This is a genomic window from Paenibacillus sp. FSL R5-0923 (assembly GCF_038009145.1).
Taxonomy (GTDB): Bacteria; Bacillota; Bacilli; order Paenibacillales; family Paenibacillaceae; genus Paenibacillus_AQ.
Window position 1 is genome coordinate 4,612,860 of record NZ_JBBPAT010000001.1, and the last position, 57,671, is coordinate 4,670,530.

Annotated in this window: 61 protein-coding genes and 1 pseudogene (2 of these 62 cut by a window edge); 9 read left to right on the forward strand and 53 right to left on the reverse strand. The window is 40.6% G+C overall.

The features are described from left to right. From MKX35_RS20490 to MKX35_RS20585, 20 genes and pseudogenes are all read right to left on the reverse strand, one after another. A protein-coding gene (locus MKX35_RS20490) for a DUF817 domain-containing protein (protein WP_256716259.1) crosses the window boundary here: on the reverse strand, positions 1-142 show its start. The gene continues 632 nt to the left of window position 1, outside the view; only the first 142 of its 774 coding nucleotides appear in the window; the start codon lies at positions 140-142; its stop codon lies off the left edge, out of view. A gap of 66 nt (positions 143-208) precedes the next feature. Continuing rightward, positions 209-424 (reverse strand): helix-turn-helix domain-containing protein, encoded by a 216-nt coding sequence (locus MKX35_RS20495; RefSeq protein ID WP_042187934.1) that lies wholly within the window; start codon positions 422-424, stop codon positions 209-211. A 10-nt stretch (positions 425-434) separates the two neighbouring features. Beyond that, positions 435-908, reverse strand: a pseudogene (locus tag MKX35_RS20500) (DUF2975 domain-containing protein). Between the two features lie 204 nt (positions 909-1,112). Beyond that, complete coding sequence (locus MKX35_RS20505; protein ID WP_042127458.1) at positions 1,113-1,328, reverse strand: helix-turn-helix domain-containing protein; 216 nt, start codon at positions 1,326-1,328, stop codon at positions 1,113-1,115. Between the two features lie 10 nt (positions 1,329-1,338). Continuing rightward, complete coding sequence (locus MKX35_RS20510) at positions 1,339-1,821, reverse strand: DUF2975 domain-containing protein (RefSeq protein ID WP_076298949.1); 483 nt, start codon at positions 1,819-1,821, stop codon at positions 1,339-1,341. 220 nt (positions 1,822-2,041) lie between these two features. Continuing rightward, on the reverse strand, positions 2,042-3,241 hold the full coding sequence (locus tag MKX35_RS20515; protein ID WP_076285823.1) for a hypothetical protein: 1,200 nt from the start codon (positions 3,239-3,241) through the stop codon (positions 2,042-2,044). A 24-nt stretch (positions 3,242-3,265) separates the two neighbouring features. Beyond that, positions 3,266-4,111, reverse strand: coding sequence for a hypothetical protein (locus tag MKX35_RS20520; protein WP_076285824.1), 846 nt, complete (start codon positions 4,109-4,111; stop codon positions 3,266-3,268). Continuing rightward, on the reverse strand, positions 4,108-4,794 hold the full coding sequence (locus MKX35_RS20525; RefSeq protein ID WP_076285825.1) for an ATP-binding cassette domain-containing protein: 687 nt from the start codon (positions 4,792-4,794) through the stop codon (positions 4,108-4,110). The genes MKX35_RS20520 and MKX35_RS20525 overlap by 4 nt, the downstream gene beginning before the upstream one ends. After that, entirely contained in the window at positions 4,791-5,201 is a 411-nt protein-coding gene (locus tag MKX35_RS20530) for a GntR family transcriptional regulator (protein ID WP_042187923.1), read from the reverse strand. Before MKX35_RS20530 ends, MKX35_RS20525 begins: the two co-directional genes overlap by 4 nt. Positions 5,202-5,482: 281 nt before the next feature. Then, positions 5,483-6,034, reverse strand: a complete 552-nt coding sequence (gene pgsA / locus MKX35_RS20535) for a CDP-diacylglycerol--glycerol-3-phosphate 3-phosphatidyltransferase (protein ID WP_076298948.1) — start codon at positions 6,032-6,034, stop codon at positions 5,483-5,485. Continuing rightward, complete coding sequence (locus MKX35_RS20540; RefSeq protein ID WP_076298947.1) at positions 6,034-6,684, reverse strand: uridine kinase family protein; 651 nt, start codon at positions 6,682-6,684, stop codon at positions 6,034-6,036. The genes pgsA and MKX35_RS20540 overlap by 1 nt, the downstream gene beginning before the upstream one ends. 44 nt (positions 6,685-6,728) lie before the next feature. Then, a complete protein-coding gene (locus MKX35_RS20545) occupies positions 6,729-6,965 on the reverse strand; it encodes a DUF3977 family protein (protein WP_076285828.1) in 237 nt (78 codons plus the stop codon). A 155-nt stretch (positions 6,966-7,120) separates the two neighbouring features. Beyond that, on the reverse strand, positions 7,121-7,777 hold the full coding sequence (locus tag MKX35_RS20550) for a CatB-related O-acetyltransferase (protein WP_076298946.1): 657 nt from the start codon (positions 7,775-7,777) through the stop codon (positions 7,121-7,123). 174 nt (positions 7,778-7,951) lie between these two features. Continuing rightward, positions 7,952-8,419, reverse strand: a complete 468-nt coding sequence (locus MKX35_RS20555) for a DUF2691 family protein (RefSeq protein ID WP_076298945.1) — start codon at positions 8,417-8,419, stop codon at positions 7,952-7,954. A 119-nt stretch (positions 8,420-8,538) separates the two neighbouring features. Next, positions 8,539-10,035: a malate:quinone oxidoreductase gene (locus tag MKX35_RS20560; protein ID WP_042187913.1), complete on the reverse strand. Its 1,497-nt coding sequence runs from the start codon at positions 10,033-10,035 to the stop codon at positions 8,539-8,541. A 246-nt stretch (positions 10,036-10,281) separates the two neighbouring features. Then, positions 10,282-10,542 (reverse strand): hypothetical protein, encoded by a 261-nt coding sequence (locus tag MKX35_RS20565; RefSeq protein WP_076285831.1) that lies wholly within the window; start codon positions 10,540-10,542, stop codon positions 10,282-10,284. 207 nt (positions 10,543-10,749) lie between these two features. Next, positions 10,750-11,751 (reverse strand): Gfo/Idh/MocA family protein, encoded by a 1,002-nt coding sequence (locus MKX35_RS20570; RefSeq protein ID WP_076285832.1) that lies wholly within the window; start codon positions 11,749-11,751, stop codon positions 10,750-10,752. A gap of 30 nt (positions 11,752-11,781) precedes the next feature. Next, entirely contained in the window at positions 11,782-12,870 is a 1,089-nt protein-coding gene (locus tag MKX35_RS20575; RefSeq protein WP_076285833.1) for a Gfo/Idh/MocA family protein, read from the reverse strand. Between the two features lie 30 nt (positions 12,871-12,900). Further along, positions 12,901-13,662, reverse strand: a complete 762-nt coding sequence (locus MKX35_RS20580; protein ID WP_076285834.1) for a sugar phosphate isomerase/epimerase family protein — start codon at positions 13,660-13,662, stop codon at positions 12,901-12,903. 24 nt (positions 13,663-13,686) lie between these two features. Then, on the reverse strand, positions 13,687-14,850 hold the full coding sequence (locus tag MKX35_RS20585) for a Gfo/Idh/MocA family protein (RefSeq protein WP_076285835.1): 1,164 nt from the start codon (positions 14,848-14,850) through the stop codon (positions 13,687-13,689). A gap of 155 nt (positions 14,851-15,005) precedes the next feature. Here MKX35_RS20585 and MKX35_RS20590 point away from each other — a divergent pair, with 155 nt between their 5' ends. The 4 genes from MKX35_RS20590 (at position 15,006) to MKX35_RS20605 (ending at position 18,753) form a co-directional block, all read left to right on the forward strand. Further along, on the forward strand, positions 15,006-15,842 hold the full coding sequence (locus MKX35_RS20590) for a helix-turn-helix domain-containing protein (RefSeq protein ID WP_305953478.1): 837 nt from the start codon (positions 15,006-15,008) through the stop codon (positions 15,840-15,842). Positions 15,843-15,920: 78 nt separating this feature from the next. After that, the gene (locus MKX35_RS20595) at positions 15,921-16,352 is read left to right on the forward strand and encodes a GNAT family N-acetyltransferase (protein WP_076298943.1); all 432 of its coding nucleotides are present in this window, start codon (positions 15,921-15,923) and stop codon (positions 16,350-16,352) included. Between the two features lie 31 nt (positions 16,353-16,383). Further along, entirely contained in the window at positions 16,384-17,274 is an 891-nt protein-coding gene (locus tag MKX35_RS20600; protein WP_076298942.1) for a LysR family transcriptional regulator, read from the forward strand. A 318-nt stretch (positions 17,275-17,592) separates the two neighbouring features. Then, positions 17,593-18,753, forward strand: a complete 1,161-nt coding sequence (locus MKX35_RS20605) for an asparaginase (protein ID WP_076286350.1) — start codon at positions 17,593-17,595, stop codon at positions 18,751-18,753. Between the two features lie 66 nt (positions 18,754-18,819). Here the strand turns inward: MKX35_RS20605 and MKX35_RS20610 are convergent, their stop codons facing one another. The 4 genes from MKX35_RS20610 to MKX35_RS20625 all read right to left on the reverse strand — a co-directional run bounded on the left by MKX35_RS20610 (position 18,820) and on the right by MKX35_RS20625 (position 22,747). Beyond that, positions 18,820-19,512, reverse strand: a complete 693-nt coding sequence (locus MKX35_RS20610; RefSeq protein WP_042187892.1) for an ABC transporter ATP-binding protein — start codon at positions 19,510-19,512, stop codon at positions 18,820-18,822. After that, positions 19,509-20,606, reverse strand: coding sequence for an ABC transporter permease (locus tag MKX35_RS20615; protein ID WP_341044418.1), 1,098 nt, complete (start codon positions 20,604-20,606; stop codon positions 19,509-19,511). Before MKX35_RS20615 ends, MKX35_RS20610 begins: the two co-directional genes overlap by 4 nt. A 90-nt stretch (positions 20,607-20,696) precedes the next feature. Continuing rightward, positions 20,697-22,073 carry a sensor histidine kinase gene (locus tag MKX35_RS20620; RefSeq protein WP_076286352.1) on the reverse strand — a complete coding sequence of 459 codons (1,377 nt, stop codon included), beginning with the start codon at positions 22,071-22,073 and terminating at the stop codon, positions 20,697-20,699. Continuing rightward, positions 22,070-22,747, reverse strand: coding sequence for a response regulator transcription factor (locus MKX35_RS20625; protein WP_042187886.1), 678 nt, complete (start codon positions 22,745-22,747; stop codon positions 22,070-22,072). Before MKX35_RS20625 ends, MKX35_RS20620 begins: the two co-directional genes overlap by 4 nt. 144 nt (positions 22,748-22,891) lie before the next feature. Here MKX35_RS20625 and MKX35_RS20630 point away from each other — a divergent pair, with 144 nt between their 5' ends. Further along, on the forward strand, positions 22,892-23,365 hold the full coding sequence (locus MKX35_RS20630; RefSeq protein ID WP_076286353.1) for a ferritin family protein: 474 nt from the start codon (positions 22,892-22,894) through the stop codon (positions 23,363-23,365). Positions 23,366-23,387: 22 nt separating this feature from the next. On the opposite strand, the gene MKX35_RS20635 is transcribed toward MKX35_RS20630, so the two are convergent. The 5 genes from MKX35_RS20635 to MKX35_RS20655 all read right to left on the reverse strand — a co-directional run bounded on the left by MKX35_RS20635 (position 23,388) and on the right by MKX35_RS20655 (position 27,662). Further along, complete coding sequence (locus tag MKX35_RS20635; RefSeq protein ID WP_341044419.1) at positions 23,388-24,224, reverse strand: SDR family oxidoreductase; 837 nt, start codon at positions 24,222-24,224, stop codon at positions 23,388-23,390. A 28-nt stretch (positions 24,225-24,252) separates the two neighbouring features. Next, positions 24,253-24,699, reverse strand: a complete 447-nt coding sequence (locus MKX35_RS20640) for a MarR family winged helix-turn-helix transcriptional regulator (protein WP_076298940.1) — start codon at positions 24,697-24,699, stop codon at positions 24,253-24,255. Between the two features lie 147 nt (positions 24,700-24,846). Then, positions 24,847-26,040: a metallophosphoesterase gene (locus MKX35_RS20645; protein WP_076298939.1), complete on the reverse strand. Its 1,194-nt coding sequence runs from the start codon at positions 26,038-26,040 to the stop codon at positions 24,847-24,849. 192 nt (positions 26,041-26,232) lie between these two features. Then, on the reverse strand, positions 26,233-26,643 hold the full coding sequence (locus MKX35_RS20650; protein ID WP_081382799.1) for a bacteriohemerythrin: 411 nt from the start codon (positions 26,641-26,643) through the stop codon (positions 26,233-26,235). 149 nt (positions 26,644-26,792) lie between these two features. After that, on the reverse strand, positions 26,793-27,662 hold the full coding sequence (locus MKX35_RS20655; protein WP_076298938.1) for a cation diffusion facilitator family transporter: 870 nt from the start codon (positions 27,660-27,662) through the stop codon (positions 26,793-26,795). 307 nt (positions 27,663-27,969) lie between these two features. Here MKX35_RS20655 and MKX35_RS20660 point away from each other — a divergent pair, with 307 nt between their 5' ends. After that, positions 27,970-29,328, forward strand: coding sequence for an outer membrane protein assembly factor BamB family protein (locus MKX35_RS20660; RefSeq protein WP_076298937.1), 1,359 nt, complete (start codon positions 27,970-27,972; stop codon positions 29,326-29,328). Between the two features lie 43 nt (positions 29,329-29,371). Here the strand turns inward: MKX35_RS20660 and MKX35_RS20665 are convergent, their stop codons facing one another. Together MKX35_RS20665 and MKX35_RS20670 are read right to left on the reverse strand one after the other, a co-directional pair. Next, the gene (locus MKX35_RS20665; RefSeq protein ID WP_042127399.1) at positions 29,372-29,875 is read right to left on the reverse strand and encodes a ferritin; all 504 of its coding nucleotides are present in this window, start codon (positions 29,873-29,875) and stop codon (positions 29,372-29,374) included. Positions 29,876-29,971: 96 nt separating this feature from the next. Then, entirely contained in the window at positions 29,972-30,181 is a 210-nt protein-coding gene (locus tag MKX35_RS20670; RefSeq protein WP_256716258.1) for a hypothetical protein, read from the reverse strand. A 49-nt stretch (positions 30,182-30,230) separates the two neighbouring features. Between MKX35_RS20670 and nagZ the strand changes: the two genes are divergently transcribed. Then, the gene (gene nagZ / locus MKX35_RS20675) at positions 30,231-31,301 is read left to right on the forward strand and encodes a beta-N-acetylhexosaminidase (protein ID WP_256716257.1); all 1,071 of its coding nucleotides are present in this window, start codon (positions 30,231-30,233) and stop codon (positions 31,299-31,301) included. 18 nt (positions 31,302-31,319) lie between these two features. Here nagZ and MKX35_RS20680 read toward each other — a convergent pair whose 3' ends face one another. The 11 genes from MKX35_RS20680 to MKX35_RS20730 form a co-directional block, all read right to left on the reverse strand. After that, positions 31,320-32,408 carry an efflux RND transporter periplasmic adaptor subunit gene (locus tag MKX35_RS20680; RefSeq protein WP_076298935.1) on the reverse strand — a complete coding sequence of 363 codons (1,089 nt, stop codon included), beginning with the start codon at positions 32,406-32,408 and terminating at the stop codon, positions 31,320-31,322. A gap of 30 nt (positions 32,409-32,438) precedes the next feature. Continuing rightward, positions 32,439-33,818, reverse strand: a complete 1,380-nt coding sequence (locus tag MKX35_RS20685) for an ABC transporter permease (protein ID WP_076286359.1) — start codon at positions 33,816-33,818, stop codon at positions 32,439-32,441. Further along, a complete protein-coding gene (locus MKX35_RS20690) occupies positions 33,808-34,527 on the reverse strand; it encodes an ABC transporter ATP-binding protein (protein ID WP_042187870.1) in 720 nt (239 codons plus the stop codon). The genes MKX35_RS20685 and MKX35_RS20690 overlap by 11 nt, the downstream gene beginning before the upstream one ends. 39 nt (positions 34,528-34,566) lie before the next feature. Beyond that, positions 34,567-37,152 carry a hypothetical protein gene (locus MKX35_RS20695; RefSeq protein ID WP_076298934.1) on the reverse strand — a complete coding sequence of 862 codons (2,586 nt, stop codon included), beginning with the start codon at positions 37,150-37,152 and terminating at the stop codon, positions 34,567-34,569. 136 nt (positions 37,153-37,288) lie between these two features. After that, on the reverse strand, positions 37,289-38,623 hold the full coding sequence (locus tag MKX35_RS20700; RefSeq protein WP_076298933.1) for a hypothetical protein: 1,335 nt from the start codon (positions 38,621-38,623) through the stop codon (positions 37,289-37,291). Next, positions 38,620-39,708: a DUF58 domain-containing protein gene (locus MKX35_RS20705; protein ID WP_076298932.1), complete on the reverse strand. Its 1,089-nt coding sequence runs from the start codon at positions 39,706-39,708 to the stop codon at positions 38,620-38,622. The genes MKX35_RS20700 and MKX35_RS20705 overlap by 4 nt, the downstream gene beginning before the upstream one ends. 3 nt (positions 39,709-39,711) lie before the next feature. After that, the gene (locus tag MKX35_RS20710; protein ID WP_076298931.1) at positions 39,712-40,689 is read right to left on the reverse strand and encodes an AAA family ATPase; all 978 of its coding nucleotides are present in this window, start codon (positions 40,687-40,689) and stop codon (positions 39,712-39,714) included. Positions 40,690-40,828: 139 nt separating this feature from the next. Continuing rightward, positions 40,829-41,917 carry a GerAB/ArcD/ProY family transporter gene (locus MKX35_RS20715; RefSeq protein ID WP_076298930.1) on the reverse strand — a complete coding sequence of 363 codons (1,089 nt, stop codon included), beginning with the start codon at positions 41,915-41,917 and terminating at the stop codon, positions 40,829-40,831. A 21-nt stretch (positions 41,918-41,938) separates the two neighbouring features. Beyond that, entirely contained in the window at positions 41,939-43,093 is a 1,155-nt protein-coding gene (locus MKX35_RS20720) for a Ger(x)C family spore germination protein (RefSeq protein WP_076286364.1), read from the reverse strand. Beyond that, positions 43,090-44,532, reverse strand: coding sequence for a spore germination protein (locus MKX35_RS20725; RefSeq protein WP_076286365.1), 1,443 nt, complete (start codon positions 44,530-44,532; stop codon positions 43,090-43,092). Before MKX35_RS20725 ends, MKX35_RS20720 begins: the two co-directional genes overlap by 4 nt. 159 nt (positions 44,533-44,691) lie before the next feature. Next, positions 44,692-45,552, reverse strand: coding sequence for a DUF421 domain-containing protein (locus MKX35_RS20730; RefSeq protein WP_076298929.1), 861 nt, complete (start codon positions 45,550-45,552; stop codon positions 44,692-44,694). Positions 45,553-45,760: 208 nt separating this feature from the next. On the opposite strand from MKX35_RS20730, the gene MKX35_RS20735 reads away from it, so the two are divergent. After that, positions 45,761-45,967 (forward strand): DUF1657 domain-containing protein, encoded by a 207-nt coding sequence (locus MKX35_RS20735; RefSeq protein ID WP_036678243.1) that lies wholly within the window; start codon positions 45,761-45,763, stop codon positions 45,965-45,967. A gap of 85 nt (positions 45,968-46,052) precedes the next feature. Here the strand turns inward: MKX35_RS20735 and MKX35_RS20740 are convergent, their stop codons facing one another. From MKX35_RS20740 to MKX35_RS20780, 9 genes are all read right to left on the reverse strand, one after another. Continuing rightward, positions 46,053-47,801, reverse strand: a complete 1,749-nt coding sequence (locus MKX35_RS20740; RefSeq protein WP_076286367.1) for a sensor histidine kinase — start codon at positions 47,799-47,801, stop codon at positions 46,053-46,055. A gap of 16 nt (positions 47,802-47,817) precedes the next feature. Next, entirely contained in the window at positions 47,818-49,404 is a 1,587-nt protein-coding gene (locus MKX35_RS20745) for a response regulator transcription factor (RefSeq protein ID WP_076298928.1), read from the reverse strand. A gap of 168 nt (positions 49,405-49,572) precedes the next feature. Further along, a complete protein-coding gene (locus MKX35_RS20750) occupies positions 49,573-51,258 on the reverse strand; it encodes an extracellular solute-binding protein (RefSeq protein WP_143759369.1) in 1,686 nt (561 codons plus the stop codon). Between the two features lie 72 nt (positions 51,259-51,330). Continuing rightward, positions 51,331-52,227: a carbohydrate ABC transporter permease gene (locus tag MKX35_RS20755; RefSeq protein ID WP_042127373.1), complete on the reverse strand. Its 897-nt coding sequence runs from the start codon at positions 52,225-52,227 to the stop codon at positions 51,331-51,333. Positions 52,228-52,256: 29 nt separating this feature from the next. Then, positions 52,257-53,225, reverse strand: coding sequence for an ABC transporter permease (locus MKX35_RS20760; RefSeq protein WP_042127372.1), 969 nt, complete (start codon positions 53,223-53,225; stop codon positions 52,257-52,259). 263 nt (positions 53,226-53,488) lie between these two features. After that, complete coding sequence (locus tag MKX35_RS20765) at positions 53,489-54,709, reverse strand: FAD-dependent oxidoreductase (RefSeq protein ID WP_076298927.1); 1,221 nt, start codon at positions 54,707-54,709, stop codon at positions 53,489-53,491. 82 nt (positions 54,710-54,791) lie between these two features. After that, positions 54,792-55,352 carry a YeeE/YedE thiosulfate transporter family protein gene (locus MKX35_RS20770; RefSeq protein ID WP_256716256.1) on the reverse strand — a complete coding sequence of 187 codons (561 nt, stop codon included), beginning with the start codon at positions 55,350-55,352 and terminating at the stop codon, positions 54,792-54,794. 22 nt (positions 55,353-55,374) lie between these two features. After that, on the reverse strand, positions 55,375-55,602 hold the full coding sequence (locus MKX35_RS20775) for a sulfurtransferase TusA family protein (protein ID WP_036678256.1): 228 nt from the start codon (positions 55,600-55,602) through the stop codon (positions 55,375-55,377). A 65-nt stretch (positions 55,603-55,667) separates the two neighbouring features. Continuing rightward, on the reverse strand, positions 55,668-56,357 hold the full coding sequence (locus MKX35_RS20780; protein WP_076286369.1) for a YeeE/YedE thiosulfate transporter family protein: 690 nt from the start codon (positions 56,355-56,357) through the stop codon (positions 55,668-55,670). Positions 56,358-56,531: 174 nt separating this feature from the next. Here MKX35_RS20780 and MKX35_RS20785 point away from each other — a divergent pair, with 174 nt between their 5' ends. Beyond that, complete coding sequence (locus MKX35_RS20785; protein ID WP_076298926.1) at positions 56,532-57,410, forward strand: LysR family transcriptional regulator; 879 nt, start codon at positions 56,532-56,534, stop codon at positions 57,408-57,410. Positions 57,411-57,412: 2 nt separating this feature from the next. On the opposite strand, the gene MKX35_RS20790 is transcribed toward MKX35_RS20785, so the two are convergent. Next, positions 57,413-57,628 (reverse strand): sulfurtransferase TusA family protein, encoded by a 216-nt coding sequence (locus MKX35_RS20790; RefSeq protein ID WP_076298925.1) that lies wholly within the window; start codon positions 57,626-57,628, stop codon positions 57,413-57,415. A gap of 33 nt (positions 57,629-57,661) precedes the next feature. Continuing rightward, positions 57,662-57,671: the end of an NUDIX hydrolase gene (locus MKX35_RS20795; RefSeq protein WP_256716255.1), read on the reverse strand. 425 nt of this gene lie beyond the right edge of the window; the window shows 10 of its 435 coding nt (coding positions 426-435); its start codon lies beyond the right edge, outside the window — the gene reads right to left on this strand; its stop codon occupies positions 57,662-57,664.

Consider the following 57,671-nt stretch of genomic DNA (forward strand, 5'->3'; position numbering starts at 1 on the left):
TAATAAGAATGGCATCATATCGGTAAATGTAAGGCAGATCTATTACGTTAGAGAGAGCTAAAGTCCCAAAGATCGCAATAGGAAATATGCAACTCATCGCCTGATGATAGCCAAAATGCAGAAACTGCGTTGTTGATTTCAATGATGATCTCTCCTTTCCAGGCAATGCTGTTCTTTTCAATCTGCGGAGTCGATTACTCATTACGATTTAAGCATCCTCGTCCATTAGGTATTCTAAAATATCTCCAGGCTGACATTCTAAAGCTTTACAAATCGCATCAAATGTTGATAGTCGAATCGCTTTTGCTTTTCCATTTTTCAATATAGAAAGATTGGCCATTGTTATTCCAACCCTTTCTGTAAGCTCTGTAACGCTCATTTTTCTTTTAGCTAACATCACGTCAATATTCACTATAATCGCCATTATTTTCACCTCAGACTGTTAAGTCATTTTCTGATTTTATTTCTATGGCATTTTTCAAGAGCTTTTGAAGAACAGCAGCAAAGACCGCAATCACAATTGGAGCACAAGTCATGACAAGTCCAAGTACGATTAGACCTGGTGCATCGGCTTCCTGTGCCATTTCGTAAATAAGTGGCATACCTGCCGCATATAAGATACTGATGATGATTGCACAGTAAATTATATTTTTTAAAGCCTTAATGGATAGTTCTGAGAACGCTTTGTTCTTGTCAATTTAGCTTAGAAGTCTTAACGCCTGATATAAAGCTACGAAATAGGCTATCACTGTTACATACACCCCTATAAGAACGGGATAAACCAAATACACCGGATAATCTCCAGCTGCCTTGTTAGGTATCGTAGGTAACCAAAAAATACACAAAGCAAGAACCGGAAGTCCAATAAGAATTACAACTATCTTTAAAAAGAGTGTTTCTCGTTTCATAAACTGCACCTCACAAAGTTAATAATCTGGATTCAATTTATCACATAATTTATCGTTATTCAATATATTTTGATTGTATTACAATTATTTTTTATCATTAATATATCCCCTTATTATTTTTCACCTCCAATTATTGCACATCAAAAAGGCCCCCTTCTCATAAAGATTGAGAAAAGAGCCCTGCCTCTACTATTCATTTATTTCTTAAGTCTCCTCGTCACTTTTGTATTCTAAAATATCGCCAGGCTGACAATCTAAAGCTTTGCAGATCGCCTCTAATGTTGATAATCGAACCGCTTTCGCCTTTCCATTTTTCAATATAGACAGGTTAGCCATTGTTATTCCAACCCGCTCCGAAAGCTCGGTCACGCTCATTTTTCTTTTAGCCAGCATCACGTCAATATTAATAATAATCGCCATTGTTTTCTCCTCAGACCGTTAAGTCATTTTCTGATTTTATATCAATAGCTTCCTTCAAAAGCTTTTGGAGCACCGCAGCAAACACTGCAATCACCATGGAAGCAAAAATCACAACCACCCCAATGACAATGAACCCTGGGGCATCATCTCTCTCCGCGACGAGATAGAAAAGTGGCAATCCCACTACATAAATTCCACTGATTGCAATTGCACAGTTCCTGATATTTTTTAATACCTTTACAGATAATTCTGAGAAAGCGTTGTTGTTGTCAATATACCCTAACAATTTGATCGCTTGATACAATGCAAAGTAAAAAGGTATCGCCGATGCATACAAATCAATGTACAAGAGATATTTAATATAGGTTTGATCAGGGTATAATTCTGCTGCATAATTCGAAATCGCAGGCACAAAAATTATACACAAGGCAAGAACTGGAAGTCCAATAAGAACAACAGCTATCCTTAAAAAAAGCGTTGATCCAAGTTTCATAAAACACACCTCACAAAGTTATTTTCAAAATTGAATCTAACATATAGTTTATCGTTTTACAATATATTTTAATCGAAAAATAGTGTTTAATGACTGTTTTATATTTCACGACTAAAAAGGCCGAGCTAATCGACTATTAAAAGTCATTAGCCCGGCCTTTGTCACCTTTTTATATCTCTTTATGTCTCTTTATATCTAATTTTCTATTCTAAAAATAATTCTAGAACTGACCGAGATCGATAAAATTCAAATCCATGTTAGCTTCATCTTCAGCCCGCTTGGCGGTTTCTGTTGATATTACTTTTCCTTCGTACTCAAGGTTACCGCTTGTCAAATTGAATACATATAGACGATTACCTTTGAAATTCTTATACCCCATAATATAGAGATGGTCTTGTTTAAAAGCATAGGTAATGTTTTCACTTAAATCTATATTTGTATTCTTCAGAGTAGTCTCATATTCTTTACTCACGAGATCGTAAGAAATAACAGTGAATCCTATATTTTCCTTACTCGATACAGCTTTTTGCAGGAAATAAATTTTCTGTCCATAGGCATTCATAATATTATTCAATAACATTTCATGCCCTTGGAACGTGAGCGGCGAGATTTGCGCTGTCTTGACATCCACTTGATATGCCTTTCTATGATTATCTCTACTAATCCTTAAAATCCATTGCTCAGTGTGCTCCAGATTTTGATTGGCTAGCCATGCATGTTGAGTATCCCCGTCTGCCGCTACAGATTTACCGCCTGGTAACGCGAGCGGCTCATTCTTAATCTCTTTTGTGGTTAGATTGACACGGAGGATCTGCGGTTCAGATACATAACCTTTGGCACTGTGATTCATAAACACCATAGCAACAAGCTGCTGATCAATAAGCTGTACATTTTGTACATACATATCTGAAATATCATGATCTACATTGATATCGGATGTGATTTCAAGCGTATTGTTCTTCTGCTTGTTGAGTACAGAAATACTAAGCTTTGCATTTCTCTTCGCTGATGAATCATTTGATCGCTTCGTATCTACTGTCGCCTTAACATAAGCAAGCATTTCCTCATTCTCATAGAAACCAGATGTGTTTGTCTTACCGCGCATGAACTGACGATGCTCTTCAATCCACTGATCCAATTGCGTTTTCATTGGTCTTCGATTTAAACTTTGGCTAATCGCAGACTTTTCATCTGGATAATCTGTACCATTTGTCGTGATATAAGCTCGTTTGATGCCAAAAGTACTATCCTTAATCATGTAGTTTCCGTATACAGCTATACCTTCAACGAGGGAAGCATCCCCTTGAACCGTCGTCAGCTTATAATTAGGTGGTGTCTCTTGTGAAGCTTGTACATAATACGTCCCGATTGTAACAACCGCGAACACTACAAGGACGGCGGTAACCATATATTTTCTCATCCCTTAACCTCCATACCCCTTCAATTATACCGATATTTTCTTACGCAATAGATACAAGCTGTACCAAAGCGAACCTCCAACAATGATCACTATTAATCCGAGACAAGCGCCTATGATTTCACCTGGATAGAAGTAGCTATCGTAACTGCTATAACCCATAAGAAATGGTATTGAGGCTAGTCCAGCCAGAACCGCTAAATATAGTACGATAAAGCCAATCCCTTTCAGTCTGTAGCTCCGCTCGATTAGAATCACTGTGAACAAGACGATCAAGCCAATAATGCCCAGTCCATAGTATAGTACAAACTCAGAAAAGTAGGGCGGAACCAGAACTTTAAGCACAGTAGGATACTTCAAAAAATCAAATACCGAGATGTTCCGATATAATTCAGCAGGAAGAATCGACTGTGCTATCAAACGCTCCAGTGGAACAAGGATAATTTGCAGGGCGACAAGTCCAAATGCGAATAGCAAGATCGTAACCAGCTTGGCAAAATACAAATTCGCCCGATTGGATGGCAACGTGAGCAGGCGATATACTACCGTATTTTTACCTCTCCAGTCACGGTACCAGATGAAGCAGCTATATATTAGCAACACTGTGATGCTCAAAAATATGGGTCCGAAATATAGAAGTCCATTATAGCGAGCATACATCATACTGTTTAGCTGAATATATCCAGTCACATTGTGATATTGCTCAAGGGTCCATTGATTCACTCTCATTGCCTCATTCGCAGAATCCAGCCAATGATTAGCACCGAGGGTGACTGCTACAAGTTGCAAGGCGACTGTCAGCACCAGGAGTCCAAAATATATTTTGGCAAATCGGTTCATTTCAAAATTCAATAGCTTCACAAAAGCTCTCATTTCATGTACACCTCTCTCATTACGTCCGTAATGGACTTACCTTCCTGCTCGCGAACTTCTTCACAGTAGAATTCACGTTCTACCTTCCCATGCTGTAGCAAGACCACTTTATCAATTAAATGCTCAATATCGTTAATTTCATGAGTTGTAATAATCACACCACGATCCTCGATCAATTCACTCGTGAACACATCAGTAATTTGCTCGCGGCTGAACATATCAATCCCCGAGAACGGTTCGTCCATTAGGATGTAATCACAATCCAAGGCAAGTCCGAGCAACAAATTTAACTTCGCAGCCATCCCCTTCGACAATGAAGACACGCGATCTTTAGAGCTCAGTTGAAAGAACTTAAGCAATTCCTCTGCACGTTCAGCGTTCCAATTCCGATAAAAGTCAGCCATAAAGCTGAAGCAATCAGCAATTCGCATATTGGAGGGCATCGTTAACGAATCTGGAATAAAAGTCATTTTCTCATACATCGAAGGTATTAGTGATGCATTATCGATTAAGACTTCACCTTTGTACGGTGTCAGTCCCATGATGGACTTCAGCACCGTTGACTTTCCGGCACCATTGATTCCGATCAGGCAGGTGATCTCTCCCTTGGCAGCAGTGAAGCTAACGCCATTTAGTACCTTCTTGAATCCGTAATTCTTCACCATCTGATTCACTTGGATCATCTTGTGTCACCACCCTCTGGAGATCGCTCTGATGTATATTTTGTCTTTATGATGTCTACCAGTTCTTCAACTGGAATTTGAATATTCCGAATGGAACCGATGAATATATCCACTGCACTTTCGATTAATTCAGCACGAATCGAGCTTAGTATTTGCTGATCCTGTGTAATTCGACTTGGGGAATTTCCTTCTGTTACGATCAAACCCTGTTCCTCCATTTCCTTATATGCCTTCTGTGCCGTGTTCGCATTAATCTTCATTACTGATGCCAGTTCACGACGTGAAGGAATCTTGTCTCCTGCTCCGATTTGCCCTGTAGCAATCTGTTCTTTAAAGTAACGGACAACTTGAATATATACCGGTTCTCGAATATTAAAGCTGACACCTGATTTTTGTTCTTCTGTCATACAACCAACTCCATATACTAAGTGTGTGTACTAAGTGGTTCATACATCTTATTTATGTACTATACGTGTAATACACTTTTGTGTCAATAGTTCGGATTTGAGCTTAGACTTGGCATACACATGCAAGGGTTATGGGTTTATTTGCAGTAAATCTCATAAATATATTGACGTTATTAAGTAAAAAGCACGAGGATATACATAAAATAAAGGCGAATTCTTACTCGAAATGGAGTGAGAATTCGCCTTTATTTATTTGTTATTCAGCAACCTTTTTATCGAGCTCATGCTTCTAATTTTAAAAAACGATAGTTATTTCTTATGTAGTTAAATCCTGAATAGATAGTTATGACTAGTGAAATATAGATTAGGATTTGATCGATAGGTATATTCGTAAAAAGGGTGAATGGATGGTTTGTGAACATAACTGCAGTAATTGCTACAACTTGCGATACCATTTTAACTTTTCCGTATCGATCAGCTTGCAACACTATTTTTTGAGAGACTGCGACAAGTCTAATCCCTGTAATGATCACTTCCCTCGCTACAATAACTAAAGCAACCCATGCGTATAACATCTGCTGACTTACCAGTAGAATCAACGCAGCAGAAATGAGCAACTTATCCGCTAATGGATCAAGTAGCTTTCCAAGGTTCGTAACCTGATTATACTTCCTAGCAATATAACCATCTAGTTTATCTGTTGCTGAAGCGAGTAAAAAAACAATAGCTGCATAATAAATCCCCTCTGGCCAATCAGGATATTTTGTGAAAAGCACTATAAAGATGGGGATTAATAATATTCTGGCGATTGTTACTTTATTTGCAAGATTCATCATAATTCCCTCCTAAATTCATTTTCAAGATTATAACCTTCATTGGAATTTTTTATAATGATATCAAAGTTTCGATGAAAAGGATGCATAAATAACTCATATTGAATTCTACGGTCTTCATGAGATTTTCTTAAATATTTGATGTCTGTTCCTCTTTCAGAGACATCACGTATACTCCTTCTCATCAATTCAGTATCTCCATCCGTATATAAGTACACCTTCAGATCAAACAAATTCGGGTCTGCAAAAGCAACGCTCATGCCCTCTACAATATTCACTCTGTTTTGTGAAGCTATCATTGCACTCTTTAAATAATTGGTGTCTATTGTATAAAAATCTAAACCATCTCGCATCATTCGGATGTCTCTCTCTAGAGCAGATATATTATGAGCAGAAGGATGACAAGCTGTCATTTTATTACGATGACGTTCATTGTTATAATCATAATCGATTACAGTGTACTTTCTAAGATGAGAGCCGATAATATAGGGATCAGTATTCATATAATTCACTTTCTCATGACCCAGAAGCTTTAAAAGATTATGGGCAAATGTTGTCTTTCCAGATGCACCATGACCCGAAATCCCAATAGTAACTCTTTTTTCCTCACTGCTTATCAAATTGGCTATTTCATTTAATATTTTATCCATAGTTAGTTTCCTCCATCTTGTCGTTATATGTATGCTCCTCCATTCTAGAGACTTGTTATACCAAAAATAATCTTAAACGCGTTATAACTTTTCTTACTTTTTTTAAAACCTTGCTTTAAGTCTAGGATTACTACAGTTTTACCAATCCAAATCCTGATATATAGAGAATGGAACCTTACCGGTTTCACAATTCCTTTTTCTTCAAATTCACTTCCATCCTCTAACTCCGTTTCGGTTCTAATAAACCATGTATTGCCTAGACCAAATTCAATATATTTCATATATCTAGCACACTTTCCTCCCAAGAGATTAGATGAGCCCAATCATATTATCATACTAATTAGGATTAATCTGGTAAATAACAATTATTGTTAAACTACCTTAACTGATAAAAGAACAGGCTGCCGAATATTTGCGGCAGCCTGTTGTGATTGTGTTATGATTTTATTTCTCTTAGATAAAACTCATATAATTGATCAATCGATGAACTTGAAAAGATAGACGTAGCTTGTTCAATTTTCTCACGTTTCCAATCAAACCAACGCATTTCCTTTAACTTTTCGATTTCACGATCTGTAAATCGTTTTCTAATCTCTTTAGCAGGATTGCCACCTACTATTGTATATGGTGGAACGTCTTTTACAACAACCGAGCTTGCCGCAACAATAGCACCTTCACCTATTTTCACACCTGGCATAATCATTGCATTCATCCCAATCCAAGCATCACTTTCTATGATCGTATCACCTTTAGGTTCGTAAGAGGTTTCAATCTGGTCCACAAAAGGATACACGGTAATCCATTCAGGATGATGATTGTGATTTCCACCCATTAAAATAATTACACCACTTGCAATACAAACATAATTTCCTATAATCAATTTATCTAAATGCCACCCAAAATCTTCGATCGGGTTAAATAACTTTCTTGACGTTTCGTCTCCCCAAAGATATCTGACGCACCCGTCTTCAAAATGATGACTATCGTAATAACCAGAGTAGTACGAGTAATCCCCTACCTCAATCATTGGGTTGGTGACAATATCCTTTAAATACTTCGTTTCTGACCAGTGGTTAAACAACTGTTGTTTCATTCTTTTCCCTCGCTTCTAAGTAATTTATAGCATTTATACTTAGAAGCTTGATACAGTAGCGACATTCTTAAACCGTTTCAAACGACGAACCATCGTCCTCATCCTTTTCCTAATTGATGGGGTCATTGTAACAAATGAATGATTTGTTCGTCAAATCAACCTTACGGTTTCCTTCTACCATACTGATAATCTTGTTCTGAAGTCATTCTCATTCGTAATGTACTGAACATCATCATATCCATTTGAAATTGCGTTATGACACAGTGCTTCAAGCATCCCCTGGTCTTTACAATAAACCGTAGCATATTCACAATCGACGACTAAAAGTACAAGCTGGCAATCACTATTTAAGAACTCCTCATAGGTCTGAACATCTATTACGTCCTTCTCTTGTGGAAAAGCCTTGAAGTTCGCAAAGATGATATAGTATTCGTTATTCTCCAAAAGTTCTTTCAGAACGCTGCCGTCCATTCCATAAATTTCTTCATGGAACATGACCTCTCCTAATGTATCGTTTTGAATAAAATAAGACTCCTCGCCACCTATATACCAATTGAATGTTTCGGTATTAAATGGCTTTAACAGCTCTCCAAGTATTTTCCCGTATTCATTAGGAATTTTAAAAATGATGCCTCGTTTCATATTCATCCCCCCTTCTTTCTTTTCGAATTCCCTAAACAAAAAACCTATGAATGAAATCCATAGGCTTTCTTGAAGGGAATATCTGTAAATTATCATACTTTCGAGCGATTGATCATTGCTTAACTATGCACTCGCTCTTTTCCACCTAGACCCAATGTAGTCGCCGTTAATGTGTGCACTTCATGCAAAAGCTCTGGATTTTCCAGTAGTGACAGGCCATAAGAAGGAATCATTTCTTTAATTTTCGGTTCCCACTCTTTTATATGCTGAGGGAAACATTTATTAAGTACTTCAAGCATCACGTGAACAGCCGTAGAAGCACCTGGGGAAGCCCCAAGCAATGCTGCAATCGAACCATCTGCGGCGCTAATTACCTCTGTACCGAATTGTAGGATACCTTTGCCGTCCTCTGTATCTTTGATTACCTGTACGCGTTGGCCTGCTACGACTAAATCCCAATCCTCTATTTTGGCATTCGGGATAAACTCTCGTAATTCTTCCATGCGTTTTTCTTTCGATAACAACACTTGCTCGATCAGGTATTTGGTCAAAGACATGTTCTTTGCACCTGCCGACAGCATCGTTAGGAGATTATCCGGTTTTACGGAAGTGATCAAATCAAACATTGATCCGGTTTTTAAAAATTTTGGTGAGAAGCCAGCAAACGGTCCAAATAACAAAGATTTTTTGTTGTCAATAAATCTAGTGTCCAGATGCGGAACAGACATTGGAGGCGCTCCAACCTTAGCTTTACCGTATACTTTTGCATGATGCTGGGCTATAACTTCTGGTTTATTACACACCATAAATATTCCACTTACCGGGAATCCACCAATATGTTTCCCTTCAGGAATACCGGATTTTTGCAGGATATGCAAGCTTCCTCCCCCGCCACCAACAAAGACAAATTTTGCAGTATGGTGTTCAATAGTACCGCTGTCGTTCTTCACTCTCAAATCCCACGACCCATCGCTAGTACGTTTGATTCCATCCACACTATGTTTATAATGGAGATCTACATTCTTACTCTTTAAGTGATCAAATAACATACGCGTTAAAGCACCAAAGTTAACATCTGTGCCTGAGTCGATTTTTGTTGCTGCTATAGGTTCATTCGATGGACGATTTTGTATAATAAGCGGTATCCATTCCATTAATTTGCTAGAGTCATCGGAAAATTCCATTCCTTGGAACAAAGGATTTTTTGACAGCGCTTCAAATCTTCTCTTCAAAAAAGCTACATTCTTCTCCCCTAGTACCAAACTCATATGGGGCAAGGGCATGATAAAGTCCTGAGGATTATGTATCAACTTACGATTTACCAAATAAGACCAAAATTGCATTGAAAGTTGAAACTGTTCATTAATTTGGATGGCTTTACTTATATCTACAGTTCCGTCGGATTTTTCGACAGTGTAGTTAAGCTCGCAGAGCGCCGCATGTCCAGTTCCTGCATTATTCCATTCATTAGAGCTTTCCTCACCTGCATTTTCGAGCTTTTCAAACACTTTAATCTTCCAATCCGGCACTAATTCTTTTAAAAGTGTTCCTAAAGTCGCACTCATGATTCCAGCACCAATTAAAATGACGTCTGTTTCAGTTGCACTTTTGCCCATTATTACCATCCTTATCCCCTGAATTTTGCAGAAAGGATGTGGGCGCTCCTTCTTAGGCGTCACACCTTTTCTGTCTCAATTATACCCTTATCCGAGTGTATTACAATTATTTATAAATTTAATATCTACTATTATATGAAAAAAATAAATTATTTAAAAGCTTGCAAAAAAGAGAGAAATAAGTCCTCCAGGTTAAGGAACTTATGCTACAGCCATAAACCCGCTTCTTGCAAGGATTAATAACAGTTAAGCATTATAAATAAAATAAATGAACATACCGCCCGCAGCAGCAAGATCAACAATTGCCCATAAGAAGCTTTTTCGAATTAGCATGAGTAAAGCAGCAATTACACTAACAAAACAAGCAATGAGCATAATAAAAAAGGTGGTGAATAATCCACCAGAAAGAAACATCAGTACGTATAATATGACAAAGATAAAAACAATGGTCTGCACAATGGAAATTAGCTTGGTGTTCGTTCTAATGTTCAGTAGTATTTTCTCCATATTGTATGCACCCTCCAGATATCTTGCTGTTAATAACCTATACTTACTTTAGATTATTCCACTAAGGAGAATTAATCAAATCCATCTTCCTCTGCAAGTCGTAGTCTTCTTAGTGTTTAACCAAATGCGGGAAGTCACTAAACACGAAAAAGCTGCCTCATTCGTAGATAAATCTACATATGGAACAGCCTTCGCTATATTTATGACTTATTTGTTCCTCTGCGATGAGCTATAAATACGCTTCACCAGTTCCAGCGCCTTTATCCCCTCAGGACCATCTAGCCAAAACTTTGATCCACTGAAAATATGGTCATAGAAGTCCTCAATTAGTCTCTTATGCCCAGTCCCCCAATACGATTTGCCTTCCGCAGGACTGAAAATAGGCTCACAAACCAAGGTTTCCTTCCCATCTTTCCAAAGATATAAGTGCTCTCGACGGAGGTTAAGCGTCCCCTCTTCAAAAACTAGCTCCAACTCCACCGGAGAGTTCTCAAGATAGGTATTCGTGCCATAAAACAGCCCGCGAACATTATTGGCAAAGTCGATACAAGCATGGGCAGTATCTTCTACTTCAATGACGCCATCAAGCACATCCGTGGTAATACTGCCTTTCACGGATTTAATCTCCCCCCCATACCACTGTAGTAAATCCAAGCTATGAATGGTCTGATTAATTAGAACACCTCCGCCTTCCGTGGACCACCTTCCTCTCCAATTGCTATCTTTGTAGTAACTTTCGTTTCGATGCCAGGTTACGACACCTTTCATACAAAGCAGTTTCCCTAAATCACCAGAATCTATAGTCTTCTTAATATAAACGGAAGCATCATTATAACGATTCTGGAACACCACACCAAGCTGGCCGGAGCTCACTTGCGCTGCTTTCAGCATGCGCATGGCTGAAGGAAGGTCCACGGCGATTGGCTTTTCAGTTAACACGTGCTTCCCCGCACGTAATAGCTCTTCAGCCATTTCTGCATGAAGATGATGAGGTGTACAGAGATGAACAACATCAATACGATTATCATTTAATATTTCTCTATAATCATCAGTGGCATCGCAGGCATATTCTATTCCCGCTCGTGTAGCTTTATCAGCATCAATATCTGCAACTAGAAGTAGATTTACATCTTTTATTGCTGATATTGCTTTAGCATGGAGAGGAAATATCGCCCCGCAGCCAATAATCGCTACTCCAAGTTTGTTCATCTTTACCACCTCCATTCATTATTCCATTCGCTATTTTAGTTGATTAGGAGTTAGATTCATCGCTTGGGCTTGAGCCTTCAAACATAGTTCAGCAGCTTTGAAGACATGTGCTTGAGTCATGGACAGCTCCGTCCGGTTCAGACAATCGAGGATAAGTTCACCAAAGAACGGAAATCCAACCTTTCCAGCTACATGTTCGTAATGCTCCCCTTCCCCGTTCACCCAGTACACATGATCCGGTGTATTTGAACGCCCGATATCGCTGTATTTGCGCAGTTCAATGTACCCTTCAGTTCCCATGATCATTGTACGTCCATCTCCCCAGGTTCCGAGTCCGTCTGGCGTAAACCAGTCTACACGGAAGTATTGGGTTGCCCCATTGTCCCCAACAAGCGTCGCATCACCGAAGTCCTCCAATTCAGGGTAAGACGAATGATTATAATTAGCTACCTTACTGTGAACAACTGAAGCATCCTGACAATCTGTATAATACAAAAATTGTTCAATTTGGTGGCTGCCAATATCGCATAGAATTCCGCCATATTTCTCCCGCTCGAAAAACCATTCTGGACGGCTAGATGCATTTAAACGATGCGGCCCTAATCCAATGACTTGAAGAACACGACCAATAGCCCCCTGACGGATCAACTGTCCCGCATAGATTGCGCTTTCAACATGAAGACGCTCACTATAGTAAACCATATACTTCTGATTGGTTGCTGCGACCATAGCTCTAGCATCATCCAGTTGTTCAAGTGTTGTAAAGGGGGTTTTATCCGTAAAATAATCCTTCCCGTGAGCCATAACCTTATTTCCTAAGGGGCCTCGTTCTGAAGGAATAGCTGCCGCTGCAACTAAGCGAACCTCTGGATCTTCCATTATTTCATCCATAGACTCAGCAGCCCTAACTCCAGGATATTTGGCTATGAATGCTCTAACTTTCTCTTCATCCGGATCATATACCCATTTCAGCTCTGCACCAGCCTCAACCAGCCCATTACACATCCCGTAAATATGACCGTGATCGAGTGCAATAGCTGCGATGATGAATTCACCTGGCTTCACTACAGGTTTAGCTTCATATGTGGGTGCATAGGTCATCCCATCTATTCTATTCATCAGAATCCTCCTAATGGTTTCTTATCGATTCTATAATAAGCTAATGAGATAGCGCAGACTCATCTCTAAGCTCTCAAAAGGATCACGTCTACAAACATCCTGCTCCACTACGTACCATTCAACACCCGTCTCACGACAAGTAGTAATGATCTCCGCATAGTTCATGTTTCCTTCGCCTATTTCAGCAAAAACCTGTTTCCTATCAACTATCGCCATATCCTTTAAATGCACAACCTGCATTCTGCCTTCAACTTTACGTATCCATTCTTCCGGACTCGCGCCACCTGCCTGCACCCAATATAAATCAAGTATGAAACCAACTGATGGATCAGTCTCATTGAGCAGTACTTCCATTCCAGTAGTACCTTCAAAGCGTTCAAATTCAAAATCATGATTATGATAAACAAATTGCAAACCGTGTTGTTCTTTTAATGTTATTGCAATTTCAGATATCAATTTCGCAAAGTACCGGTAGCTTTCAAGTCCCGTACGAAATTCTTCTGGTAAACTTCCAAGTCCAATATATTTGCAATTCCACAGCTTATGCTCTGCGGCAAGCGCATCCAGATCATTCACTAACCGATTCCAGGACACATGGGTCGCACATATAGCCAGCCCCGCTTCATCTGCATATTCTTTAACGAGCATCGGATTAATCGGTCCAATGGATGAAATCTGAATGCTCTCATAACCCATTGCCGATACCTTTTGAAAAGTTGATCTTAAATCCTCCGCAGTTTGAGTATAATCACGTAACGTGTACATTTGAGCCGCAATCATCGAACGTTTCATAGGATTCAACCTCTCTCTTTCGATTTAATGAGTTCCTTTAACATTCAATGTTTTAGATTCTGAGGTTTCCTTTTGGAAAGTCGAGTTTTTTACTTTTTCCATCAGCTTATCGTAGAATAAATCCGAATCCATCGGAAGCTCCACCCAATTGTCCGTCCAAGCCGATAAATACATGGCATTTGAAAGGGTTAGCCCCTTAATCCCTTCCTCCCCAGGAGCAAGTAATGCCTCATCATGCAAAATGGCATTCGTAAAGTTCCGTAGAATTCCTTTATGCTGCTCCCCTCCGCCATCTTGTACAGGTATCTCACATTTCCAACATTCTGGACTACCGAAACCTCCCGTGAACTCTGCGTTGAACTGCGGCTCCGGTGTACGTAAACGCCAAAAGGTTAGCTTCCCGTCTTCCACTACGATTTTTCCATTATCGCCATTGATTTCAAAACGATTAGTTCCCGGTGCCTCTCCAGTTGTAGTAATAAACAGACCTGTAGCGCCATTCTCGTATTCCACATAAGCGGTTACATCATCTTCAACCTCAATGTTGCGATATTTTCCAAAGTGGCAAAATGCTCTTATCCGCTTCGGCATCATGCCTGTCGTCCATTGCCATAAATCTAGCTGATGAGGATCTTGATTAAGCAATACCCCGCCACCTTCACCCGCCCATGTCGCCCGCCAGCCACCAGAATTATAGTAGTTCTGCGATCTATACCAGTCGGTGATAATCCAATTCGTCCGGCGGATCTCACCTAACTCACCAGACTGAATAAGATCTCTCAGCTTCTGATACAAAGGATTTGTACGCTGATTGTACATGATTCCAAATTTGCGGTCAGACTGTGCTGCAGCATCGTTCATCTGTTGAACAGCTTTCGTATAAACACCTGCCGGCTTCTCCACTAGTACATGATAACCATGCTGAAAAGCTTCGATTGCAAGTGTAGGGTGATCATAATGCGGAGTACAGATTAATACCGCATCCATGATACGTGACTCGAATAATTCCTTCGGCGTAGAATACTTCCTAACATTCTCAGGTAACTGCTCTTCAGCCCATTTCAAACGTTCTTCTCTTATATCACATACGGCTGTAAGCTCAGCCCCCTTAATCTCACTCAGCAGACTTTGCGCATGTGCGGTTCCCATATTTCCAATACCAATAATCCCATAACGAACTGTACCCATCTCTGATCACTTCCTTATTAATGGTTATGGTTAGAGGATATACTTTATTTAAGGACATGAACATGATCGAAATTAAGAACTATTTGTATTTAAGTAAGATGTTTTAGTTAAATGAAACCGTTATAATGAGGATACAAAAGCTTTAAAGGAGTTAAATGATGAACAATTCAGGGAACTTATCAGGACGTCTCCTGCAGAATCTCAAGGTTACTGTGACCCATGCCCAACTTAGTAATAGATATCCCGGATGGAACCGCACGCTGGAAACCCCCGCTTTTAATCGGCTATATTTTATTGATGGGGGTGAGGGGAAAGTAATTATAAACGGGATTACCTACTATCCGAAGCCAGGTCAGCTAATGATCATGCCTGCGGGGAGCACACAAACTACCGAAACTTCTATTGATGATCCCTATATCCGTTATTACTGCCACTTTGATGCTGACATTGGAGAATGGCCCTTATTCCATGCGGAGAAAAAATTATACATCTGTGATTCGCCAAATCCAGATTCAATAAGGGCAATTTTCGTGGAGATGATCGAACAATTTCAAAAAGACGATGTCTTATCTATCCTTCGCACACAGGCTTGTTTGCTTAATCTCATTGCCACTTGTCTTGAATCGAGCGACAGTAGTCATACAGATTTTATGACGCAATTCATACACACCGGAGACCATGGTAAGCTGGCTCATGTGCTCCATTACATCGATAATTGTCTAAATAAGCCCATAGAGATTGATGAACTAGCAGAGCTTGTCCACCTGCACCCGAACTATTTTATACCTTATTTCAAAAGATTCATGGGGGTGACTCCAATGGCCTATGTTCAATTGAAACGTATGGAGCACGCTAAAAGACAGCTTTCTTACACAGATTACAGCATTTCAGATATTGCGGAACAAGTCGGCATGGAATTGGCTCATTTCTCTAAATATTTCAAAAAGACGATGGGTCTATCCCCATCCACTTATCGAAATAGTACGAAGTAATTCACATAGAGATGTTCCTCTGAATGAGATGAACTATAATAAAAAACAGCATGAAACAACATTTTTCTAAGGTGGCGGATGATCATACATATTAGGACAGCTACATTTAAAGACACACAAGATATTGCAAAACTATCCAGTGAGCTCGGATATCCTTTAAATATCGAACAGCTAGCAGATAGACTTCAAGATATCAGAAATCGTAAAGATCATGCTATTTATGTAGCAGAGTCGGATAGCCAATTAATCGGATGGATTCACGCCAATGTGCGAATGTTAATTGAATCTCCGCCCTTTGTTGAAATTTGTGGTCTGGTGGTCGATGGGCAGTATCGCGGAGACGGGATCGGCAGACAACTTGTTGAAACCTGTGAACGCTGGGCAGCACAAATTGGAGTGAACAAATTAAGAGTGCGCACCAACCAAACTAGAGAAGATGCGGTATGTTTCTATACACGTATTGGATTTTCGCAGAAGAAAGCTCAGTTCGTGCTTGATAAGGAACTTTAAATACATTCGAGACTTTTAGTGAGGGAATTCTATGATTGTGGATACATTACGGGTTTTCGTTACAGTTGCTGAGCAAAGTCATTTCTCTAAAGCAGGAGAATTACTGAATCTATCTCAACCCGGTGTCAGTCTACATATCCGGAATCTTGAGAATGAACTAGGCGCAAAGCTTCTACACCGATCTCCGAAACAAGTAAAATTAACCGAAGCAGGTACAATACTTTATAACCACGCCAAACAAATATTGGCCCACTTCGAAGAAGCTCATCAGGAAATACAAATGCTACAGGATGAGGTTACTGGCAGTATACATATTGGTGCGAGCTTTACGATTGGAGAGTATATATTACCCTCAAGACTTGCGGAATTTGCAAATCAATACCCACAAGTCAAGCTACAGGTGACGATCGGTAATACTGAAGAAATTATTGGTGGGGTAAGAGCCAATGAATTGGATATTGGGTTTATCGAAGGAGAAGCCCATGAGAATGATCTGATCGTTACACCTTACATGAAGGACGAGATGATTATCGTTTCCCCGGCCAACCACCCTTTGTCAAAAATAGTCTCTGTGGAGCAAGGGATGCTACAAAATCAGGTTTGGGTTCTGCGAGAGCTTGGCTCTGGAACGCGTGCTTTCAGTGATCATTTCATTCAAGCAGAAGAGATTTCTGTCAAAAGATCCTATGTCTTCAACAGTAGTCAAGGAGTTAAGGAAGCCGTTGCCGCAGGTCTGGGAATCGCGATGCTCTCCAGATGGATTGTGCGCAAAGAATTAGCAAGTGGTGAAATCTGTGAGCTTCCCATCCGACATCATCATCTTGAAAGACAATTCTCCATCATTCGCCATAAAGAAAGCTCCTCCTCCATGGCTACCCATGTCTTTATTCAAAAACTACTTGTCTCTAGAAAAGATAAGTAGTCAGGTAAATCCAATAACTATGCCGGTCAATCTCCTAAAGATTGTCCGGCATTTTGTTATTTATTCATCTCTATTATTATGTAATAAAATATAACATTAATATTATATTTCACTTTAATAATAATATAATAAAATTCATAGTATACACAAGAAATCAATAGATATGCTTTATTAATAGTGTATTTAAGCGTTTTATTAATATGTTAGCAAACTTGTCATTATAATACATTCATAGATATAATCCAATCATGAATCACGTTTATGTAATATAAAATAACATAAACGTGAGAATACATAATCAAATGGGAGGTTACATCTATGAATGGATTACAATCAATGCTCGCCAAAACTACTGTTGCCGCAGGACTCTCTTTCACTCTACTCTTCTCTGCTACAACAATGCTTCCCGTTTCTACCACTTACGCCGCTGAGGTTACCCAAACGATTGAAGGAACGGTTAAGCTTCCAAAGGTCCAAGTCATAGCAACCGGTGGTACTATTGCCGGTAAATCTGTGGATGAGACCAGCTTCCAGAACTATAAAGCCGGGACTTTGTTAATGGAAGATATGGTTAAAGCACTGCCTAACCTTAAAAAGTTCGCCGATGTAACTAGCTATCAATTTGGGAATGCAGGCTCTGGCTCGTATACCATGCAACAACTATATGATCTCTCCTTAAAAGTAGATAAAGCACTAGAAACCCAAGATGGCATCGTTGTTACTACAGGTACGGATACGATGGAGGAAATTGCATATTTCCTTGATCTTACAGTGCGTAGCTCCAAACCTGTCGTAGTAACTGGCTCTATGCGTCCATGGACAGTTATCGGAAGTGACGCTCAGGCCAATCTATTTAACGCTATTAAACTAGCAGCTAGCGGAAAGACGAAATATTACGGTACTGTGCTCATGCTAAATGACGAGATTCATACGGCTAGAGAGGTTACCAAGACGAATGCCTATCGTACAGACACTTTTGAATCTCCACAACTAGGAATCCTCGGATATATCGATGAGAATAATATAAGAATTTATCGAGCGAATTCCAGAGCACTATTGACCGCTGACAAATGGGCAACGCCATTCGATCTAACAAAGATTAAGAGCAGTGATATGCCTAAGGTAGAAATTGCTTATGCTTATCAAGATGCCGGTTCTGGGGCAATTACAGGTTTTGTTCAAGATGGAGCAAAAGGTATTGTAACTTCAGGCACAGGGGCTGGCGGCGTATCTAAAGCTATGGGAGAAGCTCGTACGAAAGCTATTAAGGAAAACGGAGTTATCTTCGTGTCTACCACGCGTACGGGTTCCGGTTCCAACTATGCTTCAAGTGATGGCATAATTGCCGGAGATAATCTGAACGCAGCTCATGCCCGAATTCTATTAGAGCTGGCACTGTCATTCAGCAGTGATTTCAACACGATTAAAGGCTGGTTTGACACATATGGCTCAGGCCAAGTCACCATAGCTGACAAATAAGAACAAACTATTGTTCACACACCAAAAAAACGATTCATGCCATAAATAGCATGAATCGTTTTTTTACTAAATTTTGCTTAACTCATGTTCAACCAAATGACCATCTTCCAGATGTAGCACTCGATCACACCATTCGAGCATCCGTTCATCATGAGTGACCATTACAGCAGCTTTACCCTCATTCTTTACTTCGTCAGCAATCATTTGCACAACTTCTCTGCCTCGTTTGAAATCTAAGCTTGCTGTTGGTTCATCTGCAAACAAGATTGCAGGTTTATTCATCCAAGCTCTTGCGATAGCTACACGTTGCTTCTCCCCGCCTGATAGTTGCTCAGGATAATGGTTTCGACGTTTCCAGATATCCAGACGCTTCATCAAATCAGCTGCCCGTTCCTTAGCTTCTTTAGAACTCATCTTCCCCTGTTTAGCTACAAAGAGAAGCTGCTCTTCTACCTTCAAGTAAGGCAATAGCTGTGCGCTTTGGAACATAAAGCCTATCTTCTCTAATCGCAGCTCAGTCAGCTCACTTTTACTTTTATCTGTAAGAGATTCTCCGTCTATGAATATTTCACCACTGGTTGGCGTAAGAAGCGCACCCGCTGCTGATAGGAATGTACTCTTCCCTGTTCCAGAAGGTCCAAGGACAGCAACGAATTCCCCTTCATTGACTATAAGATTCAAATTATTCAGAACAGATACCGTTGTATCGCCGTCTCCGTAGGTCTTGGTTACTTGCTTCATCAATAATTTCGCACTCATGCTCCAGCCCTCCCAATTGCTTCTAATGCATCTACTTTTGCCACTTTAGCGACAGAAATAAGTGATCCTAAAAGAGACATCCCCACGAACAAGCCGCTGGTTAAAAGAATCGTAGAAGGTTCCAGTTGGAACGGCATAGTGTCTGGTAGTACCTGATTCATTCCAAAGGTTAGCAGCAAGCTAATACTTAGACTTGCAATAGCCAATATCATGACCTGCCCTACAACGCTCCAAGCCAAGTAAGACATTTTTGTACCCATGGCTTTCAGAATGCCAAACTGGCTTGTTTTCTGAATTGTAATGACATAGAAGAATACAGCCAGAACAAAACCAGCGATTACGAACAGGAAGGCAATCATCATAAGCAGTGAACCTTGTTCTGATGAATAACCCGGAATATTAGAGATCGCTTCTTTTTGCGTAATAACTTCCACATTTTTCGTACTAGCAGAGATCTTATCCACTTGCCCTGCGTTTGCATTAAGCGCAATTACATTAAAAGGTGCTCCGGATGTAGCCTCACTACCTTGATTAACGCCTTGTCTCATTTCCTGCCAATCTTTATTGTTAATATAGACTACTGGGGTATGGCTGTATGAGCTATTCTCAACATATCCTGTAACTTTAAATTCCTTCCCAGTTGCCTGATCTTGGATCGTGCTACCAATCTTAATGCCCGACTGTTCCAAGCCACGATCAACGATGACACTTCCCTGCGTATCATTCGTAATCTTGTCACCTTCAATCACTTTTGGAGCCAGTAAACCGTTCATATCAACTGCGAAAAAAGTTACGTCTGCTTTAGTATCCACATCGTTCGTAGTCACTGTACTCATCTGTAGAGCGAGTGAAGAGGCATTATTATCTCCTACTACTGCTCGAACACTATTAAGCTCCGTATCCGTTAACTGAGAACGTCTAAACGTCTGATCCGCATCCTTCTGCACCACGTAATAGTTTGCCGGCATATTCTCTATTGCTGAGATATTAGCATACGCTAATCCTCTGGCCAGTCCCGTTACGAAAAGTACAAGAAAGGAAACCAATAACATGATTACCATTATTAACAGGTATCTGGCTTTAGAATGTCGCATTTCTCTTAAGGCTAGAAACATATTACCACTCCTTCTAATCTGTATAGTCACAGTTTAGAAGATGAAAATGAACGGAGTATGAATAACGAGTTACAAAAGCGGAAGAGTTACAGTAAAGGTCGTGCCTTTGCCAACTGTACTGGATACTTCTATGGTTCCGTTATGTGTCTCTACAATTTTTTGCGTAATCGCCAGCCCAAGACCGCTACTATGCGTTTCTCGTGTACGTGCCCGGTCGACTTTATAAAAACGGTCAAAGATGAGTGGTAATTCCTCAGCATGAATACCCTCCCCAGTATCCGAAAAGGTTACTACACAGTTCCCTTCGTCAAGCTTTGCGGAAATCATAATAGATCCCTCAGCGGGTGTATATTTGATAGCATTAGTAATGAGGTTCATCCACACCTGATACAATAGATTGGAATCGCCATGTACGCTAATGTCCGCAAGACTTAAACGAACCGCTAATTGCTTCTCTGTTAATCTCCACTCCATGATTTGTACAACCTGCCGAAGCTGTGCACGCAAATCTATAGGTTTCTTCTGCAAGGAATTCGGATCATAATCGAGGGAAGATAACGTTAGCAGCTGTTTACTAAGCATCGATAGACGATGGCTTTCTTGATCAATAATATTGAGGTACTCTATCCGTTCATCCTCTGGTAATGTAGGATCTTTAAGGGTTTGGGCAAATCCTTGAATAGAAGTTAATGGCGATTCGATTTCATGAGACACATTCGCAACAAACTCTTGACGCGCACGATTGGTCCGTTCCAGCTCACGACTCATAATCATAAAGTGTGAGGCTAACTGGCCAATCTCATCCCGGCGCCAAGTATTTAATTTAATATCATATCTACCTTTTGAAATCCGTTTAGTTGCCGTTGTCAAACGAGTAATGGGTCTGACCACATGCAGTACGCTGATCATGACGAATCCTAGACTGAATAACACGGTAAAACCGATGATGACAGCAAAAAACACGCGCAGTTCACCGAACTGAACCTCTGCATCCGGCCGCATGAATAACGCAAAAGTCTCATTATTGACTTCAATAGGTACGCCTATCGTATTGCGTAATTGATTATCAAAAAAACCTGTAATAAATGCGCTGTCAGGAAACTCAGCAACACCGTGATACACTTGTCCATTCAGGACCTTCTCTAATTGTTGCGGTTCTAAATCCTCTTTCCGAAATGGCTTGCCGTAAAACCGGGATTGACCTTCTGTATCGGTTAAATAAATCTTATATCCCAGTACAGCTACACTTCGCAGGTAATCCTCCATAGATTCCGGGTGAGATTCTGCAAACTGCTGGATTTCAATGGCCATCCCCGTAAGCTTCGCATCGTTCTGCGATTTAATCTGAGCTTGGTAATAAATATTAGACACCAAGAAGCCAAGAAGGCTGCTCACCACAATGGCCGAGCAAAAGAGAATGCACATTCTCACATACAAAGACTTCACGAGCTCACCATCTCCAATTTATATCCAATTCCCCGTACCGTCCGAATCACAAAGTCATTCTGATAATCCAAAAACCGTTGACGCAATCGCTTGATATGTACATCCACCGTGCGTTCATCACCTTCATAATCCATTCCCCACACTAGTTCAATCAGCTCACTGCGTGAATACAGTCTTCCTGGATATTGTGCCAGTTGTGCGAGCAGTTCAAATTCCTTTACCGGTAACAGTAGTACTTCATCACCATCAGTGATCTCATAATTTTTACGATCAATAACTAGTGAATTTAAACGAATCCGATCATCCGAAGCGATGGAATAACGCCGAAATAAAGCTTTGATCCGAAACAACAATTCTTCCGGCTCAAAAGGTTTCGTTACATAATCATCTGTCCCCCGCAAATAGCCTTGTTCTTTATCACTTAGCTGTTGCCGGGCTGTTAACAAAATGATCGGTATATCATACGTTTCTCTTATATGCTGGCATAGCTCTAACCCATCCACATGTGGCATCATCACATCCACAACGGCTAAATCTGCAATGCTTTCTTTCAGTTTATGTATCGCGTCCCGGCCATCGCTTGCCTCCATTACTTGGTAACCTTCTCTGGTCAATACATGCTTTAATAATGTACGAATATTACTATCGTCATCTGCTACTAAAATCTTTTTCATCGTTTACACTCCCTGAATAACGGATGAACCCATAGTATCAACTTTAAAGGGTTAGAACAACTAAAGAACCGAAAGAGACCATTTTGGGCATTCGTACATATACTACTCTAATAATAACGAACGAATCAGGAGGTAATAAGAACTATGAATTGGACTCCTTTATCTCAGAATAGATCTGATTTCAAACCTATCTGGGCAACCTCTCTTCCTCAAGCATTAAATTTAATCAAAGAAGCTGTGCAAGGTGAACGAAATGATGAGCTTTTCTATGATGAACTTATCAAACTGGCCCCAAATTCCGAGCAAGCCTCCATCATCACCTCAATACGAGATGACGAAAGGGGTCACAACTCCATGTTCCGCGGGATGTTCAAAGAAATTACGGGTCAAGATATCACTGGAATTAGTAGTGAGCAATATCAACGGATCAGTTCCTATGAAGAAGGTTTAGAAAAAGCACTCCAAGGTGAACTGGCTGCAGTCGAAAAGTATCGCAAAATATGGTTTGGTCTACCTGTTGGAGTATACCGCGATACTGTTTATGGGATTATATTAGATGAATTAAAACATGCCAGTAAATATAATTATTTACTTACCTTAGATCGAACCACTATATAGTTGAATTAGTTAGAGTCATTATTTAAACCTGAAGGAAAGTGATTATACTTTCCTTCAAAGAGGTAACAGGCCGTCCCATTAGTCTCTCCATATCTTTTGAAGTAGAAGCTGTATCTATCTTCCCAAGGAGTGAATAAATCCAGTGCTGAATGCTTGAATCCTGCCGATGAACGATTCTTTTTCCTGTCAGCTCGGATAATACCTCCGCAAGTTCGCTGAAGTCCCAAGAGCGCGGTGCGGTTAATTCATAAATCTGATTAATATGACCAGTAGTTGTAAGCACGACCGCCGTAGCTAAAGCGAGATCCTTTCGTGTCACCGAATTAAATAGCCAGTTCCCAGGATAGGTGATTAACTCACCGCTTTGGATCGCCTCTTTCAGCCCTAGTACATCCACGAAATCCATATATAAAGCGTTGCGTAGAAACGTATAGTCAATACCTGATTTAAGAATCATCTGCTCTGTAAGTAAGTGAACATGATTAGCTGGAATTTGTCCTTTAGGTGGAAATGCGAAGCTTGTATACAGCAAATGCTTCACCCCTGCCTTTGATGCTGCATGAATAACCTCAGAATGTTGAGTTAATCTGACGTTATCATCGGGATGTGAACTAGAGATGAATAATAGCTCTGCTACACCTGTAAAAGCTTGAATTAGAGTATCAGGCTGATCATAATCGCCAAAGCGAATCTCAACCCCTTTTTCCAAAAGATCATTTGCTTTCTCCCGATCACGAACACATGCGATAATCTCACCTGCCGGCACAAACTGAAGAAGATTGTCTATAATCAAACTTCCTAATTGACCAGTAGCCCCAGTAACCATAATTGACATAACACCCCAGCCTTTCTGTTCCATGTTTTCGAGACCACAACATTATTTATATTTAGCCATAGCTAAGCTTTTCTAATAAAACGATGAGTTGCCGAAGCTCTTGTTCATCCAGACCCTGCATACGTTCAGCGACCGCTTGACGATTTCCGGGAAGATGCTCTAAAAGTAATCGTTGTCCTTCACCCGTAATTGTAATAACGCTTTTTCTACCATCCTGAGTATGGTTCGAGCGGGTAATCCAACCATCTTTCTCTAGGGGTATCAGCAACAGACTAATATTAGCTTTGGTAACCCCAATATTGTGAGCCAATGTAGAAGGTAAAATCGTTCCGCCCTGTTTAGATATTTCTACTAGGATACGAATTCTTGCGCCATTTAATCCTTTCGACTGCCAATATTTATCAGAGACAGAAACTAAACTTGCAGTAGTATCAACTAAAGTGAAAAATGCCTGAGTATGTAGCGGCTGATTCAATACCAACGGTTGTAAATGATCCATCTTAGATTTTTCAACTCCAATTTAGTTAAGTGCTTAACTATTTTAAACCATACTACAAGCTCTACTAATTGTCAAAAAAAAGAAACTGCCTCAGCTCGCAGAAAAATTCTACGGATTCGGGCAGCCTCATATCATTAAAGATTTCTTTTAGATTAACACCGTCTTTGTAGACACGGCTTCTTCACTGTATTGTTTAGTCCCTTCTAACACCACTTCAAGCTTAATAATCTCCGAACGGCTGGCTAAACGGATTGGAGGTCCCCAGGTCCCATAACCAGAGGAAACAACGACATGCAATTTATCCTTGCGGAGGTAGCCCCAGTCCAGTTCGAACAACCGCTTGGTGATCCAGTGATTAGGAGCAATCTGTCCACGGTGCGTATGACCTGAGAGTAGAATATCTACGCCTTCTTGGGCAGCGACATCAAATCCGGTAGGCTGATGATCCATCATGATCACAGGACGCGTCAGATCGAGGCCATTCAATAAGGAGTTTACGCTTAATCTACCTCCGGCTTCCATCGTCTCGGCAGTCTTATCTTTTCGACCTACAATATAAGTTCCCGCCACTTCTTCAACCTCATCCTGTAGGACTTTAATGCCTATGCTACTCATTAAATCTGTATATTCCTTGATCGAACCACCGTAATATTCGTGATTGCCCAGTACCGCGTAGACACCATGGCGTGCTTTTAGCTGCTTTAGCTGTTCACTCATACTATTGCGAATAAAAGGCTCAATACTATCGTCAAGTACATCCCCAGCCAGCAAAATCACATCAGGCTTCATAGCATTCATTTGTGCAACCATTTTTTTGAGATGCCGATTGCCGACGATATTTCCTAAATGCAGATCGGACGCAACCGCGATGGTAAGTGGCGTACTAGTTCCAATAGATTTATCAATGGGAATAGGATGGGTACGAACTACTGTACTCCAAGCGTTGATCGAACCCCAGACTAGAAAAACAACCAGTAATATTAGCAATGTACCACCCGCTTCTGAGACGTAGTGCGTTCGATCGACACCCATCCAGCCCAGCAGCACATATAACAGATCAGCTAATGGCAACATGATAATAGCGAATTCCATGCAAGCTAGATAATACGACCCAATCACCTTAAAGAATCTGGCTAACGGCTTCATTATTGTAGGCCAAGGTATCATTCCAACGACATACGCAAAGGCAACAAGCAGGAATAATGTCCAGAACAGAACAGAGGAAGCACCTGAGAACCATTCATGGACAAGCAGCCAACCGTGATACCCAATGTAAAAATTAACAAGGCCCAGAATAAGCAGCATAGCAAACCCTGAAGCTAACATTCGTAATGTTTTCATCGTTCCACTCCCCTTTACCATACTAACTCTATACGTCTTATCTCAAATCATAACACAAACCGTTAACCCAGTATAAATTACGATGCTGTCTTCGGAAAATGGATCAAATAACGCACTACAATTCTTTAACACATTCCCCGTCAAAAAAAAAAAAAGAAAATGCCCGTCGGCATCTTCGTTGGAGGTCTTCAATTATACTGCTCTATCACGCGTGGCCATACATTCGCCAATTAGCTTATCGCATTTATTAATGTGATTCAGAAGCCAATCGGTTAACGTACGGTTAAGCTTAATCGTCGAGAGAACGGAGACTCCCTTGGTTTTAATCGTTTCTTCTAATTCAAGAACGGCTTTTACAAAATTAGCGTGCGTCTTACGATGTTCCGCCAATTCAGGAAAATCGATCTCTTCCATCAATTGCTCTTCATTGCTAAAATGCTCGATGGTATATTCCTTCAAGAATTTGAGCGTTTCTTCGATCTTCTCTTTCCCCTGCTGCTTACTGCAAGCATCAAAAAATTCATTCAATTTCGCCAGCAACTGTCTGTGCTGACAGTCTATTTTCTCAACACCGATATCATAAGAATCCTTCCATTCAATCACGAAATCACCATTCCATTTCCTGAAATTAACATATCGATAAATACAACTAATTCTCCACCTTTCCGCACAAAAGATCTATTAACAACATCACAGGGAAAATCCCATATCCATCCATGGGAAAGTCACAATTCACAATTCATTGTCCGTTTCTACTTCATTACAGGTTCTATGTGGACAAGCACATTTGAAACTTGGTGCCGATCTTTCAATTGTTCTTCGATTTCTTCCGTAATATCATGGCTCTGCACCACACTAAGCTCGGAATCTACTAATACAGTTGTATCAACTAGCACGTTATTCCCGTGGATGCGAGCTTTAATATCTTTAATGGATTGCACACCGTCAATTTCAGCAACGGTTTCTTTCATGAGTTCAAGCTCTTCCGCATCAAAACCATCCGTTAAGTCATGTGTAGCTTTACTAAAGATATCCCATGCCGTCTTGCAGATAATCAGGCCGACAATAATCGCTGTAAGCGGATCAAGCCATGGAATTCCAAATCCAGAAGCCACAATTCCGACAAAAGCACCTATGCTAACTAAAGCATCTGATCGATTATCTAGTGCTACTGCTCGCATAGCGTTACTATTAATAGAGCGGACCAGTCTAATGTTATACATATATACGCCCATCATTATCACAGCACAAAAAACTGCCGTCCAGGCTGCTATAAGATCTGGACTTTCCAGTTCGGGTTGAATAAATTTGTTCACGCCCTGGTACAGCACTTGAAGCCCTACAACGATCATAATAAATGAAGCAATTAAGGATGCCACGGTCTCTGCTCTGAAATGCCCGTAGCTATGATTGGAATCCGGCGGTCTCCTGGAGATCTTAAGACCGATTAGTATGGCGATAGAAGCGATAATATCAGTACTGTTGTTCAGGCCATCTGCAAGCAGCGCTTGAGATCCCGCGACCGTACCAATAAACAGTTTGATGGCGGATAGGAATATGTAGGCAACTATGCTTAGCCATGCTCCTTTTTCACCTTGTTTGATATCGTTGTAATTTTCCAAAAAAAAGAACCCCCAAAGAATAGTATTGTTCTATACTACACTCCGAGATTCGGGTGGGTCTAGAGAAACAGTGTTGCTAAGAGGCGTAATAGTTCCCTCCGTCAAATAGAGTTGCTAGGTCGTAACTGTTTTGCGGAGCGTAACATAGTTTGCCTTAGTTCAACTTTAAGTATTATATTTCTCGCTTAAACGCTTACCGTCCTTAAAAAAAGCCGTAGGCGTTTATGCTTGTTCTACAGAAGTAGTAACTTTTTGCCATTTATAATGTCTAATTATAGTAATCACTATTTTTGAGGAGCGTGAAACGATGATTCAGTCTTTACACAAGACAATGATTAAAGTTTTAGCTGTTACATGCATTGCATCCCCAATAGCTTACAACGGATCGTTATCCGACATTTCCGCGGAACAAGCAGTTATAAGTACAAGCAATCCCTATTACAATGAAGTCAAAGCACCTATTCTTGTACCTGTATGGTCATCACCGCTTGCCATCTTAAAAGAAGATAGAATCACTGGGCAGAACGTTACAGCCCTTGCCGAGAATGGGAAAGTCTTTGCCTTGCAGCGGAATGAAAAACTAGTCGCATTGAATGCTACAACAGGTAAAAAAATGTGGGAATTCGGAAGTGCATTAGCCCCGTTGTTCACGTACAGTAATGGATTTATCTATGGTTTGACTAAGAGTGGCTCTCTGTATGCCGTTAATGAAGCAGGTAAAAAAGCGTGGTCAGCTTCATTATCACTACCTAAAGCCACCAGTATACAACGGTTAGGCTCCACCATCTATGTAACACAAGATAGTCAACTGGCTGCTGTCGATGCGGTCAGCGGGAAGATCAAATGGAAGGCTACGGAGGAGAGCAATAACTTTACAGGCTTATCGGAACTTATGGAAACGGATGGGGTTGTTATTCGAAGTTATCTCTCACAGGGAGCATTAACAACTGGCGCACTTGCTGCTTATGACAGTCTGACAGGAAAAAAACTATGGGACCATACCCGTCAATGGTGGCCACTAGCAGTAAAGGACGGCCTCCTCTACTCCATTACCAATACGTTAATGATGGATGATGACGCTGTGAATCGTAATGTTAAAATTTCTGTATTCAACGTAAAAACGGGTGAACTTAAAGGAGAACGTTTATATAAATGGACAGATACCGAGAATAAAGATGGAGCATTCACATTTGGTGGTGTAAATGGGACCGCATTCTTGGATGGAAATGACTTCTATATTTTTCAGGGCAAAAAGCTTGTGAAATATGATTTTTGGAATTACTCAGCGGAAGGTAAGCCAGTTCAATCCTGGACTTCTATGGCAAAAGAGAAAGATTATCCTCTAAACCAAGTCCATCAGCAAAGAATGTTATATTCCAATTATGATACAGGTACGTTATCCGCACTAAAACTTGGAAATGGTCAGGCAGTAGTCCTCAATAATGGTGAGAATCCTGTAGTTCAGACGGATCTTTTTGGAAATGTGGTTTATAGCGGACAATCAGATGGCCTATTTCACGCTTATGACATGTTGACGTTGAAGCCTATTTTTACCGTGAAGACAGGATCTCGTAACTTTGCCCCTTCTCTTAAAACTGGAGGCATGCTGATCATCCGAACAGATAATAAGCTGCTGGCTATTAAACTGCCTTCCTCAATTAAATAAAAAAAGCCTGATTTCTCAGGCTTCGGATCTTAAGTAACTTTACTTACTCAGCAGGAGCTGTAAAAGTACGTGCAGCAAATTCAGCATCCAGCATGTAGAAGGCGTTGCTATCTTTATCAATTCGTTTCAGTTTACTAATGATGTTGCTAAAGAGCGCTTCCTCTTCTACTTGCTCGTCAATAAACCATTTCAAGAAATAGATCGTTGCATGTTCACGCTCATCCAGCGCCAAGTCAGCTAAATGATAGAAGCGTTTCGTGTTTTGTTGCTCATGCGCGAATGCATGTTCAAAAGCATCCAGCATCGAAGAGTATTCGTTCTTTGGCTCTGGTAGAGCTTCAAGTGTCGCCCGATTATCGCGATCATTAAGGAACTTATAGATTTTCATGGCATGGAATCGTTCTTCTTCTGCTTGAATTAAGAAAAAGTTTGCGAATCCATCGAGACTTTCACCGGAACAATAGGCTGCCATAGCTAGATAAACATGAGCGGAATAAAACTCGAAATTCATCTGTTCATTAAGTGCGTTTACTAATCCATCTTTCATTTGACCGTCACCTCATAATTCAATTTTAATATGTAAAGATTTAAGTTCATCTTATCACCGTGTATCTAAGTCAGCAAGGATTCATCCTTCTGACATCTAAATAAGCAACGAAGGGACGACTATTCTAATGACCAGTTTTACACGCAACATCCTTAAACCTACATCCTCTGCTAGCTTTTTAATGGCTTCTGCTATGGTATCTATGCTTCTGTTAACTAGCTGCTCCAATAGCAGTAACAGCTCCCAAGCTGCCGCTACAAATCCACCGACTGCCGAATCCACATCTTCACCTGTTACCAGTTCCACAGCAGCTCCCTCCTCAGAGAGTGATCCAATTGCTGTTCAGGTTTCCAGTATGAGCCTTGAAGAAAAAATCGGACAAATGCTCCTTGTTGGCATCGACGGAACCGTTCTGGATGATCAAGCAAAAAGGATGATTGCCGAAGACAAAGTCGGTGGAATCATCCTTTATAAGAACAATATTCAAGATCTGAAGAGTATGGTCAGCCTTGTTAATTCCATGAAAGAGAGCAACAGCGGCAACCCTGCCCCTTTATTTATGAGTATCGATCAGGAGGGCGGAAAAGTCAGCCGGATGCCTAAGGAGTATGCTTCCTTCCCTTCTAATGGAAAGGTCGGTACCCGTAAGGATGCTAACGCTACCGAAATGATGGGCAAGCTGCTCGCTAGAGAAGTATTGTCAGCAGGATTTAATATGAACTTCGCTCCCGTCCTTGATATCAATAGCAATCCAGATAATCCTGTAATTGGAGATCGTTCCTTCGGTAGCTCCGCTGAACTAGTCAGTACGCTAGGGATTGCCGAAATGAAAGGTATAGAGAGCGAAGGTGTTGTTCCTGTTGTCAAACATTTCCCTGGTCACGGAGATACTTCCGTCGACTCCCACCTTGAGCTGCCGATTGTGAATAAGAGAGCTGAAGAACTCGCTAAATTAGAATGGCTCCCGTTTCAAGCTGCAATAAAAGAAGGAACCGATGCCGTTATGGTCGCTCATATTTTGTTTCCGAAACTTGATCCTGATAAACCCGCATCTTTATCAAGCAAAATCATTGGTGAGCTACTTCGCGGTGACATGAAATATCAAGGACTCGTAATCACAGATGACCTAACTATGGGTGCTATCATGAAGAATTATGACCTTACCACAGCGGCAGTTGATACTATAAATGCAGGCAGTGATATCTTACTTATCGCTCACGGCTATGATAATGAGAAACGGGTATTAGAATCGCTTCTGGACCATGTAAAAAAAGGTAAGATACAGGAATCACGGATTGATGAGAGCGTCTATCGGATTTTAGCATTGAAAGCTAAATATAATCTATCCGACGAGCCAATTCCGGTTCCTGACCTTACCGAGCTAAATAAAGATATTAAATCTTGGCGACTCACGATTGAGAAATAGGCTTAGGTCTATTTCAATCTATTGAAGCACAACAACATCTCCAACCTTTAACCCTGAGACGGCCTCTGTTTTGTCAGCCGTCTCCATGCCCACTTTGATATCTCTTCGTTCATATTCCCCATTGCCTTTATCCACCATCACGTAGGAGAGATCTCCTTCATGCATTACTGCGATGCTGGATACAACGATGGCATTTTCCTTGCGAACCGTCTCGATTTCTCCGCTCAAGCTTAATCCACCAATTAAGCGCTCGTTAGGTTGCAGTGAGATTACCACTTCAAATTGTGGAACCGAAGTAGCAGTAGTATTTTGACCCGAAGCAGTCTTAGCAAATTTAGATACCTTAGTCACTTCTCCAGACAGCTTTAAATCTTTTAAAGCTGTCATTTTAACATCGACCTTCATTCCCGTCTTAATACGGAAGACATCTTGTTCACCTACAAGAGCTATGAATTCAAGCTTGTTCATATCTACAATTTTGCCGATGTATTGATTATCTGTTACCGTTTGCGGAATTTCACTCGCACTGTCAAATAGAAAAACACCTGTTGCAGGAGCATGGTAGAGGGCTGTATTTAGCTTAGCCTTCTTTTCTTTTAATTCACGAGCCTGTATTTCAGCATTTACTTGGTTAAGCTCATCCCCTATTCTTGCTGATTCTTGGGCTGTAAGTGCTTTTATACGTTCGGCTTCTGTTGCACCAAGGGCTGCATTCTCCTCGTCCTGCTGACTAACAAATTCATTTAGTTCCGCTTCTAGCTGCGCCTTTCGAATGGTCGCCTCTTGTGTAGCAATTTCATTCTTTAAGGCTTCCTGATCGAGGGTAAACAGCAAATCCCCCTTCTTAACTTGCCCACCATTCTCAACCTTCCACTTGGTTACCTTTGAAGCATATGGTGCATATACAAGCGTTTCCTGCTCATAATGTGAATTCCCTTTGACCTGAACAGAGTTGGTGATGGTTTCCTGTGTCACTTCAAAAGTTATCGCCTGTGGTGGTTCAACAGGTTCTAGCTGTGCCTCGGGTTTATACATCTTGTTGTATACAAAATAACCCGCTGCAATAATAATCAATACTAATACAATCCACTTGATTCTCCTCTTCATCACTTCTGCTTCCTTTCAACTTAAAAATAGCTAATCCCGTTTTATCGCCGTGAGCGCATTCGTTCTGGACGCGCTTATCGCTGGATAAATTCCCGATAGTACGCCTGTCATTACCGCAAATGCGATCCCTATTGGAAGGGTCATCAGAGGAATAGTGATTACTAAGGGCTCACCCATCCCCATTCCTCCTGTGGAACCAATCAGCTTATTTATGCCAAACACAATCAAGTATGAAAAGCCTATACCGAGCAACCCACCAAGCATCCCGAGCAATGCCGCCTCTGTAATGAACATATTTCGGATTTGCCCCATATTGGCGCCTAGCACCTTCATAATACCGATCTGGCGACGACGCTGATGGGTGGACATGGTCATCGCAACGATGATCGAGATCGAAGCAATAATTAGAATAAATATACCAATACCAAGCGCTGCTTTCTTGAACATACTGAATGTAGAAGCCATCGCCTCTTTTTGATACAAATTCGTACTAGTATTTAGTGTAAGTTTCTGGATAAGCTTCTCCACTTGTACGATGTTGTCCGTACTGTCAACTTTTACAATGGCTGAGTTGTAAACATCCTTTTGCCCAGCAGTTCCATTCATTAGTTTCAGTTGTTCAACCAGACGCTCCCCAGTCTCTAGCGAAACATAAATCTTCTTGTCGTACATCGCCATATCAGGGTTCCCAGTACTATCCAATATCCCAACAATTTGAATGGGTGAGCTGATTAGAGACTGTCCAGTTTGAGAAGCAGGGTCATATGATTGTAATTGAACCTGTTGTTTGAACATATCCGACGGAAGCATGCTTAAACTGTTGTACTGTTCCATTATTTTATTATTATAAGGATCTGTACTCAGTTGTTCAAAAAGACGTTGCCGAGTCTCGACATCAATCAATCCTACAGTTGCTCCATAGTTTAGTACTGCCATACCAACCGAATCAGAAGGACCACCCTGCTTAAATTTATGGTCATATTTCGTTAGTAGTCGAAGATCCGTTCCGATTAACTGTACGTCCGTAATTTTATTATCGATAGTAGTCATTTGTATGTAGCCAAGCTCTTGAAAAGGTGCTGCTGCGGTAACATGCCGCAGGCCTTGAACAATTTTCAGCTTCTGGCCCGTTAGCCTGCCGGGGTCGAGCTTTGCATCAGAGGCAGAGGCTTCTTTTCCTTCTCCGCCCCCTTGTGAAGGGATGCCGCTGTTCGGAGTCACCGTAATTTCATCCATTTTGAAATTCCGGTTAATTTCCCGCTCCGTATAGCTTTGCGCGGAATCTCCTATACTTAAAGCAACAATAATAGCAGCACAGCCAATCGATATACCTGCCATACAAAGACCTGTGACAACTTTCCGTCGTTTGACTTGCTCCCAAGCCAAACGTGAAATATCACTAATCCTCAATGAGTTTACCCCCTTCGAGTTCTGTATCCGAAGAAGTTTGTTTCTCAGTAATCATATATCCGTCCTGAAGCGTGAAAATCCGTTGCATTTGTTCTGCTACTTTGAGCTCGTGTGTTACAACGATGAAGGTGGTCTTCATCTTCTTGTTCAGGTTAAGCAGGATATTGATAATTTCCTCTTCTGTCTTCGAGTCCAGATTTCCGGTCGGTTCATCTGCGAAAATAACGGACGGTTCTGTGATCAAGGAACGTGCAATACTGACCCGCTGCTGCTGTCCGCCAGACAACTGTGAAGGGAACAGGTCGGCTTTATCCGGAATGCCGACCCCTTCCAGCAAGGCCAGAGCTTTTTGCTTACGTATTGATGGTGAAACGGATTGGAACACAAGCGGCAACTCAACATTTTCACGGACAGTCAAGCTAGTAATCAGTTCATAAGCTTGAAAGATAAACCCGATATGCTTCCTACGAAATTCAGATAGCTTGTTTTCGCTCATCTTCACAATATCTTGGTCAGCAATGTAAATGTGGCCTTCCGTAGGCTTCATCAGACCAGCCATCAGGTTGAGCATGGTTGACTTACCGGAACCCGAGCTCCCCAGTAATGCAACCATCTCCCCCTTTTTCACAGAAAAATCTATTTGATGAAGGACTGCCGTCGTTTCATTACCATTCTTAAAAGAATGCGTTACATTTTCCACTCGCAACATTGGAGCTGCTCCTTCTCGTACATTAATAGATATGAATTCCTACTTCTCAGTTACTGTTCTATCAATCTTTATGCTATATGCCTGGCTGGCCAGCTCGATCCGTTCTCCTTGGAACTCATCATACAGTGTGATTCTGTACGAACCACCCTCCAAATTCTTGTACATATTATTCGTAAAGGTCGCAGTATACGAGTTGTTATTCCCTTCAAGAAGTTCGGTACCGATGTTCAAGCTTCGTTCCTGTGATAAGCCATACGGATCTGTCATTTTGAGTACTAGTTTATGGGTGAAGGTTCCCATATCGTAGGTACTGTCACGAAGCAGGTTGTAATTCATAACGATGTCTATAGTGTTACTTCCTTTCAGTGATCGCCCTTCCGAACTTAGGACAGACATCGTGTATGGATATAGCGCAACCTTCGTCAAGTTATTCTCCGGTGGAGTAGAAACTGGATTTAGACTCAATGAAGCAATGTTAATGAATCCCGTTGGTTCCTGACCAGGTTCAGACAGCTTATTCCCAGTAATTCCTGGACCTAGATACATGCTTACGTCTGATGGAATAACGGATTTAGGCAATTTTGCCCAGTACGTTATTAATTGCTTACCACCAGGTGTAGCTGAAGTATCTGGCTGATTCACTGTAGCTTCGAATAGCTGGCCATCTGCCGTTTTAAAGTAACCCTGAAGGCGAGCCATTTTGCTTTGTCTTTTTTCCTCACTGCTAAGCAGTAGCTCTGTATATACGATATTAGAATTGAGACCTTCATAAATAATTGTTTTGTTCTCTTGGACACTAGCGTTCTTGCCTTTACCGGTGATTGTATAACTTCCCCCACGTTCAATAGTCGCTACAGCATTCATCGTACTGTTCGTGCTAAGCGACAGGAACGAGCTCTTCTCTTCTTTTACCGTTGTAAAGAGGTTCACTTTTAATTTATCGAACTCTTGCGTGTAAGGGATTTTGGCAAATACATAGATTTCCGCATTTTTTCCTGGCGCAATCGTCGAGGTTTCCTTGTCCATAAACAGTTCTGTAGAAGAAGACACATCGTCATTGTCTACTTGCACAGATCCTTTTAATTCTGGAAGTGTTAATGCCACCGATTGCGAATTCTTAATATTTATTCTAGCAACAACGATGTCATCATCTTTCCAAGGAAAGCGCTGTAAAGACAGCAAGTTATAAGTGAAAGAACCATATTCATTGGATGCACTATACTCCACGCCTTTTTGAATCTCAGGTCGTAATGTATAGGAAATTGTGTAGTAAGCAACAGGTACTGTCAGCTTGGCTGTATTGCCCGTACTTACATTATTCCCTTCAGATCCTGTTCCCTCGCCTGTACTGCTCGTATCTGGATTAGCTGGAGCTGAAACAGCCTCTATCATTTGCAATTGCAGCGAACTCTGCTCAACCTCAAGCGGAATTTGTGCGGTAAGTGGAATGATTTTTTCTTCCAAAGGTTTTATGGTTAAGCCGCTCAATCCCTTCGCATTGATCGGAAAGGTTGTCCCTGTTGAAGATTTGACGGCAAGCTCATACGTTGGCAACGTAACGGCCGTCTTCCCTACATTTTTCACTCGAAGCTGGAAGGTCCAAATCCCTTTATTATTCTCAGCGTATACGTTTGCGTTGTTTAACTGAGTTTCTATCGGATTATTATTAATGGTGATTTTCTTGGTCACACCTTTACCTACCACCAAATTAGGGGTTGTAGCTGCCGGTAGCTTGTACGAGGATTTAGCGATCTCAAGCTTCAGTGCTTCATCTTTTTGCGTAAATTGCAGCTTCATATTATCCGTCTTCATATAAGGAGGAATCTCGGCAAGATAATAGATAGTCTTCTTCTCCTGCGGCTGAATCTTGTAACTAATCTGAGAACGATCAAGTGCTAATTCATACGAACTGCCACCTGCAGAGAGTAAATAAGCCGCATAACCCGGATCACTGAGTACCTTACTGCCCTTATTGGTCAGGCTTATACCCACCTTGGCATAAACTTTCCCATTATATTTATAGAGCTCTAAGGACTCACTTTTAGCGATGACAGGAATGTCATTCATTGTGGTGCTAACATTTTTTCCATTTACAGCAGTTGGGGAATAATTAGCTGGTACAGTAAAACTTCCTGCATGCTTTAAATAACCTTTGGTTTTGGAATCCCATACATACATGGGAATCTTAATCCCTTTTAACGAATTGGTCTTGCCTATGTTGACGTAATATGTAACCCGCAAGCTTTCTTTAGCACCAATCTTCTTCTTAGTCGCGTCAGCGCTCAGTGGGTTACCTGGAATAACCGAACCCCCTGGCGTCGTCACTCTCGAAAAATAATACATAAGGTTTGCGTTTTTACTGCTCCCATTCGAATAATTCAGGGTATAGGTTAAAATATTTCCACCAGGTTGTGACCAAATATTGACATCTTCTAATGTAGCTTTGATATTTGCTCCTAAAGAAATGGAACCCAGATTACTAGGGGGTGTTACTGTCGCCGCAGCTACAGCTGGATTGGTACGAACAGCATTAGCTGGTGCCGCTGAAGCGGTATGGCCAGTCAGTTGACTGATGACAAAGGTACTTAATAGTAAAACAACATATGTACTGCTATGCTTTCTCATTTACTTCCCTCCACGAGTATTTTGCTAGAATTATTATAGTGGTAAGTACAAAACCAATTGTATCCATGTTGTAACACTTTTGAAGCGTTTGTAACCTATTTGTTCCTATTTGCATGAATTTGAAGAATATTCTATTCTATAATTTCAATTTATCTTTCAATGCAGCCACATCATTAGCAGTAGGTTTTTCTTCTCCATATCTAACTTTTTCATATAATTCAATCAATGAATTCGACGTATGAACCGTATGTTCTTCGCCCTTATGTTTAACCTTGTTAAGAGCAGTCCATTTTATAATATCGTCTTCTGTTTCCTTCGGCGTAAGATAACTCTTAACTTCATAACCATGATCGTGCTTCAAATGAAGCCAACGCCGATATAACCAACGAACACGCTCCGTTTCACTATTCATCTGCTCCCAGCGGTCTTTTCGATGTCTTGGCGTAAGGCGAGTACTCCAGAAATCCTTTAGACCTTGAAGCGTTTGTTCCCATGTAAATACACTTTTTTCCTCATCAAGATAAGTTGTATTGTCCTTTGGAGTATGTTCCCTGCGCAGCATGGATAGCAAGGCATCCATGGCTCTCTTTAATTTCCCACCAGCATTTCTATACAACCACCGAAGTCCATAATAAGCTGCAACGCCCAATAACACAGCTCCAGCAACATATAAAGCAACATCTAATATAGCAGCTAGTAGACCAGGCTTTTCATCTCCAACAAAAGGTAGTTCCGGACTCACTTGAGGCTGTTCTACTGGCGGAGGTAGCGGCTCACTTGACCCAGAGAATAAATTACTAATCCATCCGAAGAACGAGCGTACCATATTCCATAGCAGTGTCCCTATAGCTTTTCCGACTCCTGCCGCTAACACGGCCGCAACAATTCCTATTCCAATGACATAAATACGGTTATTCCTTTGTAATCCTTTTGGCAAAGCTTTGCCCTCTTGAGAAAGCGAACTATATTGTAAAAAGCTACTATTAGAAATAAATAATGTGAGCAATAGACACAAACTACCGCACCAGGTCAGTAGTGTAACACTTTCCTCCAAATCGGGAATTCTCCCAAAAACAATGGTCGCAACAAAATAGATTACAATACCTATCCAATACTTCTTACTGGACTGATCTCGAGAGTCAGCAGTCATTCCGAGAAAAGAGCATATAAAACCTACGACACCTAAAGGCAGACTCTCGATAGACAGACTTCCTGCTGACAAAGCCCCAACCACCGTCCCAAGGATTAGAGCAGCCAGCAGTTGCTTCCATCTAACACTACACTGTTTTCGTAACAGAATACCTACTAATGATATTAGTGGTATGGCAGTCAGCCACATAGGTTCAACTTGCTTGGGCAGTACATAAACCTGAAACAGAATCCATACAGGTAAAACTAATAATAGTTCCAGGATAGAGTATATCCAGAGTTTGACCGTATTCCATACGTAACCAGATAACGGAAGTTTCATGCGCTCTCTCCTCCCTGTTCCGGAATATCCAGCCATTCTATACCATTGCCCAACACCAATAGGAGGTCAGCAGCCTCTTGTAATTCTGCTCCTCTATGACAGCTAATGATCAGAAAGTCTTTATCACTTATTCCACTCTCGGCCTGCAGAGCTAGCAATCGACTCATAGGAAGCGTTCTGTCTAGCTTCAGCTTAGCTAACAGCTCTAGCAAGTCTTCCAACTCAGCCATAGGCTCTGCTTCAACAGGATCTCTTTCGCCCCCGTTATCCAATCTGCCGTTACAGATAAATCCCGTCTCAATTCCATGGCGCATGGCGTATTCGGCGATAGTGGCAGCATATCTTATCCCTTGCTCGATACGTTCCACATCTGTTACGGCTCTCCACATGGAATCACTGTCCTCTATATTCAAACAAATGACGAGCCTGGAATCCGCAGTGTAGTCTTTCTTATGTACCTGCATAGTCCCTGTGCGCGCTGTAGCCTTCCAGTTTATAAGTCCCATAGAATCTCCTGAGCTATACTCGCGAATACCTGCAGTCAGGAAAGGATCTTCTACGATCCACCTTTTCACTGGAAGTTCACCCAGCCAGCTATGTATTGGTAGCGGAAGATCGTCTAGATTCAGCAAATTAGGATAGACTAATAACTCTAATTGGAGAGGATACGTTTTATTTTTCCGGATCAATCCAAAGGGATCTCCAGTGGTCATGGTGACTGACTCCAAACGGTATATCCCACGCCGTTCGCAAGTTACTTGATGACGCCGTTTAATATGACGGTAAGATTTAAGAAAGAACAAGCTGATATGATTCTGGTAGATTTCACCCGTGCTAATGCCAAGATTATCTTGACTTCCAAATTCCAAGCCTCTTGCAATACTAGATTCCAGTCGAAGCCATGGTAATGGCAGAAGTTTCGCGTTAACGATCTCCTCGATCATCTCAAGTTGATCCCCTTCATAAGCGACCTTAGTTGAAAAATACCGAGTATAACTAAGCGCTTTCAGACCATTCCGTTCATAGATAACGGCAAGAAAGAACAGGAGAGCTACTGTAATGAAAATGAACCAAGGCAAAGCCATAGCTCATTCCACCTTTCCGCCTCTTAAGGACGCAACGAGTTCAGTCGGCACCTCTACCTCACGAAGCACTTGTAACACAATTTCCGCGGCCTGTCCCTCTTTTGAACCTAATCCACGATGAAGAAGCAGACGATGTGCAAGCACCGGAACAGCTACGGCTTTAATATCATCTGGTGTAACGTAAGATCTACCTTGGATTAGAGCATATCCTTGAGATGATCTGAGCAATGCTCCACTTGCACGTGGACTCGCCCCTAGTTTTACTGCCGTAGATTTGCGAGTAGCTTCCGTAATCCGGACGATATACGCTAGCAAATCATCACTAATACTCACGGAAGCGGCCAAACGCTGCGCAGCTTGAATATCTTGAGCGGCAGCCACAGCAAAAGTCTCTTCAAGAGGATTATTCTCACGGAAACGCTGCAAAATATGAATCCCTTCGTCAAATGAAGGATAACCCGTAGTAATTCGCATCAGAAATCTATCTAATTGAGCTTCGGGCAACGGAAAAGTGCCTTGGTTATCAATCGGATTCTGAGTAGCAATAACGAGAAAAGGTGCTTCTAGGCCATGAGTCACGCCATCGATCGTGATTTGCCGTTCCTCCATACATTCCAGCAGACTGGATTGTGTTCTTGGTGTTGCACGGTTAATTTCATCAGCCAACAAAATATTCGCAAATACTGGACCGGGTCTAAACTGAAATTCACCTGACTTTTGATTATAAAAATTAATCCCGCTTAAATCAGAAGGCAGCAAGTCTGGTGTAAATTGAATACGCTTAAATGTACAATCTAAAGACTTTGCAAGGACTTTGGCTAACAAGGTTTTACCTGTACCCGGAACATCCTCCAGTAGAACATGACCATTGGCAAGTAATGCGGTTAATAGCAGGTCTACTCCATCCTCTTTTCCAACGATGACTTTAGCTAGATTGGTTCTAATAGATTTGATGAGTTCAGTAACTTCTTGAAGATTCATGTAAATACACCACCCAATCCGAGGAAATTATTGTAATAAGTCCTTTCATCATAACAGAAAGTGTATCCAATATATAATTCACAAGAAAAGGCCCTGCCTATTAAAAAGGCAGAACCTAAATTTCCCCTCATGGTTACATTTACTTCGCAGTTTTATTCCGATATCGAAAGAAAGCCGTGATGGCATAATAGATCGGGATGCTTTCAACGATTAGCCAAATAACGGCAATAGCATAGCTATTATAGTGTTTATAATAACTGCCTATGTGTCGTGAATACAAAAAAGCTATCGTGATTGAAGCTAATGTTAAGAAAGGAATATACATTTTTCTAGCTTTTGTATTAAACAAGCTGGATACACATCTAGAGGCTATGTAGATAAGGAATGAGCTGTGAATGAACATAGAAGACGACCATAATCCAATTATGAGCGGATCCGAATTGCCTAGTAAATTTTCTTGTTTGGAGCTGCGTACCAATTCAAGGAAAGGATATTGCAGTTCCTGACCCAAATGGGGTCCAAAACTCATCATCGTCAGTGACCAACCAATGAAGACAGTTACCATGAGAAAAATTCCAGTGAACACCAATCTCTTCAACATCTTTGCTTCAAGTTTCAGATCGGGCACCACAAACAAGAGAACAATCCATTCTCCAAACCATGACATGGCTACAATAGAGTCCTTCAGCGCAATTCCGGGATCATGATAATGAATGAAGGCGGGTAGCATATTGAAGTCCGCATTCGGGAGAAATAAATTAAATAAAATGATCATTGTAATAAAAAAAATAATAAAAAGTCCATCCGCCATATACGCCATCGTTGTAAAGCCTAAACTAGCCGTATACATAATCACTAACCCAATTACACACTGAATAAACAGAGGTGGAGTTCCTCTCAGATAATTAGAACCAAAGAATAGCACAAAGTTCTCAATATCAGTGGATGCATAATAAACACACCAGCATAAGAGCAAAAGAAGCATGAACTTGTGTGGCCATTTACCTATGATATCTTTTCCAAAGCTTGCCCATGCTTGATTAGGCCGCAACATACCGACGTGGAAAGTAAACCATAATAATATCAACCCTAATAAAGATCCCACTAATAATGCAATCCAGCCTTGATAGGATGAAGTGGCAATTAGATTCGGAATCAAAAAAATAGTGGTTTGGGAGTTGAAAAAAATAATAAAAAAACGGAAAAGCTGCCATTTCGATGTTCGCATAACTTCTCCCTCTAAATGTTTTTATTTTGCTGTTCCATAATCTACAATATGAAAATCTGTCTTTACCTTAATATCAGCTTCATGGGCATAATAATTCTCCCACCGCTCTCGAATCTGCTTCCATAGCTTTGGATCGTTCCATTCCAGTAACAATCCGAGTTGCAGAACATCGGCACCTGCTTTTTGGGTATTACGAATGGCTTCGGTAAGATTATCAGAAACTTTCTCTTTAAGCTTCGCAATGATAATTTGGCTGAGTTCTTCTTCATCTCTATTCTTAGGATCCCTTAAATAAATAACACTAGCTTTCCCCTTTAAATTCACTGTGAACACAGGTCCTTTAACCGTTTGCTTTAACTTCTTTGATGATGTTGTGCTTACAAATATAACACTTGCGGCACTTTGTCCCTTATCCCAATCGACGGAATAAACTGCCAACTTAAGACTGCCTAACGCCCAAGCTAATGCCCTTCCCTCTTTAAGCTTAAGTATTCCTTTCATCTTATCTTTTTGAAACAGCATTGCCCCTTGAATTCCTGCCCAGTACTCCGGTTTTCCTTCTTTCGATGTTTCTTCCTTTTTACCAAATGAAAGATTGTTGATAGCAAATCCAACTCCTGATGCCTCTGCAAACATGCAATCCTTAATCGTCGTTGAAAATAAATATCTCTCTGATCCAAAGTTCTTTAGTACATCCGAAGGCAATTGCTCGTAAATAGGTGTTAATGTATTCATCTCTTTTGCACTACCGGGGCTAGCCAGAACATAAGCGCCCAGAGGAAGACTTGGCTCTCTTTTAATCCATAGTAGTAGTTCGCTGATTCCTTGTTCAGCATAGGTTTTTCCTAAGACAATTACTTTTAATTGAGAAAGACTAAGTTGACGTGTTAAGTCTTTTTGAATTAACAGCATGGCTTCTGGAATCGTTTCTGCGGTCTTAGAAATTGTAGAATAAGTATTACCGTCTCCTCCACCGCCAATTGAAGGTTGTCCAGCTGCGTTAAGACGATTGGGCAAGGGTGAATTAATCGTAATTTCAACAGTCCCTGGTTCTTTGCCTTTATCGATAAATATTCCGTATACAAATGTTAGTTCATCCAGCTCTACCTTCGTCGACCAGCAACCTGTTATATTTAGGAGCAGGATTACAATAACTCCTATCTTCAGGATTCTCATTTCTCTTTCTGTCTCCTTTTATTCCTATCTGTATAAAGATTGCTGCGCTTCTTCATAAAGTTCGAGGGGAAGCGCGCTAATGTATCCTTCCAGTCCTGTAACACAAGTGGGGCAACGGGTTGCAAATATGGAGCACCTAACGGTCTTAAGTTTGCTAAATGTCCGTAAATCAAAAAAGCTGTAATATATACCCCGAGCAGCCCCATTGTTCCACCCATAACCAGTAACGGGAAACGAAGTAGCCGGAAAGTCAGACCTAGCTCATAATGAGGAATGATGTAGGTGGCAATTCCAGTAATAGAAACAACAATAACCATTGGAGCAGATACAATTCCTGCTTGGACCGCAGCCTGACCAATAACGATACCCCCAATAATTGAAACCGTCTGTCCTACAGGTTTCGGAATTCTAGTCCCGGCTTCTCTAAGTGCTTCAAAGGTAAGCTCCATAATTAAAGCCTCGGTAAGCGCTGAGAAAGGAATGTTCTCTCTCGCAGAAGCAATTGTAATTAACAGGTTTGGTGGAATGATTTGAGGATGAAAGGTTGTAATCGCTACATAAAGTGATGGAAGAATCATGGATATGATTGAGAACAGAAATCTAACAATACGAATCCAGCTTGCTGCATAAAAGCTCTGGTAATAATCCTCAGAGGATTGCAGCATGGTGAAAAAAGATGTCGGAGCGAGCATTGCAGTAGGTGTGCCATCTTGTAAGATTCCGATTCGGCCTTCCATTAAAGAAGCTGCCACCGAATCAGGACGTTCTGTATATTGAAATAACGGAAATGGCGTAAAGTTCCCCTTCCTCAACTCTTCCGATATATAACTAATACCTAGTATCCCGTCAATATCTATTTCATCAAGTTTCTGTTTAATCTCAGCAAGAACTTCTTTTTTGTAAAGCCCTTCAATATATACAACATACACATCAGTTTTTGTATATTTACCAATCGTATAATGAATTGTCTTTAGATCCGGATGTTTAATTTTATGTCGAATCAAAGAGAGATTCGTTTCAATATCTTCAATGAAAGCCTCTTGGGGACCAATCACTACAAGTTCGTTTTGTGATTCCGTCACTGATCTTTTTTGATATTGGGTAATTTCAAAATAATAAACATAAGGAAGATCCTCTATACAAAGTACTACTTTTCCAGCAACGATCATATCTACAATCTTCTGTAAATCAAATGCCTTGAGATATTGGATAGGAAAAACAATTCCTTGATCTAACCGTTCTAAAAAATTCGGCCATTCCAGCTTTGCTTCTGCTTCTGTTTTTAGTGGCAAAGCAATACTTTCATGAAGTGTCTTAGAATCGATGATGGAAGGTATATAGATCAAAAGACAGGTATGCCCATGAACAGAAATGGATTGATACACCGCATCACTGCATCCCTCCAGTTGATCTTTAATGGTTTCTAAAATTCCTGACATAGGCTGTATACCTCCTGGGTTGTGACTTGCGAATCTGGCTTAGTTTGCCAATTGTTTACGAGGTTTATACTTCATACTCCATTTAGCTGTATACGAAAAAAAGAACCGATGCGAAAAACCGGTTCTTTCTTGCTTTTAGGTATGAGGTTTGTTAGCACATCAACTTTGGATTAAAGGCTTTAGCACTTTCAAAGATGCTTGCAATTGCTCTGAGCATTGTTCATACATTTTTTTAGCTTTTTCATTTTCTGTCGACAAACTGAACATTTCCAGATCAGCTTCACATTTTTTGAGCAAAGCATATAATTGTGGTTTGTCTTGTGGCTGTGGAACTTTAAAGTTGTCGGCATACAAATCGACCGTTAGCTCACCGTAAGAATCAACTTGAGCGAGAAATACATTCTCGACGGTTAGCCCCATTTTCTCTAGCGCTCCATCAAGCCAGCTGCGAGTCAGATTTAAGGTATCTAACGGTTTATCTAATACTTTCCCATCCATAATGACGGCTTGTGACTCTTTCTGTGGGGCAACCTTCACACCCAGGTCTTTTGCCGATAGAGGGAGATACTCCTTCTTAAGCAGAATATTAATCGCTCCATCAGACTCCATAATCGCAAATTCCACTTCAGATATATTGAATACATCCTTTTTACGTAGCTCTTCCAATAATTCATCTGTTGTTAAACGTTCCTTTTTCATATGATCTTCGAGTATTTTCCCGTCCTTTATAAGAACGGTAGACTTAAAGTCAATGAAGTCTCTTGCTTTTTTACTCTTCATCTGAAGCCATTCAATTCCTAAAGAACAAGCGACCCATACAATCAGTGCAATGAGTCCTAAATGCCAATACTTATCCGTATCCAAAGAAATATAGGCGGCTAAGCTGCCGACGGTTATCCCCGTAATATACTCGAAGAACGAAAGCTGCGATACTTGTCTCTTCCCCAGTAATTTAGTTAAAAAGAAAAGCACAACCACAGCAAAGAGTGTTCGTACTACAACCTCCAACCACTCCGGCATCACAATTTTCCTCCTTTTTTAAATCAACACTTGTTTAGTAACACTCATTATTTGTCAAAAAAGGTCCATTCAATCCTCAATTAGGCTACTTATTTATGGAAATCGGTTAACGTGTAAAGCTTGTATTTTTTTCCTGCATAACTAAAGTAACGGTTGAGGACAATAGGAAACGTCATGCTAGAAACTTAAAACAGAGGAGAGAAACCTAATGACAGTAGCCTCACAAGTTAAAACATGTTTATCTTCTTTAAAAGGCGCTCAAGCGAGCTTGGAGCAATTTGCACTTGAAACACAAAACGAAAGTGCAAAAACTTTATTCACAAATGCAGCTGAGCAAACACAACAAATCGTTACACAGGTTGAAAATCGGGTAACTGAATTAGAGTCAGAAGAACCTCAATACAAAGGTTTCTAACTTTCACTTGAATAATCAAAGGGGTCATTAAGCTAGCGATAACTAGCTTAATGACCCCTTCTTTATATCATCACTGCAATACCGCTTACTTTCTTTTTTTGGCAGGAATCAGGATCTGAACCGATGTTCCAATTCCCACACGACTAAAAATACTTACGCCATACTCAGGTCCATATTGCAGTTTAATCCGTTGATCCACATTACGGACGCCATAACCTGTATTTGTATGTCCCTTAGAATCAAAAATTTGATCAATACGCTCTTGTCTGATGCCTATACCATCGTCAATGATACGGAAGAGAATATTATCGCCTTCCTTACGTCCTACAATCCGTAAATGAATGTGATCGCCGCACCAAGCATGCTTCAGCACGTTCTCTATAAAGGGTTGTAGAATCAGTTTAATGGTTTCATAAGGCCAGATCTCTGTATCAAAATCAAACATAACCTCCAAGCGATCACCATATTTAATTTTCTGGATTTCTAAATAGGCGTTTGCTTGCTCAATTTCAGTTGGAACCGGAATCATCGTACGGCCTTCATTAAGCGTTAAACGATAAAACTTCGCTAATTCCAGTACCATCTTCTGCAGCTTCTCATTTTGACCAAACTTCGCTAATTGAATAATAGACGACAAAGTATTGTACAGGAAATGTGGGTTGATTTGCGATTGTAGGATTTCAAGCTCCGCTTCCTTCTTCTGGAGCTGAGTCAGATATACCTCTTTAATCAACATATCAATATTTTCACCCATATCATTCAGCGCGGTTGCTATCTGAGAGAATTCATCCTTCCCTCGATATTTTATACGTTTGTGAAGATCGCCTTCCCGATAGGCATTAAGCACATATACGAACTTATTAATCCGAATCGAAAAATAACGGGATATAAATATGCCTACAAAGCTAAAAACCACACAGCATATGAGACACATTAAAATAATAAACAAACGTACCTTCATTGCATCCTTTTCAAGGATTGCAATCGGAACAAGCGCGATTAATTGCCATGCTTGGTTAGCAACCATAATCGTTTCTTTAATCGTCAGGTAATCCTTATTTAGTTCGGCTTCATTAGTATAGTTCTCCGGTAGTTCACCCGATTGATACATCGTTCTTCCAAATTCGTTCTTTATAATTAAATTACTTCCTTTTCCTATCTTCGTATAATTGACACTGTCAAATAGATCTGGAATCCTTACATTAATCCGCAGGAATCCTATCTCTTTAGGCTTAAGAGGCTCGTATGTATCAATTAGTCTACGGAGCAACGAGATACGATTATTCTCTACATCGCTCTCGATCTGCCACCATTTCATAGTTTCAGCGTATTTTTCAGTTGGAAAATCATAATACCAGGACTTACCTTCAATCCGTTTCATGTGGTAGAGATGATAAAAGCTACTATTGTCCAAATAGCCCTCAAGTGAATTCGAATAGATCTCAGGGATCGATTCATTTTTTAAGAATAGCGACATCCCTATCTTCACACCTGTAGATTGAATAGCTACGTCAAGCTTCGGTAGCACCTTCTTAGACATCCGATCGTAATTTTCCCAGCCTTCCTCATAACTCCGAAGATTCCGATAAAAATCAAAATCACTGTATAATTGCGTTGATATTCGAGTAACTTCGTCCATTTTATAATCAATATTGTCACGAATCTGCAATAACGTTCCTTTAATATTCGTATTGATATGTTCGCGTAATGAATCATTATACATGGAATGAGAGACGAACCCTATCAAGGATATAGGGATAATAATAAAAAACATATACGTCAGCATTAACTTATACCCAATCGGCACATACTTATGTCTTCTTCGTATTTTCATAGAACATCATCCCCCATCACTTGTCGCGCTTACGATACTCCATAGGTGTCATACCATAAGCCTCTTTGAACTGTCTGCTGAAATAAGGGAGATACCGATAGCCTACCTTGCTAGCGATTTCATAGATTTTGCAGGTCGGATCTTTTAAAAGCTTGCCTGCTTGATCCATTCGAAGCTGTGTAAGTACTTCACTGAACGTTTTCCCTGTTTCTTCTTTGAATAGATAGCCCAAATAGTTAGGGGAGAAAGAGAACTGCTGCGCAATATCTTTAAGCGTAAAGTTATCGCTCATTCTGTCCTGCATCGTTTGGATGATTTCTCTAATCAATTTATGGTTCACTGAATCTGATTTACTACGCAGGTACTCGGAGATCTCAAACGTTTTGAGTACGAGCCACGAACGAATATCACTGATCGTATCGAATTGGTGTAAAATATCTAAACTATGTATTTCCATACCTAAAATTTCAAATAAATCCTCACTAACATCCTTTAACTGCTGATCCAGCTTCCAAATGATATACATTGCCAGATTATGAATAGTGAATTTGGATCTTAAACTACTTACAGAGCGGAATAACTTGTCGATCTCATCATAAATAAGTACTAACTCATACTCTTTCACCGCTTTAAACAACGTATCCATACGGGTATCTAACATACGAGCATCGATCATCCCTGGTTCACTGCTAACGGTCTCATACATTATAAGATTGCCTTTGCCAATAAACATTTTTCCGTCCACAGCTTCCATAGCTTGTCGATAGGAGATATGAATCTGTTCCATAGAAAATGTTGGTTTGCCTACACCTACAGTCATTGTGACTGGAAACTTCGCACGAATCGAGGCGTAAATATCCTCAGTGAACTTTTCCATTTCCTGCTCGTTAATCAATAATGCAATCCGATAGGACGATACCTTGTAGCAATGTGGCATTCCGTGCTTCTGACCTATTCTATTCACTTCATAAAGGAAGTCCTTGGCCATTTGATGTTTAGATAGATTATCCTGTCCTTGAAGCCAGTTGAAGTAGTCAAGCTCCAAGACAGCTACACGAACAGGCCAATTCAGCTTATCCAGACCGTATGACTTCACAAGCGATAACATTCCGGCCTGGCTACCCTCTTCCCCTTCCCATTCCCCTTCGAATAAGCGTATCAACAAATCATTTTTGGCCATTGGAATCATATGCTGATAGGCTTCTTCAACATCACGGCGTTTACGTTCATCGTCTAAATCCTGCCTTACTTTCTGAAGTGCAGCAATGAGTTCACTATCATCCATTGGCTTAAGGACGTAGCTATACGCCTTTAGTGACAGTGCTTGCTTAACATAGCTAAAATCTTGGTAACCGCTTACAAATATCACGCGTATATCCTTTTTTTTCTCTATGGCAATTCGAGCCAGCTCAAGGCCCGACATATTCGGCATATTCACATCGCTTACGATAATATCAATAACATGCTGATCTAAAATATCGCACGCGGTAAACGCGTTATTTGCTGCCTCCACAACTTCCATACCAAGCTCATTCCAAGGAATAAATTGTCTCATACCTTCTAGATCCAGCATCTCATCGTCTACTAATAATACGTTGTACATCAACAAGTCCCCCTTTGAAATGCATAAATCTGTCCCTGTAAATTCTACCATTACTCTTTCCCAGTATACCATTCATAAATTTGTCTAACAGCCTATAAACAATGAATCATCAGAATACAACGTAAAAACGAAGGCTTGCCTAGTAGCAAACCTTCGTATTACTAATTATTATTTTCCTAAAGCTTTCTTGTTTTCTGTCCATACTTTTGTAACATAATCAAGGAATTTCTCATAACCAACCTTCATGGAATCATCATGTGCTTTGTCAAGAATGGCTAATGCTTCTGCATCGGTCTTCGCATACATTGATTTCGCTCTAGCAGTTAGCCAGATATCTCTAACGCTTTGTCTGATAATACCTTCTTCACTGTCTGGAGCCGGATCCCAGTTTAGGAACTCCGTAAAGTCGCCTTGTGAAGCCCACGTTACTTCCATCTGCCAACGGTTACTAAAGTCGATCTTATCAGCTGGAAGGGTTTGCAACATCATTTTCTTGGTATTATCCAAGAAAACCGTGTTTCCTACCCAAACCAAGTCACCAGCCTTACCGCTGATTTCAGACAATGCTTCTGGCTCATTTAGATATTTATCTTTATTAAATTTAGGAGTAAGTCCATCTGCTTCAAATCCATCCCAGTAAGCGTCTGGTCCTGGAGGGCCCCAGTTCAGAACCATAGAACCTTCTGCACCTGTCATCCAATCAAGCATTGCGAATACAGCTTCTGGATTTTTAGCGTTTTTAGTGATTGTAGCAACGTTCCATCCTAACTGATTGTACGTTCCCGGTGTGATTTTACTTTGATCCAAGCCCGGTTTGTAGATTGGTTTAATAAACATATAACCATCTTCCGGATTTTTCTTCTTCATCTCTTCATCAGCAGTAGCCAGCAACTTCATCGGATCGAATGTCGCAATCACAGCGAACTTGCCATTCATCGCTTTCTCTCTAATTTGGTCTTCTGTTTGGGTATTCGCATCCTGTGTCATAAGCTTCTCACGCATTAATTTAGCACCAAAGACAACGGACTCACGGAACCCTTCATCTTTGTAAATGGAAGCCATTTTGTCGCCATCAGGTACAGCATATATTCTAGTATACGAAAGGTTATTCTCTTTAAAAGAGGAGAACAACTGGTCAATACCGTTACCATCTTTCGCTAAGCCAGTCTCAAACGGAATAACATCTGGGAACTTCGCTTTAACAGCATTTAAGTAAGCATACAAATCATCCGTAGTCTCTAGCTTAGGAGAACCGAGTTCTTTGTAAATTTTCTTATTGATCGCATAACCGGCATTACCGTTTGGCTGTGTTGTATAATAATTCGGCAGCTGATAGATTTTACCATCAGGAGAACGAAGCAATTCCAAATGTCCAGCTGTTAAGTACTTTTTAAAGTTTGGATATTTATCAATGTATTCATCCAAAGGAACTAGCATATCCGCTTGACGAAGACGCTCTACGTCAGCACCTTTCTCAGTCCATACAATATCCGGCAGCTCATTACCAACAATCATCGTTTGCAGCTTCTGAGCATTATTACCACCAGAGCTAATTCCAGTGACATTGATTTTCAAATTATCTAAAATCCATTTAGAAGCAGCATCTTTGCCCCATTTCGGCATTTGATACCAGCCGTAGTTTCCGTAGAATGATACTTCAAGCGGTTCTTTCCCTAACTCATACAAATCAGCCGCTGGAGCTTCAGTTGCTGTGTTAACCGCTGTTCCTCCTTCTTTCACTGGTTCAGCAGTTGCAGCTGGAGCGCTTGAATTGTTGCCACTACAACCCGCCACCACAGTCGACAATAGCAAGGTAGACAACGTTCCGAGAAGCATCTTTCTCTTAGTCTTCAATGTATTTTCCCCTTTCAATTTGTAATCTATGTTCAAAGCAATACGCTCTAAACCCCATCTCATTCTATCATCCTACTCTTTCAATGATCCGACCAAGACACCTTTAACGAAGAATCTTTGTAGGAATGGGTATACACATACAATCGGAATGGTTGCAACCATGATCGTAGCCATCGTTAATGACTTCGACGTTATTTTCTTGGCTGAGTTAATATGAGCAATGGAACTTGCATCTACATTAGACAGCTGTTCTGAAGCAATATTAGAGAACAAAATCTGTCTCAAGATGGTCTGAATCGGCATTAACTCCTCTTTCGTAATGTAAATACTCGCTACGAACCACTCATTCCAGTGATTGACTGCTGTGAACAATGATAATGTTGCGATGACAGGCCCTGACAAGGGAAGTACGATTCGGAGAAAAGTTCCCCAGTATCCGCAGCCATCAATCTTTGCTGACTCCTCTAAACCTTGCGGAAGACCTTGGAAGAAGGTCCGGAATATGATCATATTCCATACGCTGACAAGTGCAGGAATAATAAACACCCAAAATGAGTTGAAGAGGCCTAAACTTCTGATAAGCATGTATGACGGAATGAGTCCCCCACCGAAATACATTGTAATGATACACATAATCATGTAGTATTTGCGACCCATTAGTTCGCGCTTCGACATCCCATAAGCAAATATCGAAGTGGCCAATATCGCTGTTACTGTACCAATTACCGTCCGCAATGTTGCAATGACGAATCCACCCATTAAACGAGAATCTTCAAATACGATCTTATAATTCTCAAGCGTGAACTCACGGACCCAGAAAGTAATTCCGCCTTTGGAAGTATCCATCCCCTCATTAAAAGAAATCACAAGTGAATTCCAAAATGGATAAAACGCGGAGAATGCCAGTAAGGTCAAGAATACATATATGAATCCAATAAACAATCGGTCTCCTATGTTAGTACGTTTCATAATTCAGTCCCCCTATATTGAGTAATTCATTACCACAAGCTGTTTCCCGCTCTTCTGGCAATGAAATTTGCAAAGGTAAGTAATGTCACACTGATAACGGCCTTGAACAATCCGATAGCAGTCGCATAGGAGTACCTGAAGTTATCTATACCGACACGTACAACATATACATCAACTGAATCTGATACCTCTCGTAGAGCCGGATTGGAAGCAAGGATCAAAATATCTTCAAATCCTGCATTCACCAGATTACCGATTGCCAGAATCATAAAGATGATCACAACTGGCATAATGGAAGGCAACGTAATCAAATATATCTGTTTAAAGCGACTCGCACCATCCATCGAAGCAGCTTCGTATAAGTGCGGATCAATACCAGCAATGGCAGCTAAGTAAACGATCGAGGCAAATCCAATTTCCTTCCACACATTGGTTGTAACTAAAATGCCCCAGAAATATTCGGTCATAGACAGGAAGTTAATCGGTTCATCGATAAATCTCAATTTCTCAAGCAGCATATTTATACTGCCATTATCTACGGATAGCATCGAGGTAACCATCGAGCCGATAACCACCCACGATAAGAAGTGAGGCAAGTATGTAACGGTCTGAATAACCCGTTTAAAGAACATCTTACGAACTTCGTTCAGCATTAACGCCAAAATAATCGGTGCAGGAAATCCAAAACAGAACTTCAGTAAGCTGATTATGATTGTATTTTTCATAACCACTTCAAATTCAGGAGCATTAAAGAAGTAAATAAAGTGCTTTAATCCAACCCAATCACTGCTAATAAAACTATTACCTAACTTGTAATCTTGAAAAGCGATTAGAATACCGTACATGGGGATATAGGCAAAAATAAAAACTAAAACAAGTGCTGGCAATACCATAAGCTGCAGATCTATTTGCTTAAAAAAGCGTCTTATCCCGCTGGTCCGATGCTTGCCGAGATTCGGTCTTGATGTCTTGTCTGGTGCGACGCTTGCGTTCGCCATATGTAAGTCCTCCTAAACCTAGATTCTTATAAATAAAGCATCTTTCATGGCTTTCTCTCTTTTTGCAGCCTTGGTTCTCCTCTACTCTCCCTCCGTTGATTTGCTATCTTATGAATTAATCTTAATATCTAAGCGCTTTCAAAGGTATATGACAAAACAACTATTATTGATACTTTGACACTTTCTTGAAATAGCTCGTCCAATTTAATAAAAGCATAATTTAAAAAAGCCCTATGCAGAGATATCTGCATAGGGCTTTTTCATCAATTCGTTAGAGCATTCAATATGTTATCACTTATCTTGTCTGTAATTACTCTTTGGATCTTTCCATCATCTAGATAAACAATAGAAGGAACTGAATCTATTCCTAGCTTGGCAGCAAGTCCGGGTGACTTATATACATCTACCTTTGTGACCCTGATCTCAGTATGGGATTGTTCAAACGCCTCAAAGAGTGGTAATAGCTCCCGGCAAGAAGGATCAGTTGCATTCCATAAATAAACAACGGATGGTTTTCCTTGATTTAGAATTTGATGCTCATAGGTCTCACATTCAGAGATATACTTCTCTGCACCATACCCTGCAATGGCACCATCACCGACAGCTGTAGCCACTTGCTTAAGGAACTTATCACATACATCGCCTGCTGCGAACACACCAGGTATATTTGTTTCCATTTTTTCATTGACTAGGACATATCCATTTCGATTCAACTCAACTACACCTGATAAAATTTCTGTGTTCGGGGTATATCCAATAAATAAGAAACATGAATCAACCTTTACGTTTTGCAGTTCATTAGATTTTAAATTTTGCAGGACGACGGAATTCAAACGTTCCTCACCTTCGAAAGAACTTACCACCGTATTCCACATGAATTCCATTTTAGGGTTTTCTAGTGCCTGCGTTTTGGCAATTTCATTACAATCCATTTTCCCATGATCATGCATAACAGAAACGATTACTTTATCTGCAAACTTGGTCAGAAACATTCCTTCTTCAATAGCTGCATCACCACTGCCAACAACCATAACCGTCTTTCCCGTATTTGCTGCAGCGTCACAGGTTGCACAGAAAGAAATTCCTTTATCATATAAGAACATATCTTCATTTTCTGCCCCGGTAATTCTTGGTTTTCCCCCACTGGCTATAATAATGACCTTGCACTCATAACGAACCCGAAAGGTCTCCACTACCTTAATATCTTCCGCTACCGAAACAGATTTTACATCTGTCATTTTAAAATCCACACCAAATTTCTTAGCTTGTTTATGAAATAATCCCATAAGGTCTGTACCGGTCGTTCCTTCAGGAAAACCAGGATAATTTTCTATTTCATTAGTATAAGTGGCAAGACCACCTACCAGTGATTTTTCCAAGAGAAGAGTCTTTAATTTTGCACGTCCACAATAGATTCCCGCTGTTAAACCAGCAGCCCCGCCACCGATAATGACGACATCATACTGTTCTGTCTTCTTTTCCATTCCTTTTGTCCCTCCTGTGAGTCTGTGCCTTAATAAAATAGGCTGACTCTCGTCAGCGCTACAAGCTCAGCCTATTTCACTTTTACATAAAGAATTTGGCTAATAATTTACTGCCTATAAATGCACCAACCAGCAGGAACAATCCAAATATCCATCCTGAAAGCGATAAAGAAGCTATAGCCGTAAACAATGCACCAATATTACATCCATTAGCCAGTCTAGCTCCGTACCCCATGAGTAATCCACCAAGTACCGCTGCTACAACCTGCTTTTTGGACTTAATTTTCTTCAACTTGAATTCGGAAGCAAACAAAGTCGCTGCTAAAGCACCTAATATTATCCCTAGATTTCGAATCGAACCACCATCATTCAAAAATCCGGAAGATAATGTTTTTTGTGCTTTTTCCGAACTAAAATATGCCCATTGATCTACATTTCCGCCTGCTAATCGATACAACCAAGCTCCCCAATCTGCAAAAGCGCTAGTTACTCCCCATCCTTTAGAGAAAACAGCCAGATGTGCTGTAGCGAACACAGCAAGAAGTACAGCTCCAGTTACATAAGTAAACGGTTCTTTGAGCAAGCGCTTGTAAAAGCGGTTAGACGATATCTTCAACCAGAATTCGTTCACCGTTTCATTCACCGTCCTTTCCTACTCAGCGATCCTATTTTACCTTCTCAATAACAACTTCCCACTCGCCATCATCAACCTCTTCGATTTCCACATTATGTCCCTGTTTTCTCGCCCATTCTGGAACGTTCTTCATTGCGCAGCTATGATCAATAGCTACTACTAGTACATCACCTACATTGAGTTCAGTCATTTTCTTTTCTGTTCTCATTAACGGAACCGGACAAGCTTCTCCCATGCAATCAAGTGTAAATTCAGCCATCTTAAAAACCACCTTTATATTTTTTTGGAATAACAATAGTGAAAATATTCACGTAATAATCTAAACTAATCTGCGCTTCCCATCTTTTTCTCTTGCCATTTAACAGCTGCAATGTATAACAGAAGAATAATCAGGAACTGAACAACCAGTGCTCCAAGCCAACCGAATACATCAGGCAAAAATACAGTTGGTGCATCCTTTATAACGTTAGCTCTCCACCAACCCATATCATGTGATCCCCAAAGTGAACCAATGACAAAAAACACAAGTGAAAGCATCTGCATCGTGAATCCTTCACCTACACGCATCAATGTACCCGAAGCGCATCCACCCGCGATAACCATGCCAATTCCGAATAATACAGCACCAATGATCAAAGCCAAGCTGATTTGACCCACATTATCCATCCCAGGAATCGGTTTACCATCTAGAAACGCTGGGTACTTAATCGCTGTAAATCCGATGGTTGCAAGGGAAAAAGCAATCAGAACCGCTCTTGTAACTGATGTGCTGCCTGTAATACAGGGATCTCTAAGTGATGCAGTAAAGCAGAAACGTGATCTTTGCAAAATAACGCCAAACGAAATACCGAAAAGCAGGTAGACAACCATTTTATCGTGGGAATGGTCTAGGAAAAAACCAAACCCAATAATGAGAGCTGTGACCAGCAACGCGATGGGCAACTGACTCTTTTTAGGTTTTCTAGGAGCTCTGGTTCGGGTTGATCTCGTTTCGGGACTTACGGTTTGCCCCATAGTCTAACACCTCCATCGTTTTTATGTAATTGACTATGTGAAAATAGTAACATACTTATTTAAGCTGTGGTTATCTGCTTTCTTTATGCTGTATAAGTGTTACTAATGGCACAGATGGAGCGTAATCAAGTATGCTATAGTGTGCACTAACAGCGGGCAACAGGAGGAATAAGTATGAATATGGAAACGCTTAAATTATTTTTAGATATTGCTTCGTTAAAAAGTATATCTAAAGCCGCTCAGAAATCTCATATCACCCAATCCGCACTTAGTCAGCAGTTGAAATCATGGGAGAATACCCTGGGTTCTGAACTTTTTGTGAGAAGTAATAAAGGCGCTAGCCTAACCGAAGCAGGGATTATTGCGGAGAAGTACGTGGAGCAAATCTGTAAATTGTATGATGATATGATCACAGAAATCAATCATTTACAGCCAACACAACACGAGCTGTCCATTTATGCGATTCCGGAGGTCTGTAATTATGCTCTCCCTTGTACCTTGTATGAGGTGAAAAAACATTTTCCCAATTGCCATATCACTTTAAATGAAGGGGCATCGCCCTTAGTAGAAGAACGTTTACTTCTTGAAGAAGGTGATATCGGGTTTATTTCCGGTCCCTCTCCAAAATCCGAATTAAGCTCACATATGGTATTTTCAGATCAAGTTATGTTGGTGGCAAGCAATACGACCGTTTGCCCTGATAAAATCACATTGACTGAGCTCCCCAATTATCCTTTAATCTGGTCCTCACAGCTTCATTGTGTGCAAAGGGCTTTGAATGCAGTGGGCGAGCTTAAATTAAATATACTCTTTAATCTAGACTCTCTTGAGGCGGTAAAGCTTGCTGCCATTAGAGGGCATGGTCTCGCCTTTCTCCCTTATATGTCCATAAAAAAAGAGTTGTATAGTAAACAACTCAAGATCATTCCTATTGATCAGTTCCAGGTCAATAACGATGTCTACATGATAAAGAAACAAAATCAGCGCTGTGACAACGATACGAAACAATTAGTTCGATATATTGAAAAGACTTTAATAGATACTTTGTGTTGAGCCTAAACCTCAATCGTAATTTCCCATACTCCATTAATCACTTCTTGAATGGAATAATTTAAATTTGAACCACGACAGTAATCCGCGATAGAAACTTTCGCGCAGCTATGATCAGTAACTAGCATTACCTTTTCACCCTTCTGAATGACTTTTTGATGTTTTTTTAACATCATTACTGGTACTGGGCAGATTTCACCCAAACAATCAATTTCAATCATGAAGCTGCCTCCATTACATAGATCATTAAAGTTCTAATAATGA

Bases quoted from the DNA above. Each gene is read 5' to 3' on its own strand.
- MKX35_RS20495 (WP_042187934.1), bottom strand. From the start codon at position 424: ATGGCGATTATAGTGAATATTGACGTGATGTTAGCTAAAAGAAAAATG.
- MKX35_RS20505 (WP_042127458.1), bottom strand. From the start codon at position 1,328: ATGGCGATTATTATTAATATTGACGTGATGCTGGCTAAAAGAAAAATG.
- MKX35_RS20510 (WP_076298949.1), bottom strand. From the start codon at position 1,821: ATGAAACTTGGATCAACGCTTTTTTTAAGGATAGCTGTTGTTCTTATT.
- MKX35_RS20515 (WP_076285823.1), bottom strand. From the start codon at position 3,241: ATGAGAAAATATATGGTTACCGCCGTCCTTGTAGTGTTCGCGGTTGTT.
- MKX35_RS20520 (WP_076285824.1), bottom strand. From the start codon at position 4,111: ATGAGAGCTTTTGTGAAGCTATTGAATTTTGAAATGAACCGATTTGCC.
- MKX35_RS20525 (WP_076285825.1), bottom strand. From the start codon at position 4,794: ATGATCCAAGTGAATCAGATGGTGAAGAATTACGGATTCAAGAAGGTA.
- MKX35_RS20530 (WP_042187923.1), bottom strand. From the start codon at position 5,201: ATGACAGAAGAACAAAAATCAGGTGTCAGCTTTAATATTCGAGAACCG.
- pgsA (WP_076298948.1), bottom strand. From the start codon at position 6,034: ATGAATCTTGCAAATAAAGTAACAATCGCCAGAATATTATTAATCCCC.
- MKX35_RS20540 (WP_076298947.1), bottom strand. From the start codon at position 6,684: ATGGATAAAATATTAAATGAAATAGCCAATTTGATAAGCAGTGAGGAA.
- MKX35_RS20545 (WP_076285828.1), bottom strand. From the start codon at position 6,965: ATGAAATATATTGAATTTGGTCTAGGCAATACATGGTTTATTAGAACC.
- MKX35_RS20550 (WP_076298946.1), bottom strand. From the start codon at position 7,777: ATGAAACAACAGTTGTTTAACCACTGGTCAGAAACGAAGTATTTAAAG.
- MKX35_RS20555 (WP_076298945.1), bottom strand. From the start codon at position 8,419: ATGAAACGAGGCATCATTTTTAAAATTCCTAATGAATACGGGAAAATA.
- MKX35_RS20560 (WP_042187913.1), bottom strand. From the start codon at position 10,035: ATGGGCAAAAGTGCAACTGAAACAGACGTCATTTTAATTGGTGCTGGA.
- MKX35_RS20565 (WP_076285831.1), bottom strand. From the start codon at position 10,542: ATGGAGAAAATACTACTGAACATTAGAACGAACACCAAGCTAATTTCC.
- MKX35_RS20570 (WP_076285832.1), bottom strand. From the start codon at position 11,751: ATGAACAAACTTGGAGTAGCGATTATTGGCTGCGGGGCGATATTTCCT.
- MKX35_RS20575 (WP_076285833.1), bottom strand. From the start codon at position 12,870: ATGAATAGAATAGATGGGATGACCTATGCACCCACATATGAAGCTAAA.
- MKX35_RS20580 (WP_076285834.1), bottom strand. From the start codon at position 13,662: ATGAAACGTTCGATGATTGCGGCTCAAATGTACACGTTACGTGATTAT.
- MKX35_RS20585 (WP_076285835.1), bottom strand. From the start codon at position 14,850: ATGGGTACAGTTCGTTATGGGATTATTGGTATTGGAAATATGGGAACC.
- MKX35_RS20590 (WP_305953478.1), top strand. From the start codon at position 15,006: ATGATGAACAATTCAGGGAACTTATCAGGACGTCTCCTGCAGAATCTC.
- MKX35_RS20595 (WP_076298943.1), top strand. From the start codon at position 15,921: ATGATCATACATATTAGGACAGCTACATTTAAAGACACACAAGATATT.
- MKX35_RS20600 (WP_076298942.1), top strand. From the start codon at position 16,384: ATGATTGTGGATACATTACGGGTTTTCGTTACAGTTGCTGAGCAAAGT.
- MKX35_RS20605 (WP_076286350.1), top strand. From the start codon at position 17,593: ATGAATGGATTACAATCAATGCTCGCCAAAACTACTGTTGCCGCAGGA.
- MKX35_RS20610 (WP_042187892.1), bottom strand. From the start codon at position 19,512: ATGAGTGCGAAATTATTGATGAAGCAAGTAACCAAGACCTACGGAGAC.
- MKX35_RS20615 (WP_341044418.1), bottom strand. From the start codon at position 20,606: ATGCGACATTCTAAAGCCAGATACCTGTTAATAATGGTAATCATGTTA.
- MKX35_RS20625 (WP_042187886.1), bottom strand. From the start codon at position 22,747: ATGAAAAAGATTTTAGTAGCAGATGACGATAGTAATATTCGTACATTA.
- MKX35_RS20630 (WP_076286353.1), top strand. From the start codon at position 22,892: ATGAATTGGACTCCTTTATCTCAGAATAGATCTGATTTCAAACCTATC.
- MKX35_RS20635 (WP_341044419.1), bottom strand. From the start codon at position 24,224: ATGGAACAGAAAGGCTGGGGTGTTATGTCAATTATGGTTACTGGGGCT.
- MKX35_RS20640 (WP_076298940.1), bottom strand. From the start codon at position 24,699: ATGGATCATTTACAACCGTTGGTATTGAATCAGCCGCTACATACTCAG.
- MKX35_RS20645 (WP_076298939.1), bottom strand. From the start codon at position 26,040: ATGAAAACATTACGAATGTTAGCTTCAGGGTTTGCTATGCTGCTTATT.
- MKX35_RS20660 (WP_076298937.1), top strand. From the start codon at position 27,970: ATGATTCAGTCTTTACACAAGACAATGATTAAAGTTTTAGCTGTTACA.
- MKX35_RS20665 (WP_042127399.1), bottom strand. From the start codon at position 29,875: ATGAAAGATGGATTAGTAAACGCACTTAATGAACAGATGAATTTCGAG.
- nagZ (WP_256716257.1), top strand. From the start codon at position 30,231: ATGAGCCTTGAAGAAAAAATCGGACAAATGCTCCTTGTTGGCATCGAC.
- MKX35_RS20680 (WP_076298935.1), bottom strand. From the start codon at position 32,408: ATGAAGAGGAGAATCAAGTGGATTGTATTAGTATTGATTATTATTGCA.
- MKX35_RS20690 (WP_042187870.1), bottom strand. From the start codon at position 34,527: ATGTTGCGAGTGGAAAATGTAACGCATTCTTTTAAGAATGGTAATGAA.
- MKX35_RS20695 (WP_076298934.1), bottom strand. From the start codon at position 37,152: ATGAGAAAGCATAGCAGTACATATGTTGTTTTACTATTAAGTACCTTT.
- MKX35_RS20700 (WP_076298933.1), bottom strand. From the start codon at position 38,623: ATGAAACTTCCGTTATCTGGTTACGTATGGAATACGGTCAAACTCTGG.
- MKX35_RS20705 (WP_076298932.1), bottom strand. From the start codon at position 39,708: ATGGCTTTGCCTTGGTTCATTTTCATTACAGTAGCTCTCCTGTTCTTT.
- MKX35_RS20710 (WP_076298931.1), bottom strand. From the start codon at position 40,689: ATGAATCTTCAAGAAGTTACTGAACTCATCAAATCTATTAGAACCAAT.
- MKX35_RS20715 (WP_076298930.1), bottom strand. From the start codon at position 41,917: ATGCGAACATCGAAATGGCAGCTTTTCCGTTTTTTTATTATTTTTTTC.
- MKX35_RS20720 (WP_076286364.1), bottom strand. From the start codon at position 43,093: ATGAGAATCCTGAAGATAGGAGTTATTGTAATCCTGCTCCTAAATATA.
- MKX35_RS20725 (WP_076286365.1), bottom strand. From the start codon at position 44,532: ATGTCAGGAATTTTAGAAACCATTAAAGATCAACTGGAGGGATGCAGT.
- MKX35_RS20730 (WP_076298929.1), bottom strand. From the start codon at position 45,552: ATGCCGGAGTGGTTGGAGGTTGTAGTACGAACACTCTTTGCTGTGGTT.
- MKX35_RS20735 (WP_036678243.1), top strand. From the start codon at position 45,761: ATGACAGTAGCCTCACAAGTTAAAACATGTTTATCTTCTTTAAAAGGC.
- MKX35_RS20740 (WP_076286367.1), bottom strand. From the start codon at position 47,801: ATGAAAATACGAAGAAGACATAAGTATGTGCCGATTGGGTATAAGTTA.
- MKX35_RS20745 (WP_076298928.1), bottom strand. From the start codon at position 49,404: ATGTACAACGTATTATTAGTAGACGATGAGATGCTGGATCTAGAAGGT.
- MKX35_RS20755 (WP_042127373.1), bottom strand. From the start codon at position 52,227: ATGAAACGTACTAACATAGGAGACCGATTGTTTATTGGATTCATATAT.
- MKX35_RS20760 (WP_042127372.1), bottom strand. From the start codon at position 53,225: ATGGCGAACGCAAGCGTCGCACCAGACAAGACATCAAGACCGAATCTC.
- MKX35_RS20765 (WP_076298927.1), bottom strand. From the start codon at position 54,709: ATGGAAAAGAAGACAGAACAGTATGATGTCGTCATTATCGGTGGCGGG.
- MKX35_RS20775 (WP_036678256.1), bottom strand. From the start codon at position 55,602: ATGGCTGAATTTACACTTGATTGCATGGGAGAAGCTTGTCCGGTTCCG.
- MKX35_RS20780 (WP_076286369.1), bottom strand. From the start codon at position 56,357: ATGGGGCAAACCGTAAGTCCCGAAACGAGATCAACCCGAACCAGAGCT.
- MKX35_RS20785 (WP_076298926.1), top strand. From the start codon at position 56,532: ATGAATATGGAAACGCTTAAATTATTTTTAGATATTGCTTCGTTAAAA.
- MKX35_RS20790 (WP_076298925.1), bottom strand. From the start codon at position 57,628: ATGATTGAAATTGATTGTTTGGGTGAAATCTGCCCAGTACCAGTAATG.